This is a genomic window from Aquisalimonas sp. 2447 (assembly GCF_012044895.1).
Classification (GTDB): Bacteria; Pseudomonadota; Gammaproteobacteria; order Nitrococcales; family Aquisalimonadaceae; genus Aquisalimonas.
Genome location: NZ_CP050695.1, coordinates 1,816,579 through 1,873,553 on the forward strand (window position 1 = coordinate 1,816,579; position 56,975 = coordinate 1,873,553).

A 56,975-nucleotide genomic window follows, 5' to 3' on the forward strand; every position below is an offset into this window, starting at 1 on the left:
AAGCATCTTCCAGAGGAACCACCGCGAGACCTTGCCTTCCCCCATGGAAAGGCGCGGTTCGTTCTGGTCCGCGCTTACACGCTTCGTGCCGCCCTCGCGAACGAGCCCATAGAGCTCTCTGATCTCGCTCACTCCGCATTGAAGGAGCAGCTCCAACAGGACTTCAGGGGGCAGGCTTCCCGAGAGGTCAGAGACTTCAAGGAGGAGATCGGACCGCTTCTGCCGTGGTATCGCCTTTGGGCCGAGACGGTTCTTGTCCGAGTGTCCGCGGAAGAGCTGTCGGATGCGCTCGAGCGAACACGGACTGAAGGGGGGAAGGCGCGGGACATCTGGTATCGCGACCAATCCTCCACCGCCAATGAGATAGCCCGCCTTTGGCTCGATATCCTCGTCATGACCGGCGGTACCGCTCCCGAAGCGGTTGGCGCGTTTGGGCAATGGATGCAATCGCTCAATAGACCGCTCTTTACGACAACACTCACTCATATGGCACGACTGACAGCTCGGACCGCAGGGCTCGAAGAGAAGGCGCTGGAATACGCAAGCCGCGCATTCCATCTCGTCAGAGATGAGCGAGACCATGCCGATGCAAAAGCCGAGACATACATCGGTCTTTCCCGGGCCGTCCTGACACTCAGTCGGGCCGAATCAGAAGTCTACTTCGATGCGGCTGTGGAAGTCACAAGCAAGATTGGCGACGAGGTGATTGATCGGTGGTCCGCAACGCTCGACCTTGCAGATCACGCGGCAACGCCCGAGGTACGCCATCCGCAGATCGCCTATCGGCTAGCACGTTGCGCCGAATTGGTGTACGACTACATGGTCAGAGATAAATACTTCGACTGGGAAGCCACAGTTAAGGCCATAGCGGGCCTTTGCCCATCATCAATCATAGCAATTCTCAGCCGTTGGCGTGACCGCGGTTTCGGATGGTCAGACCGAATCTTACCGGTGGCAATCCGCTCGCTCAGAGAACGCGGTGATCTTCAACCGAAAACCGCCTTGGGGCTTCTTCCAATCCGGGCTGGCTGGGACCTTGCTGTCTGTTTGGACGCTGCTTTGGCCGCTTGTCCTGCAACAACTGAGAAGCAGGCGGCTCTCAACTTCTTCACGCGTTATGCAACTCTGAAAGAACGGGGCTCGAGAGACTGGCGATCGGTCAAGCAGGTGTGCACATCGCATGGACTAGAATTTCCAGGCATCGATGACTTCATCCGAATCGCAGAGCACCGAGAGCAGTCAAGACGCTCCCCGGAAACGTTTCAGCATTCCGTTCTCCGAGAGGAGAATCACGGTGATAGTTCACGAGATTGGGATGCCGTCTTCAATGATCTTGATCTTACACAGTCCACTGAGGTGGCTACCTCTTTCGACCGCTTCCGGAAACACGGCCCCCCCTACTATCACGAGGAGTTCTTTCGCGAGATTTGCCTGAGAGTCCCAATCGGGAAAGAAGCCAGATTCATAGAGGCCGTCAGTGGCGTCACCAGTTTCGATTTATACGACTATCGCAGTTTATTTGAACAGCTGCCCGAATCGTGGAAGAGTCGAATTTCCATCGAGCCGGCACTTGCGCGCCTCGTCAGGACCTTGGTCAGCCGATTCTGCATGGAGATCACAAAGAGCCGTTATTATCAGAGCTTCCCATTTGGATTAGCCTGCGAAGCAGCCGGCCTCAACGAGTCGGATCTGATCGAGGAGGTTCTCTCTGCTGTCGGCGAGGCAACCCAGATCTTCCGTGCCAACCGCTTGTTCACACTTGTCGGCCTCTTGGCTGCGAAGCTAACCGACGCTGAGGCGCGTGAGGCGCTTTCCTTCGCTCTCGACCTCACGGAGGACTCGCTGGAAGAGGGTGACGGCGACGGCTCATGGTCAGAGGCGCTCGCACCACCTGGCGATATCGAAGAAGCTGTTGCCGGATACCTCTGGGCGGCACTAGCCGCACCTGAAGGTAGCTATCGCTGGGAAGCGGCGCATTCGGTGCGGGGCATGAGCGCCTTGGGGCAAGCGAATGTGTTGAGTCACCTCATGCGTATGTTTGTAAAGGGTGGTGGAGGCCCGTTTGTGGATGCGCGCCTACATTTCTATGAGCTACACGCGAGGCAATGGCTTCTGATCGCCTTCGCCCGAGCGTCGAAGGAGAGCCCAGCGCTGATCGTTCCTCATGGCGAGCACCTCTCCCAAATCGCGCAGGGCGGAACGGAACACATTCTCATACGGGAATTTGCAGCCCGCGCCGTACTGGCGCTAATTGACAGTGGCCACCTTACGGCATCGACTGAGGAAAGGAAGCAGCTCGCCGACGCAAATCAGTCATCCCTTCCTGTCGTTCGGTCTAAGGAAACGCTGATTTATTCGCCTGCTGCCGTTCCGCGTGCAGGCCTGAGTTGAGATACTAAGCCCTGGTGCACAGCAGCGAGTCCGAGACCGATGCAGCGAAGCTTCTCTGATCTTGAGTACGCCGGGAAGAAGAAGGTCACCCGCCGGGAGCGATTCCTCAACGGCATCGACGCCGTCGTACCGTGGGCGGCGCTGGTTGCCGAGCTCGAAGCCTTCTACCCGAAGGGCGGCAAGCGCGGTCGACCGCCGATTGGCCTGGAGCGGATGCTGCGGATGTACATCGCGCAGCAGTGCTTCGGGCTCTCGGACGAAGGCATCGAGGACGCCATCTACGACAGCCAGGCGATCCGGCAGTTTGTTGGTATCGACCTGGCCCGAGAGGACGCCCCGGATGCGACCACGCTGCTCAAGTTCCGGCGTCTGTTGGAGCGCCACGGGCTCACCCGCACCATCTTCGAAGCCATCAACGCGCACCTTGCCGAACAGGGCCTGATGCTGCGCGAGGGCACCATTGTTGATGCCACGCTGATTGCCGCGCCGCCATCGACGAAGAACCGGGACAGCGCCCGGGATCCGGAGATGCACCAGACCAAGAAGGGCAACCAGTACTACTTTGGCATGAAGGCGCATGTGGGCAGCGATGCCCACACTGGTCTCGTTCACTCGTTGAAGAGCACGGCGGCCAACGTGGCCGACGTCACCCAGACGCATCACCTGCTCCACGGTGATGAAGCCGATGTCTTCGGCGACTCGGGCTACCAGGGCGCGGACAAGCGCGCCGAGACCGTGGGCACTGAGGTTGACTGGCACATTGCCATGAAGCGCGGTCAGCGCCGAGCACTCACCACCAGCAGTCTCGACCGGCTGCGGGACGCCACTGAGCAGGCCAAGGCGAAAGTACGGGCGCGTGGCGAGCATGCTTTCCATGTGGTCAAGAACCTCTTCGGGCATCGCAAGGTGCGCTATCGCGGCATTGCCAAGAACGAAGCGCAGCTCTTTGCGCTGTTCGGTCTTGCGAATCTGGTGCTCGCGCAGCGACGAATGCCGGCGCTCCAAGGGAGGACTCCGTCCTGAGGGCGGAAATCGAGGCGGGAAGACCGCCTCGATAGGTGAAATCAGGCCGAAATGGCCTCGGTTCCGGCCGATATCCGTCTTCGGCAACCAGTTTTGGGCGCTGAGAAGGCATTAGATCAGCGCTTCCCTAAGTTCCACGAACGGATGCATCTGCGTCCGACTGGTTCATCCGAAGGCACCGACGATGACCGCTTCTACTTCGGCATTGACATGGGGCCATATTGGTTCGAGCCGTTGGGTAGGTGCTTCGGAGTGGCGCAAGGCGAGATCGAGCGCCGCGCTAGAAATGTAATCCGGGTAGACTGGGAACTTAAGGATAATGATCGGTGGCATGACGATCAGCGCGCTCGCCGGGGCGCGTTTAAGGGCAGAGAGACTTACCACTCGCACGGTTCGTATCCGCGCACCGACGATCTCCACTTCTATCTTTCCTACCACGCAATGATGGTGGTCGCTGGGCGCCTGCTAGCGACATGTCCTCTTCACGAGGATCCAGAGGACTCGTGGGGAGATTTCCATAGTTGGTTCTCCCGCCACGATCTCTCGCGGGCGGATAACGGCTGGTTGGCCGACCGCCGCGACCCAACGCCCCTTGAATGGCCAGATTGGAAAAACGAGACGTCGGCCGAAGGCTGGCGCTGGTCGCTAGTGCGTGACGACTTCTACAGGGTGCTTTTCGGTTCGGACGGCATAGTCACGGTGTGGGGCGACTGGACGGCCATATCCGGCGAACGCAGGGAGAATGCTCATATCCGGAGCGCGTTGGTCTCCACCGAACACTCGCGGGCCCTAGTTCGGGCTCTTCAGACCGTCACCAATCCCCACGACTATCGTATCCCCGGCGCAGGCGACGACAGCGAGATCGAACAAGGGGGGTTCCTGCTCAAGGGGTGGGTGGTGCAGCCGATGAACGAGCTCGGCATTGATAAGCACGACCCGTGGGCCGGCGACATCAGCTTCCCACCCATTCAACCGGCAGAATTCGTTGTGGATTCGATGGGTCTCGCCTCAGATCCAGAGCATCGGGTTTGGCACTCAGCGATCGAGGGCCACACTGAACCCGTACTCTGGTCTCGCCTGTGGGGCCATTTTCAAGATCAGGAGGACGAGGATGAGCAAGAGAGCGGTCAGCGCTTTGAAGCCTCCACTTCATTCATTCGGGAGCTACTTAACACTACCGAGAATGACCTCTTGGTGGAGGTCGAAATGAACCGCCAGCGGAGATTCTCTCGATACTCCCACCAGGAAGATGAGGGTCTCGGCTACATCACACCTTACGCGAAGCTATTTCTGATTCGAGGCGATGGCAGTGTCTACACAATCTAAGGCGATCCTGGCCCTTGGAAAGAAGCTCGTCGAGGAATTCGAGCTTGATCAGAGCGTCGACACACTTGGACGCTGGATGGCACACCATATCGCCGAACTCATACATGATGCTGAGAACGCAGAACTCGAAGACCAACCGTCCAAGCAGGAGCGGTGCGCGTCTGCGATCCTCGAATTGTGGCGACATCGTGCGGAGCTACCAAATGGCAAGCGCCCGTTCGAGGATGTTGAACCCATTCTTCGCGCACTTGAGAGTCTCGACCCTGGCGATGAGACGCCGCGGTACTTTCGACGACCAAGAATGGTGGCCGCTGACGCGGAACCCGACACAGAGGTTGAAAAGTGGCTTGATATCGCAGATGGCGTTGATTTTACAGCGAGGCAATTGATCCGTTATTGCCTCGTTTGCGCCTCCCAAGCTGCGCAGGATAAGACCGCAGAATGGGTCGCGCTAGCCGAGGCTGCTGGTCTCGATGATGACGTAGATGTCAGAGCGTTGCGCATCATGATGGCAGAAGCGGAGCTGTCTGGCGACGAAACCACTGGGGATGTGGAGCGCAAAGAGCTTGAGGATCGACTCAGCCGCCTGGAGGCTTTTCAAGAAATGGCGGAGGGGTTAGCGGCTGATCTCCGGAGCAAACTCACCTCATGAAGCGTCCGAACGCGGGACCAGCCCTCCAACATAAAAGCAAGGGCCATGCCCAAGGATACCAACTCAGCGGACGGAGCTAAGTCGCCGGCCCCGGACTGGTGGTTGCAGCTCTGGAACGCGTGCTGGAAGTCGGTGGGTACTGAACCTTGCCGGGATTTCCGGAGGCTCGTTGGTGTACGTCGCGCCATACCGAAAGCGGACTTCCGTTTCTGACGAGCCACCGGCAGCTTCGGGTCGCATGCGGCGGATCATCGCCGTGAGGCAGGCCGCCCTTGGTGATCGCCTTGCCCAACAACCGAAAGACGCAGGAGCACCATCCGCGCTTCCTTGTCGTCGCGTCCCGACTAAGTCACCCTGACCAGAAGGTTAATAAAAACGAGGGCACACGACATGACAAGCACAAGACGATGCCTCACGGCTAAGACTGCGGTGTACCTTGCACTGCCTTTGCTAGGGCTTGCCCTAAGCGGTTGCCTCAGTGGAAGCTCGGATTCATCAAACGGAACCAACGGCGGGAGTGGTGGTGAGCCCGACGTCGCATTCTCTGGAGTGTACTCGGGGACCTCTACCGACCAGGGCGGAACGTACGAGATCGATGTCTTGGCCTATGACGGGGTGATCAAGGGCTTAAGCTTTGACGCCGGGGCGCTCTACGAGGGGACCTACACGACGTCGGGCAACAACTTCGAAGGAATGGTTGATGCGTGGGAGATCGGTGGCAGCTGGTTTGCGCTGTTCTCCCTGGATGGGGAGATTGACGAAGACTCGGGGCTCGAAGCCGATTTCGAGCCGATCGAGGGGGCCGGCGGCACGGGAAGCCTGTCGGTCGAGAGAGCTTCGGATTCGGATCGCAACCTCACATGGACGCTGGTCTCTGGCACCTACGGATACGAAATCGATGGTCATTTGTTCCAGTTCACCATCAGCGTCGATGGAAGCCTGGAGGGAGGAGACAGTATTGACTGCTCGATCGAGGGGGAAGTCGACATCCCAGAAGAAAACCTAAACATCATGGAGCTCACGGCCGAAACGACCGGCACTTCCTGCCTAGAAGAAGGGACCTACAGCGGCCTGGCAACTTTGCAGGATGACGCTGGCGCTGATGTCTTTACGTTCGCAGCCTCTGGCCCTGACAGCATTTATGTCGACGCCCTGCCGCGCCGATAACTTCTTTGAAGCGCAGGGTCATTAACGGACAAGACGGACGGCGAGGGGTTGCCGCCGAAGATTCTACAAGGGGGAGATATGGCTGATCGGCCTAGTTTTGTCGTGAACGGCGAGGTCGCTCGCCTGATCCCGGTGGTGGCGGATACAAGCAAGGAGCAAAGGGCGGCGTCGATCCTGCTCGCGGCACTCCGAGGCGTATACGAGTTCCGGCAAAGCATGCTGGGCTCGCTGGGAGTTCGTGTTGGGAAGCGTGCTGAACTTGAGGCATGGACAGAAGTGAAGCTACGTGATGACGGTAAACGGACGCCTGCGAAGCATAAGCGGGATCGCCCGGACGGTTTGATCAGCCTGCACACCGGTAAGAAGCAATGGCTCGCTCTGGTCGAGGCAAAGGTCGGCAACGCGGAGGTCGACGAGGATCAGCTCAAGGAGTACCTCGCGCAGGCCAAGGAACACAAGGTCGATGCCGTCATTACGGTGACAAACCAGTTCGTGGCCATGCCTTCCCATCACCCCGTGAAGGTGCCCAAGAACCTGACCAAAGGTGTCGAGCTCTACCACTGGTCTTGGATGTATGTGCTGACCCAGGCGACGCTGCTACTGGAGGAGGGGGAAGTCGACTCCGAGGATCAGGAGTTTCTCTTATCTGAGGTCGTTCGATATTTCGGCCATGACTCCAGCGGTGTCACCAGGTTCGACAGCATGAACCGAGAGTGGAAAGAGGTCGTCGGCAAAGTCAAAAGCGGAGCCAACCTGTCCAAGTCCGCGGAGGACGTCGAGAATACGGTGTCCAGTTGGCACCAGGAACAGCGAGACTTGTGCTTGGTAATGTCCCGCAGGCTGAGCCGGCCGGTGAAGTTGCGCTTGGCGCGTGCACATAGGACCGATCCTCTAAAGCGCCTCAAGGACGATGCCGAATTCCTCGCGAAGGAGCACAAGCTGAGTTGCGAGTTGGAGATTCCTCATGCGGCGGCGCCGCTGCTGGTGACAGCCGATCTGGACCGCCGCACGATCACCTGCTCCATGCGACTGATCGCCCCACAGGACAAGAAGAGCACAAAGGCAAGAGTCAATTGGCTTGCGCGCCAGCTCAAGGGTGTGGCCACCGACGGCATGTTCGTGAAAGCAGTTAGGAATGGGCGCGCTGAAGACACCCAGTTGGGGCTGGCGGAAGTGTTGCAGGATCCGGCCTGCCTCGAGTCCGCGAACACGAATAGCGTGGCCACGGCGTTCGAGGTGTTCTACATGCTTGATCTGGCCGGAAAGTTCGCGGGCAGCAAGGTGTTCATCGAACAACTGGAGCAAGCGGTTCCACACTTCTACGAGCAGGTCGGACAGAAACTGCGCCCTTGGGTCGCACCGCCACCGCGCATTAGCCGGCGCGATCCAGCCGATGCGAAACAGAGTGACTCAGAGATGGCGGCGGAACAGTCGGAAGAAGTCGACGAGGAATAGTGGGCACCAAGCCGAGCAACCGGCTGACTACTCGGCCTAAACATGACCAACTGCGCCTGGCTTCCCTAAGAGTTGCTTACGTAGCGGCTTAGGGCTGCTGCGATAGTCTGCGTGTCGCTCTCCGGAAAGCTAGGTTTGTAGACTTCCCAGGGGCACCGCGGACACTCCGACGCTATGATCCGTATTCTCCAGTACCGCCACTATCGCATCGCGTACTTCAGCAGGCGAAACGAGAGCGTCGATATCCTCGGCGTGTTCCATGGTGCCATGGACATTGACCGATATCTCACGTGACTCTTAGCCCGAACTCGGTTCACGGCCCGATGCCGACCCTGAGCGGCCGGTCAGTGGCACTCTTCCGAATGTCTGCTTCCTATGATTGCCTAGACATTGGTGCGCATAAGCTGCCGGTGATGGGCTTACGCAGTCGTACGTTTGATGGCCACCTAAGATCCGCGGTCTTTTGGATCCTCTTGGCGTGCGTTGATTGGGTAGCTGTGTGTCGGGCCGTGGAAGGGTTGCCACAGCATGCGATCCAGGCGTAGTTCGCGGGGGTTGCGTATTCCGGCCCATCGTGACCGCCCATTCCGATTGATCGTGACCGCTGATTCCGGCGCATCGTGACCGGCGATTCCGGCCGGAGCGTGACCGATTTTGGCCTTGGCGCCGGAATCCGCGGTCACGGTCCCGGAATCGCTGGTCACGATACCGGAATCGGCGTGGTGTGCGCTGGTAATTCCCTTTGACTGCAGGCATATAGCTCTCTTTTCACTGTTCCCGGGGAGAGGGCATGCCGGCACCGAGGATTACCATGCGACAACTCAGCGAGATTCTGCGTCTCAAACACCAGGCCGGACTCAGCCACGCCCGCATCGCCGCCGTCCTGGATCTCTCCAAGGAGGTGACGCTGCAGTTGCTCTGGGCGGAGTACGCGGCCGCCCACGGGGCGGGGGCGCTTCGCTACAGCCAGTTCTGCGAGCGCTACCGGCGCTGGCGCGCCCTGCAGCGGCGGTCCATGCGCCAGCAGCACCGGGCCGGGGAGAAGCTGTTCATCGACTACTGCGGCCCCACGGTCCCAGTGATCGACCCGGGCACCGGCGAGATCCACCCCGCGGCGATCTTCGTCGCCGTGTGGGGCGCGTCGAGCTACACCTATGCCGAGGCCACACGCACCCAGTCGCTGCCCGACTGGATCGCCTCCCATCAGCGGGCGCTCACGTACTTCGGGGGCTGTCCCATGCTGCTGGTCCCCGACAACCTCAAAGCCGCCGTCACCCGGGCCTCGCGTTACACCCCGGAGGTAAACGACACCTATATGGAGATGGCCCGGCACTACGGGATGGCGGTGCTGCCGGCACGGCCCTACAAGCCTCGGGACAAGGCCAAGGTCGAGGTGGCCGTGCAGGTGGTCGAGCGCTGGATCCTGGCGCGGCTGCGCCACCACACGTTCCACTCCCTGGCCGCGCTCAACGCCGCCATCAAGGATCTGCTCGTCGAACTCAACGAACGCCGCCTCCAGCGCCAGCCCCACAGCCGCCGGGAGCTGTTCGAGCGCCTCGACCGCCCCGCCATGCAGCCCCTGCCCGCCGAGCCCTACGTCTACGCCGAGTGGAAGTACGTCAAGCCCGGCATCGACTACCACGTCGACATCGACCGCCGACTGTACTCCGTGCCCCACGCCCTGGTCGGTCACCGCCTGGAGGCGCGGATCACCGCCACCACCGTGGAGATCTTCCACAAGAGCCAGCGCGTCGCCGCCCATGCCCGCCATGGCCCCGGCGCCCACAGCACCCTGGCCGAGCACATGCCCGCCGCCCACCGCAAGCACCAGCAGTGGACCCCGGGGCGGTTCCTCAACTGGGCGCAGGCCATCGGCCCGGCAACACGCGAGGTCATCCGCGCCCAGCTCGAAGGCCGCCCCCATCCCGAGCACGGCTACCGCGCCTGCCTCGGGCTGCTCAACCTCGCCCGCCACTACGGCAACGCCCGCCTGGAGGCCGCCTGCGCCCGCGGGCGGGCCATCGGCTCGCCGAGCTACCGCAGCATCAAGTCGATCCTCAAAAGCGGCCTTGATCGCGCCGCTGTGGAGGCGACCACTGAGACCCAGGCCCTGCCGCTGCACGCCAACGTCCGCGGCCCCGGCTACTACCACTGATCCCGCACCAGGAGAGACCGATCATGCTCAACGAACCGACTCTGGAGAAACTCCAGGCGCTGAAGCTCACCGGCATGCGCGAGGCCCTCGAAGACCAGATCGCCCAACCGGCCACCCAGGAGCTCGCCTTCGAGGAACGCCTTGCGCTGCTGCTCGACCGCGAGATCCTCGCCCGCGACAACCGCCGGCTCACCCGGCTGCTCAAGGCCGCCCGGTTGCGCATCCCCGGCGCCTGCCTGGAGGACATCGACTACCGCCACGCCCGCGGACTGCAGCGTCCACAGATGGCCCAGCTCGGCTCCTGCCAGTGGATCCACCACCACAAGCAGAACCTGCTGCTCACCGGCCCCACCGGCACCGGCAAGACCTACCTCGCCTGCGCGCTCGGCAACCAGGCCTGTCGTCAGGGCCTGTCCACGCGCTACGTCCGCCTCCCGCGGCTGCTCGAGGCCATCCACATCGCCCACGCCGACGGCTCCTACCCGCGGCTGATGCAGCAGCTCGCACGCACGGATCTGCTCATCCTTGACGACTGGGCCATCGCGCCGCTGACCGCCAGCCAGCGCCAGGACCTCATGGAGCTCATCGAGGACCGCCACGGCCTGCGCTCGACACTCATCGCCAGCCAGCTTGTCAACGGCCAAGTAAATTGACCCCCTGCTGGCCAACAGTTTTGACCCACCTTCGGGTGGCCGTTGGGCCACAGACATGCGTAGCGTCCCGGCCTCGACTGAGGCGGCAGGGGCGCGGCAGTGAAGAGGTGGGTTGTGATACACAAGATCAAGGGGCTCTACGACGACGGCCGCGGGCTGTCCATCCGGGCGATCAGCCAGGAGCTGGGCATGTCGCGGAACACGGTGCGCAAGTACCTGCGCATGGACGAACAGACGGTGTGCGCGCTGCAGTCGGATCGCTCGCGCACCAAGCGGCTGGATCTCCAGCGCGACTACATCGCCTATCTGCTGGATCGCTATCCGCGGCTCACGGCGGTGAAGATCGCCCGCAAGCTGCGGGAGAAGCTCGGTGACCTGGACGTCTCCGAGCGCAGTCTGCGCCGGTATGTCCAGCAGATGAAGCGCACGGTGGCCACGGCGCAGCAGCGCTACTATGAGCCGGTTTTGGATCTGGTGCCGGGCGTGCAGTGCCAGGTCGACCCCGGCGAGCTGCGCGGGTGGTCATCGGCGGCGAGGGGCGCACGGTCTACTTCGTGGTCTTCGTGCTCGCCTATTCACGGCTGATGCACGTGGGGGTGTCGCTGCGACCCATCGACACGACGACGTTCATGCACATGCACGACGAGGCCTTCCGCGCCTTCGGCGGTGTGCCCGAGGAGTGCGTGTACGACCAGACGAAGATGGTGGTCATCAGCGAGCAGTTCCGGGAGCTCACCCTCAACGAGCGCTTCCATACCTACGCCACCGCCGCCGGTGTGCGCATCCACGCCTGCGAGGGCTATGACCCGGAGAGCAAGGGTAAGGTCGAGGCGGGGGTGAAATACGTTAAGGGCGACGGGCTCTACGGCGAGACCTTTGCCGATGAGCAGGCACTGCGCGGCCACCTGCAACACTGGCTCGACACGGTGGCCAACGAGCGCTGCCACGGCACCACCGGTCGGGCGCCACGGGAGCTGTTCGAGGCCGAGGAGCGGGCCCATCTGCGTGCCTATCTCACGCCCCGGTGTCTCACCGCCGTCGACCCGGCGGCCACGGTCCGCAAGGTCGACAAGACGGGGCTGATCGCCTGGCGGGCGAACAAGTACTCCGTGCCCATGCGCTACCAGCAGGGCCGCGTCGGGGTCGTTGATGACGGCAGCACGCTGCACGTCATGGATCTGGAGACCGGCGAAGTGGTCGCCACCCATGGACTGTGCGCCGGCAAGGGCGAGACGGTGCGCAACACCCACCACTACCGCGACCACGCGCAGCGCGTGGCGGATCTGGAGGCGAGCATCCAGACCCGTCTGGGCAGCGCCCTGGGGGAGCAACTCTGTGGCCAGCTCAAGGCCACCGACCCGCGGATCTACAAGGACCAACTGCGTGGCGTCCGGGAGCTGCTGCGCCGCTATCCGCAGGCCGACGCCGGGCTACTCGCGGAACTCGCCGACCGCCCCGGCACCAGCGCCAGCACCGTCAAGCACTACCTCGAGGCCAGCGAGCGCGCCGATGCCCGCGGACGGGACGATACCGCCGGGACCGCAGCCGCCTCGCGGCTGCCCGACACGGGGCTGGAGGCGTACGCCCGCCTTGCCGCCCCAGCGGCCACCAGGAGGTGACCCATGAGCCGGCTTGAGGACACCGCAGGGCGCTACCGTAGCCTGCGCTGCAGTGCCGTGGCCACGGAGCTGCCGGATCTGCTCGCCCGGGCCGAGGACAACGCGCTGTCGTATCTCGCCTTCGCTGATCTGCTCGCTGAGCGCGAGCAGCACGCCCGCGAGGCCAAACGCCTGCAGGCCAACCAGCGCAAGGCACGGCTGCCTGGCGACAAACGTCTGGAGGCGTTCGACTACCGCCACCAGACCACGATCACCAAGCGCCAGGTCAACGCCTTGCTCGACTTCGGCTTCGTGGATAACCGCGAGAACCTGGTGTTCATCGGCCCGCCCGGGGTGGGCAAGACCCACCTGGCCATCGGCATCGCCCGGAAGGCCCTGGAGGCCGGTTACAAGGTGGCGTTCCGCAACGCCCTAGCCCTGGTCGAAGAACTCGAACTCGCCGAGATGAAAGGCGAGCTGAAGAAGAAGATCAGCCACCTGGCACGCTTCGATGTACTCATCATCGATGAGCTCGGCTACCTGCCCATGAGCCGCCAGGCACGCTACAACCTCTTCCAGCTCATCCACAGCCTCTACGAGTATCGCTCGGTGATCCTGACCACCAACAAGGACTTCACCGACTGGGGCGAGTTCTTCCACAACGACAACGTCGCGGTGCCGATCATCGACCGCGTCATCCACCACTCACACATCTTCATGCTGGGAGGCGAGAGCTACCGACTCAAACAGAAAACCGCCGGCTAGTCACCGGCACCCGGGTCAAAGTTGTTGGCCACGAACGGGTCAAAATAAATGGCCATTGACAGCCAGCTCCCCGTCGAGCACTGGCACGACTACCTCGGCGAGCCCACGCTCGCCGACGCCATCCTCGACCGGCTGCTGCACAACGCCCACCGCCTGCCCATGAAAGGCGCGTCCATGCGCCAGACCACAACCACCAACAAGGAGGCCGATCAATGAGCCCCTGGGAACCCGGCCTGTCGCGCAACACGCGCTTCCACCTGCGCCTCGGTGAGCGCCGCACCACCGTCATCCTGGATACACTGCTATCCAGCTACCTCGCCATCCGCCTGGGCCTCGAGCCCGAGACACCCCTGGCGCATCAGGCCGTGCGGCGCTGGCTACAGCACCGCCTCGATGAGCACAACGACCCCGGCCGCGTCGCCGTCAGCCAGTGGCTCCAGCGCGAGGTCCTCACCGTCGTGGCGGATACAAAACTATCCACCCACTACGCCAACTGGCTCCTCGACGGCACGCCTCCACCACCGGTCGCGCTTGACCCATCGTGACCGATCACGCTCAATGAACACGGCCCAGCGCACACCGCGCCGCGAACCGGTCACGAACAGCGGAATCAGCGGTCACGTTCACCGGAATACGCAGGGGTCACGGAAGAGGTTGATACCGATGGTCATTCCAGTATGGCCGTCCCGAGGCTGATCACGGTACGTGCCGAATAGCCGATCCCACCAAGGTAGGTTGAAGCCGAAGTTGGAGTTGGTCTCGTTCGGGTGCCAGGAGTGATGCACGCGATGCATCTCTGGGGTGACGACGACCCAGCGCAGCAGGCGATCAAAGGTACGGGGCAAGCGTACGTTCCCGTGATTAAACATCGAGGTGGCGTTAAGCAGTACCTCGAAGACAAGCACGGCGATGGCTGGGGCGCCTAGAATGATGATCACCCCCGCCTTAATGAACATGGAAAGCAGGATCTCGATGGGGTGAAACCGCAGCCCGGTTGTTACATCGAAATCGAGATCCGCATGGTGCATGCGGTGCAGCCGCCAGAGCATGGGGACGGCATGGAACAGTACATGTTGTGCCCAGATAGCGAAGTCGAGCACGATCACGCAGATCAAAACCAGCAGCCAGTAGGGCAATTCGATCAGGCGCAGCAACCCCCAGCCCTGGGCCTCTGCGAACAACGCTGTGCCGACGGCTGCTGCAGGAAAGATTACGCGCACCACGGCCGCGTCGACCAAAACAATGCCCAGGTTGTTGAGCCATCGGTAGCCGCGCTTCACGCTCCACTCCCGCCGCGGTGCGCATACCTCCCAAAGCGCCATCAGAACGAACACACCGGTAAACGCACCCATGCGCACGAGCGGTTCTTGCACGAGCAAAAAGTCCATAAGCCGTCCCCTTACCTAGTGCTCTGCTGTTCGGAGTTGCCGCGCTGCCATCGCGATCGCCGGTGTCCAAGCCAAGCGCAGACCGTCGTGGAGGCGCTCGGTGTCATAAAGGGGGCGATGATGATCAAGCTGACCATGGCGCTTGCTTCTGGTATATTCAATTGATGAATTGAAGAATCATTCCAGGAGTCACCAATGTCAAGCGAGCGTCCTGCCAGTGACCCACCGAACGAGGCGTGCCAGTCCGGCTATCGCCAGGAAGTGTTCGACACGCTCTCCCAGGTCGGTCGGGCGCTGGGCAATGGCAACCGGCTGGAACTGCTGGAACGCCTGGCGCAGACGGAGGCATCGGTGGAGGTGTTGGCGCACGGCACCGGTCTCTCCGTTGCCAACGCCTCCCAGCATCTGCAGCACCTGCGCCGGGCGGGCCTGGTGACAACGCGCCGGGAAGGGCGTCAAGTCGTCTACCGTCTGACCGATACCCGCATCATCACGCTAATGACACTCATGCGCGAGATCGCCGAGACCAACCTCGCCGAGATGGAGCGACTTGTCGGCAAACTCTTTGCAGGAGACGACGCCGGTGGTGCCCTGGAGCCGATGTCCCGGCATGCGTTGCGGGCGGCACTCGACAGCGGCGAAGTGACCTTGCTCGACGTTCGCCCGGAGGAGGAGTACCAGGCGGGTCACCTGCCGAACGCGATCAACGTGCCCATCGAGAAGCTCGAGCAGATGCTGGAACGCCTCCCCCCGGATCAAGAAATCGTTGCCTACTGCCGCGGCCCCTACTGCGTTCTGTCGCATGAGGCCGTGCAACTCCTCCGGCGCAAGGGCTTCCGCGTGCGCCGCTATGAAGAGGGATACCCGGAGTGGAAGGCGGCAGGGCTGCCTGTTGACTAGATGCGGTCACAGAGTCCGGAGACCTGAAGCACAGGGCTGCGGATTCCACGCATCGATTGTCAGTCAGCGTTGCTGGTATGGGAATCGAACAAGCAGCCTGCTCCAACTGTTGGAGAGCAGTTGCGCTTCACAGGTAGATGATCACGATGCGTGAGAACCGGCTTTCATGCGAAGAGCTGGCTGAGAAGCTCTTCGCTTATCTGGATGCGGACCTGGATGAGACCACCAGCGCCCAAATCCAACGTCACCTGGAGACGTGCGACGCATGCCGGAGCCGAGTGGAATTCGAGAAGCGCCTGCGCACCAGGGTTCAGGAATCTGGAACCCAGCAAGCACCGAGACAACTGCATCGACGTATCAAGAAGATTCTTGATCGCCATTGACGGCAATCTGAGGCGCTCACGCGGAGTCCCTGGAAATATCCGCCACGACCAGGACAAAGGCGCCCGTGCGGAGCCACTGCGGCCACACGGGCTCCGCGCACTGCGCGAGTCGCCCGCCACCCGGTAGGTGAACGGCGGTCCGCACATGGACATTCTTAACGGGGAGGCCTTCGAACAGCTCGGCAGCTTCGGCCGTCGTGTGCCAATGCGCACCCTGGTAACTACCACTGCCGCCGTTCCGGCCCTTCCGGAACCAGAGAACGCTGCGGCGATTCAGCAGGCCCATCGCCACCCGTCGACGCGCAACGCGCACCAGTTCTTGCACAGCAGCGCGTTCTTCCTCAACGAAACAAAGCGCTGCGATCGAAACGACGAGATCAAAGCTGGCGGCTGCATACGGTAAGGAACGTGCGTCGGCGAGGACGTAGGACGCGCTGGCGGTCTCCCTGCGACGCGCATACGCGACCATGTCTGGGCTGATGTCGACGCCGGTCGTCGGCCCTCCGATCGCTGAGGCAAGAGCGCGTGTGAAGTAACCCGTGCCGCAGCCAACATCGAGTAGGGATTCGCCTGGGTGAGGTTGCAACCCTCTCAGAAGCAACTCGACCTCGCGCTGCGCGATCCATTGGCCTCGGGGGGTTTCGTACCACTGATTGTAGGTCTCTGCATCCACCACGCCTGACCCGGGTTATCGAGAAGAATGGAAGCAACCTGAATACCCGGACGCTGCTTGGCACAGGGAACCGGCGCCCCTTGGACGCCCTGAACTGAGCAAACGTGCGCACCCACCGCACCCGTTTTTCTCTCTAACAGGGTAACCGGTCTGGCCCATCAGGTGACGCAAGGATGCGGGAAGGCAGCCCATTGACGACCCCACATCGCTGCATTATTCTATTTTCCAATAGAACGTCGAGAGACAGAGGACTCAATACAGTCCTCACACCTCGCTACAGAACCACGTGGGATTTCCCCATGCTCGTGCGAACCGACGCGATCACAGGAGAGTAAGCATGACGATTGATGTTTCCGCACAGGATTTCGAGCAGAACGTACTTGGGAACGACAAGCCGGTACTGGTGGACTTCTGGGCGCCCTGGTGCGGCCCCTGCAAGATGGTCGCGCCCATCCTGGACGCCCTCGAGCAGGGCATGGGCGACCGCCTGACCGTGGCGAAGGTGAATGTGGACGACAACCAGGAGTTGGCGGGCCAATACGGAGTGCGGGGGATCCCCACCCTGATGCTCTTCGACAACGGTGACCTGATTGCCCAGCAGACGGGCGTCATGAACCAGGCTCAGATCACCGAATGGCTGAACAAGCATCTGAGTCTGGGCGCCGCTAGCTAAGGCAACGCCGGAGCCGGTTTACGCCAACATATGTCCGCGAGGTCCACCATGAGCGAGGCAAGACACCAGAAACTCCTGATCCTGGGCTCGGGCCCGGCCGGTTACACCGCGGCGGTGTATGCGGCACGCGCCAACCTGCAGCCCGTGCTGGTCACCGGCATGGAAATGGGCGGGCAGCTCACCACCACCACCGACGTGGACAACTGGCCCGGCGATGTGGAAGGCCTGCAGGGGCCGGATCTCATGGAGCGCATGAAGGCCCACGCCGAGCGCTTCGGCACCGAGATCATCTTCGACCATATCCACACCGTGGAACTCGGTGAGCGCCCCTACCGCCTCAGCGGCGACATGGGCAGCTACACCTGCGACGCGCTGATCATCGCCACCGGTGCCAGCGCCCAGTACCTGGGTCTGGAATCGGAGAGCACCTTTGCAGGCAAAGGGGTGTCCGCCTGCGCCACCTGCGACGGTTTCTTCTACCGCAAGCAGAAGGTCGCGGTGATCGGCGGCGGCAACACCGCCGTGGAGGAGGCGCTGTACCTGTCCAACATCGCCGACCACGTCACCCTGGTTCACCGGCGGGACAGCCTGCGGGCGGAGAAGATCCTCCAGGACAAGCTCATTGCGAAGGTCGCCGCGGGGCAGATCAGCATTCAGTGGAACCACACCCTGGACGACATCCTGGGCGACGACTCGGGGGTGACGGGAGCGCGGCTGAAATCCACCGGCAGCGGCGAGACCACGGATATTGATGTGGCCGGCGTGTTCATCGCCATCGGTCACAAGCCGAATACGGGAATCTTCCAGGGGCAGCTGGACATGCAGAACGGCTACATTCGCGTCAAAAGCGGCCTGGACGGCGACGCCACCGCCACCAGCGTGCCCGGCGTGTTCGCCGCCGGCGATGTCATGGACCACGTCTACCGCCAGGCGGTGACCTCCGCCGGCACCGGCTGCATGGCCGCCCTGGACGCCGAGCGTTACCTGGACGGCCTGGCGCATGAGCCAGCCGACGCATCCGCGGCGAGCCTGGAAGTTACGGCGTGACGCCCAGTGCCACCGGAGGTATGCCATGTGCGAACTGCTCGGCATGAGTGCGCGCTACCCCAGCGCTCTCGACACATCCCTGGAGTTGTTCCGGCCGCGTGGGGGGCAGGTCGGCCCCCATGCGGACGGCTGGGGGCTGGCCTTCTTCGAAGGGCGTACGGCGCGCATCTATAAGGAGCCAATCCCGGCCTCAGAGAGCCAGTGTCTGGAGTTTCTCCAAGGGTATGGACTGCAGAGTGACACGGTGATTGCGCACATCCGCAAGGCGAATCCCCCCGGTGTCGGCCGTGCTTACGCGAACACGCACCCGTTCGAGCGCGAGGCTGAGGGCCGTTCCTGGGTGTTCGCGCATAACGGCGTCCTGCCCGGAATTCAGGAGTATGCGCCGGGACGGTACCTGCCCATGGGTGACTCGGACTCGGAGTGGGCCTTCTGTCTCCTCATGGAGGCCATTCACGACTGCATTACGCATACCGGGCGGCTGGGGAACATTGACCAGACCCTGCGCTGCCTGGAGCCGGTCATCTCCGGGATCAACGCGCTGGATGAATTCAACTTCCTTTTGGGCAACGGTGAGCATCTGTTCGTGCACGCGCACTCGGAGCTGCACATGCTCAGCCGCCACTGCCGGATCAACGGCTGTGATCAGCAGGTACGCCTGATCGCAACCAAACCCTTGAGCGACGAGCCGTGGCAGTGCCTTTTGCCGAACACCCTGCTGGTGCTCAGGGCGGGCGAGGTGGTTCGGGAACGACAAACACACGGCGCACCGTCTGCAGAAGCCTGGCAGCGCCGACGGGATCAGGAACACCAGTTGCTGGCCTATCAACGCGAGCAGGGAGCCGTGCCCCACCACGGCTCCCGGGACCAAATGCGCACACCCTCAACGTAACGGAGGTCGCCATGTATAAGGACTGGACTAATAACGCGAATGAACTCTCTAAGCTACTCGGCGAGGTCCAAAAAGGGATCCCTCAAGTCGCCAAAGGATTCTCCAGTCTCGCCCGCGCCGCCACTGCCGATGGGGCACTGTCACCGGCGCAGAAGGAACTGATGGCAATCGCCATCAGCGTCGCGGTGCGCTGCGAGGGCTGCATCACGTTCCATGCCAAGGCTGCGGTCAAGCACGGCGCGTCACGAGAGGAACTGCTTGAGACCATCGGCGTGGGCACCTACATGGGCGGCGGCCCGTCCCATGTTTATGGCGCCCAGGCCCTGGACGCCTTCGACCAGTTTGCAGCCGCCTGAAGGAGGCACCGTGAGCACAACAACCGTCCCACGCGAGAAGACCAACGTCGCCATCCTGGCGTCCAGTCAGGCGCTGTTCCTGATCGCTGCCATCACCGTCATGACCCTCAGTGGCGTGGTCGGCCAGCAGCTCACCCCGGATCCGGCCCTGGCCACTTTGCCTGTGGCCCTTATGCAGGTGGGCACGCTGCTCGCCACCTTCCCGGCGTCGATGCTCATGAAGCGCATCGGCCGGCGGCCGGGGTTCCTCATCGGCACAACGGTGGGTGGTGCTGCTGGCGGCGGGCTCGCCGCCATCGGCGTGGCGCAGGAGAGCTTCTTGCTGTTCAGCCTGGGCAATCTGCTGCTGGGCATCTACCAGGCCTTCGCCATGTACTACCGCTTCGCCGCGGCGGACTGCGCCAGTGACACCTTCCGCAGCAAGGCGATCTCGCTGGTGATGGCCGGTGGCGTGCTGGCCGCCATTTTCGGCCCCTGGAACGCCAATTACGGGCAAGCACTGTGGGGTGCTCACCCCGAGGCGGGTCCGTACCTGATCGTCATGGCCCTGGCGGTTGTGGCCACGGTTCTGATTGGGCTTCTGCAGGTTCCTGCCGCCAGCGAGCCGGGTGGGGCCAAGCCGCAACGCGGGCTGCCCGAGATCGTCACCCAGTCGAAATTCGTGGTTGCCCTGCTGGCCGCGGCCATCGGTTACGCAGTCATGATCCTGGTGATGACCGCGACCCCTCTGGCCATGCGCCAGAGCGGCTTCGAGATGGGGCAGGCCGCCTTCGTCATGCAGTGGCACGTGCTGGGCATGTTTGCGCCGTCGTTCTTTACCGGCTCGCTCATCGCCCGTTTCGGGGTGCTCAACATCCTGCTCACGGGCGGCGTGATCCTGCTGCTGAGTGTGGCCGTCGCCGTCAGCGGTGACACATTGCCCCAGTACTGGGCCGCCCTGGTGCTACTGGGGGTGGGTTGGAACTTCCTGTTCATTGGCGGCAGCACACTTCTGACGGAAACACACACCGCCGAGGAACGGGGCAAGGTCCAGGGCATGAACGATCTGGTGGTGTTCGGACTGGTGGCGCTTGGCTCGTTGATGGCCGGCGCTCTGCTTCACCACCTGGGCTGGGTCGGACTGAACCTGACAGTGCTGCCGTTCATCGCAGTGACACTACTGGCCACGGCCTGGCTGCGTTTCGGTACGCCCAAGCGCGCCGAGTCGCTTGAGACCAAAACCTGATTTCGATGCAACAGATGGAGGGATAATCCCATGCATTACCTGATCATCCTCAATGATCCGCCCTATGGCACCGAACGCTGCTACAACGGGCTGCGCCTCGCGCACACCCTGATCAAGCAGGACAAGGGCAACCAGGTGGACGTGTTCCTGATGGCGGACGCGGTCGCCGGGGCCAAGCACGGCCAGAAGACACCGGACGGCTTTTACAATGTGGAGCGCATGCTGCGCCGCGTGCTTGCCGGTGACCGCGGCCGCATTCTCCTGTGCGGCACCTGCATGGACGCCCGCGGGATAACGGATGATGATGTCATGGACGGGTCCCGACGCAGTACCATGGATGAACTGGGGCAGATCACCACGGACGCGGACAAAGTCCTGGTGTTCTAACTGTCTCGTCATGGCAGCCATTGCGTGACCGTCAACGAGGAAGCTCCGTGCAAGAGACCGCAAGCAAGCGACAGCTACTCCAGCATCTGGCCACCGCGGCAAAAGGCCTGGGCCACGAATACCGGCTGGAGCTCCTGGAGCTGGTGGCCCAGGGTGAGCGCAGCGTCGAGGCGCTCACCCATCTCACCGGGCTGCCTCTGGGGACGGTGTCCCAACACCTCCAGCAGCTCCGCCGCGCCGGCCTGGTGACGACGCGCAAGGAAGGAAAGTACGTCTACTACTCTCTGTCCGATGATCGTGTCCTGGCTCTGCTCAATGCGCTGCGGGAGGTGGCCGAGGCGAACATCGCGGAGATGAAACACCTGCTCAGCGCCTATTACCGGGATGAACCCGCCCTGGAGCCGGTGCATGCCGACAACCTGCTCGCCCGCCTGCGGGATGACTCGGTCACCCTGCTGGACGTGCGCCCGCCGGAGGAGTTCGAGGCCGGCCACATCCCCGGGGCGCTGAACATCCCCATCGAGGAACTGGAGCAGCGCCTGGGCGAACTCGACCAGGGCCGGGAAGTTTTCGCCTACTGCCGCGGGCCTTACTGCGCCCTGTCCGTGGAGGCGGTGCGGCTGCTACAGAGCCACGGCGTGCGGGCGGTACGGCTGCAAGAGGGGTATCCGGAATGGAAGCTCGGTATCACTGATGCCCAGGGCTCCTGGGACTGACAAGCACCTTTCCGGAAGAGGCGCATATGAGCGGGCCTGTCTACCTGGATCACAACGCCACCACGCCAGTGGCGCCTGCGGTGGCCGACGCGATGGCAGAGGCATTACATTGTCTCTACGGCAATCCATCATCGGCGTACGCGCCGGGCCGTGAGGCGGCCCGACGCGTCGGCGTTGCCCGGCAGCAGGTGGCTGACCTGGTGGGTGCATCGCCGAAGGAGCTGATCTTCACCGGCTGTGCCACCGAAGCCAACAACCTGGCGCTGCTGGGAGTAGCAGCCACCCGAGCCACACCGGGCCACTTGGTGATCAGTGCGGTGGAACATCCTGCCGTTGCTGAACCGGCCCGGCACCTGGAGAGCCAGGGGTGGCGGCTGACCGTCGTTTCTGTCGACAGCCGCGGGCAGATCTCTGCAGATGATGTAGTGGCAGCGGTCGCTGAGGACACCGTTCTGGTGTCCATCATGCTCGCCAACAACGAGGTCGGCACCCTGCAGCCGGTGCGCGAAATCGCGGGCCGGCTGCAGGGTCGCGGCGTACTAATGCATACGGATGCGGCCCAGGCCGTGGGCAAAATCCCCGTGCAGGTCGATGAGCTGGGCGTGGACTTCCTCACCCTGGCGGGGCACAAGTTCAGGGCAAGCAAGGGCGTGGGTGCCCTGTACGTCCGCACTGGGGCCCCAGTCCAGCGCATTCTCCACGGTGCCGGTCACGAGCAAGGCCTGCGCCCCGGCACGGAGAACGTGCCAGCCATCATTGGCCTGGGTGTTGCCGCGGAGCTTGCCGGGGAGCATCTGGCCAGTTCCCCGAATCGTCTCCAGGAGCGGCGAGACACGCTTCACCGCATGCTTGCCACGGGTGTGGCCGACCTGGCCCTGAACGGCCACCCTGACCAGCGTCTGCCCAATACCTTGAATGTCTCTTTCCCAGGCGTCACCGGCCAGGCACTTCTTGAGACCGTGGGCGATACGGTTTTCGCCTCCGTGGGATCAGCGTGTCATTCCGGCACTTCCGCCCCCAGTGGGGTACTAGGGGCCATGGGGCTGGATACGGCACGGGCAAGCGGCGCAGTGCGTCTCTCGGTGGGCTGGGACACCGCCGAGAACGAGCTGCAATGTGCGGCGGAAGCACTGGTTCGTGCCTGGCAGACACAACAGAGGTCCGAGAAAGGATCGGCATCCATTTACTGAGTCACTGCACTCGCCACTCACCACTCGTCGGCCGGCTGCATTGAGGAATGACGGACTGAACCGCATCTCGGGGTCGAGAGCCTCATCGTGTTAGCGACCCGGCCTGTAAAACCAGCAACGGGTCAAAGTGCCATGGTTCGATTCACCTCCACCGCCAAGGGCAATTCAGAGGTGTAAGTGCCGTTAATTTCCCGTACCCGAGAACCATGGCACTAAGGAAGCAAGTAACGAACTGACCTCCAAAGCGGCCATTGGGCCACTCGGGTCGCACTGACCGCTTCGGGTCGAATAGCACCATCATGCGTCTCATGGGCTGTCGGTCGATGTCGGGCGGGAACCGGCCTACCCAACCTGAGCATCCGCGAGTGATTCGGGTGTTGGGCGCTTCAGTCCTGCCGCCGTGCCTCGAACTCCAGGATGATATCCACCTCGTCACCCACCAGTTCGTCCTCCAGCGCGTAGGTCATGCCGTATTCGCTGCGCTTGATGGTGCCGCGCAGGGAGGCGCCGAGCACATAGGGCGGGCTGGAGAGAATACCGCCGCCGATGGGGTATTCCTCGATACGATTGATGGTGATGTCGAGTTCGATGTCGCGGGTGGTCCCGAGCAGCGTGAACTCACCGTACAGCGTTCCCGCATTGGGATCGTAATCGGTAGCCCGAAAGTGCATCTCCGGATACTCCTCGACGTGCAGAAAGTCTTCGTCCCGGACATGGTTGTCGCGCTCTTCGTGATTAGTGAAGACGCTGTCGCTCTGGATGGTGACCTCGCCTGAGTGCAGTTCATCGGCCTCCTCGTCGTAGACGAATTCGCCCTCGGCATTGAGGAACATGCCGAATTGCTGCGCATAGCCCGCATGCGATACCTCGAACGCGATCGAGAAGTGCTCATCGTCAATGACCCAGTGATCGCCGTCGCCGGAGGCACTGAGCGGTATCAGTGTCAGGGCGGCAAGGACCGTGGTGGGAACTGCGGCGGCCGCGGCGAGACGGGTGCGACGGCGGTATCCAGAAAGTGTGAGCATTGTCGACCTCCGGGGCGATTTCGGTGACGGTTGCAGGCGTGGCCAGCAGCCAGCGGACATCGGTGGCGAATGCGGGGCCGGTGATCGGTGTGAGACAGAATATCATTGCCGTGATCTGGATCACGCAGACCGCCTTGCGGCACAAGCTCAGCGGCAGCGGCTATTACAGTGCGGGCGCGACCAAGGCCGCCGGCGACAAAGCAATAGCGCATCCGACCGATAAGCAGCATCCAGGCTCCGACATTGTCGAGCGGGGTGGCTGATTCGCCCCCTAAGGGTGATGTGGAACTCTGTCGCTCGGCGACCCACAGCGGTCAGTGGAACGCGTCGTTACCGATGGCCGCTATGGGTTCTACACTAGGTAGAATCATGAGATCGGTAGTTTTCGAAATACCGCATATCTAACGTCAACTATCGTGGCCGGTCAGAATCATTGTCGTCGTATAACCGCATTCAATTTGCGTTAGCAGTGTGAGGACAAAGGAATTGGGGGGCCGTTCGAGAGCGGGCGCGACCACGACGCATTGACGAACTATGCTGCATAAAGGGCATGCTTCGGGGGCTTCGTCGGTCTTCGTCAGCGCCCAGTCAACTGCTATCGGTGGAACAGTCAAGGCGGCACTTCGAGGTGGGAGAGTGGGTTCCTGCATGCCTGAGTCGGTGCCATGTGAGCCAAGAGACACCGTAGTGGTTGTGCGCTGGTGTGTATCGGCGGTTCAATCCCGGTGCGCCAGCAGGTAGTCCTCGGCGTCGGGAGCCGGCAGGGGGTAGGCGAGATAAAAGCCCTGCGCACCGTGGCATCCCCAGGCAGACAGGCGGTGGCATTGCTCCGCAGTCTCTACGCCCTCCGCGATGGTGCTGAGCCCCAGGCGAATCGCCATGGTCAGGATCGCCTCGACCACGTCGGCAGAATCGTGGCCGTCGCCTAGCCCCTGAACAAAGGAGCGATCGATCTTGATTGTCTGTAGAGGAAGCTGGGTGAGATAGGCCAGCGAGGAATATCCGGTTCCGAAATCGTCCAGCGCAATGCTGATGCCGTGTTGCTGGAGAAGGCGGAGCTTGGCAGTGGTATCCGCCATGTGCCGCACAACCACACCCTCGGTGATTTCCAGATTGAGTCGCTCGCCGGGAACGCCGTAATGGCCGAGGAGTTGCGTTGTTCGCTGGACGAAGTCGGCTTGCGCAAACTGTGGCGGACTGACGTTGACGCTGATCTGCTGGCCCGGTTGCATCAAGCCGATGTCGATCCAGCGCCGCACAGTCCGTAGTGCCTGGTTCATGACCAGGTTCCCCAGGTCGATGATCTGTCCGGTCTGCTCGGCAACCGGGATGAACTCCGCCGGGGAAATCATTCCGCGGGTGGGATGCTCCCAACGCAGCAGTGCCTCGAAGCCCAGGATTTCCTGCCCTGGCAAAGCCAGGATGGGCTGGTAGCTGAGGTGAAGCTCCTCCATATCCAGTGCGCGTTGCAGGTCCTGCTCCAGGTCGAGTCGGCGACGTACGTTCTCCCGCATGGCTGGATCGTAGAAGCGCACGACGCCTCGACCGACGCGCTTGCCTGCATACATGGCCGTATCAGCCTGCCTGAGAACGTCCATGGGGTCAGCGGTGCTGTTGTACGGGAACCCCGTGATGCCGATGCTCAACGTTACGTGGAGGCGATGGCCGTGGGCTTCGATTGGGACGACCAGCATGTCCAGGAGTTCACTGGCAACGCGCTGAGCTGCTAGTGCCGCGGCCTCCTGATCGTCGCCGAGGTCACCAAGGAGCATGACAAACTCGTCGCCGCCGATTCGGGCCAGCGTGTCTTCGGCGCGGAGGCGGCCGGACAGGCGTCGCGCCAAGGCCTTGAGAAGCGCGTCGCCGACGGCATGCCCGAGGGAGTCGTTGATGGCCTTGAACTCGTCCATGTCCATGTAGAGCAGGGCACCGAAACGACCCTGGCGAAGGGCACGCCTGTAATCCATCTCCAGATGGTCGAGCAGCAGGGTACGGTTCGCCAGGCCCGTGAGCGCGTCCTGGTATGCCAGCTCCCGGATCTTCTCCTCGGACTCCTTCTCGTGACTAATATTCCGGGCAATGGTGGAGAAGTGCGTGACTTCACCCTGGTCGTCACAGTGAGCGATGATCACCTGTGAGAAGGGGATGCAGCGCCCTTCGCTGTCCACGAATTCCGTCTCCCCTCCCCAGGTACCCTGCGTTTCGGCGGCTTTGAGTCCCTGAGCCACCTTGCGGCGGCCTTCGCCCGTATGGCAGTCGGGTATGCGCCCCAGGTCCTGCTCCTGATTCAGAAACCGCCGGGCCGCCGGGTTATGGTAGAGAATACGCCCCTGCGGGTCCGAGATCCCGACAAAGTCCGGCGTTGCCTCAAGGATTTCGACCAGTCGGCGTCGCTCCTGATGGTGATCGAAGTTGTCCAGCGAAAAGGAGGCATCCATTACCAGTTCGTCGAGCAGATGGAGCAAATCGGAGGTGAAGTAGTCTTCCTCGTCGGAATAGACGTTGAGGCTGGCAACGACCTCGCCACCGCGGAACACGGGAAAGGCCGCGGAGCTGCGGAGCCCCGCCTCATGGGCGGCCTGCTGCCATGGGCCCATGGACGGGTCGGTTTGCATGGCATGGACGACCATGCGCCGTTTCTCGCGCATTGCTGTGCCGGTCGGCCCCTGCCCCTCACGCAGACGGCCATCAACGCAGATCCGAACGTGGTGGAGGTAATCGCGGGCTGCACCACGGGATGCGACTGGACGGATCCAGCCGGCCTCGTCCGGCATGCCGATCCAGGCAAGTTGCAGGTGGCCGTAATCCACGGCGACCCGGCAGAGCTGCTCGAACAGCTCCTCTGGCGCCGGCGCTTTCAGTACCACGAGCTGGTTAAACTCCGATAGCGCCGCGTAGAGATTTCTTTGCCGCCGCAGTGCCTTCTCTGTGGGCGATTCCCCGCTGACGTCCAGTAGTGACAGTGCGACCCCCGCAAGCTTTCGCTGGCGGCCATGCACCGGACGTGCAGTCACCAGCAGTTGCCCGCATTGCGGTGCCGGCGTCTCGCCCACGCACAGGGTTTGCTCGGCGACAATGCGGCTGCCCTTGAGCGCCCGCGCTAGGGGGTGCTCGATCTCCGACACAACTGTTGCGCAGTCGCGCTGGTACAGGGGCATTCGGGCGTAAGCCGATTCGCCCAGTGGTGTTTCCTCCCAACCGAACAGGTCTCTGGCTCGCGGGTTCGCGTGGATGATCCTGGCCTGAGCGTCACAGACGACAACCCCGTGTTCCACGATGTCCAGGACGCCGGGGTCAATGGAAGGTGAGCTTGCGTCCCGATTCTGGCGATGCGGGCGCAGCGTCCACTCGACACCCTCGTCGCCATGCCCTTCCTGACGGGTGATTCCGAATCCGGCCGCCTCGAGGCGGTGCCTGATTTCGTCGAGGTCATGTTGGGCCTCATCGTCGAGGCGAATCACAAGCTGGGGCATGACGTGCTCTCGTACCTCCAACAGGTCGGGAAGTCGCAGTCGTTAGTCACTGGGATGTCACAGCGCGCCGCGCTCCACTGTCTGCAATGAGCGACACCGGGTCAGCGTATCAACGGGTTATGCGCGGGGATTGATTCGAATCAAGTAATAGCCAAAATAGAGTACCACTTAAAGGGTACTCGCTTCGCGTTAGAGGATGAAGGGCCCTCGCAAGAATATGAACGCAGCCTATCGTCCGGTTGAAGACTCATGCCGACGCTTTGGAGAAGCAGCGCGTCATTCCGGTACGTTGTGTTCGGCCATTACGAACCGGCGTCGTGGACTGCGGGTGTAGCTGGGCAGACTGCGACTCCGACCAATTGGCTAGCACGAGATGCAGGGAGAGGGACGGATCCGTGTACAATCTCAGCGCCAAACAGCCGCAGGGGCAGCGCGGAAAGTGTGCCGTTGCATGAAGAGCGAGATCCGATAATGAGCGCCGGACTCGATTCAAGCGTCTCGGAGGCCTATCAACCGTTCACGACGGACTTGATGAGCGGGCTGATCGACAGCCTTGGTGACGCCCTGATCGGCATTAACGCCGAGCAACAGATTGTCCTGTTCAATCGAGGAGCCGAGGAGTTGTTCGACTACTGCGCCCCCGACGTGCTCGGCCGGCAGTTGGATATCTTGCTGCCACCGGACAACCGCGCAGCCCACGAAGCCCACCTCGAGACATTCGCGAAGGAAGGTGTCCGTACGCGTCGCATGGGCCACCGGCGGTCGATCCGTGCCAGGCGCGCAGACGGGACTGAGTTTCCCGCTGGTGCCACCATCAGCGTGGCCGACCTGGATTGCGGGAGAATCTTTTTCGCCGCCGTGCGTGACATCACGCACCATGTGGAGACGCGGAATCACCTCGCGGAATCGCTGAATGAGCACCAGCGCCTGGCCCGGCTTGACCCTCTGACCGATGTGCTCAATGGACGGGTGTTCAAGAAAGCCATTGAGCAGAGCATCAAAGAACTCCGGGAAAACGGTGTGCCGTTTACGCTGGTGTTCATCGACGCAGACCGATTCAAGGAAGCGAATGACGTGCATGGTCACGTCTTCGGAGACGAATTGTTGAAAACCGTTGCGGCCCGTCTGAGCAGCGGTTTCCGCAGCACGGACGTTGTCGCCCGGGTGGGTGGCGACGAATTCGGTGTCCTCATGCCCGACTGCACGGCGGAGATCGCCCGCACCCGTATCCCCAAGCTGCGCACCGCACTGCTTGCTGACATGCAGGCCATGGGGGCTTCGGTGACGTTCAGTATTGGCGTACTGAACTGCATTCAGCCCCCAGAGTCCGTCGGAGCGTGCCTGCACGCGGTGGACTCGCTCATGTACAGCATCAAGTATTCCACTGGCGACGGCATCGCTTGGGGGGAGCTGGACGGCGTTCAGCAAGTATAGGGGTGCAGCCGTCCAGAACAGGGCGCAGCACGTGCACGATCTTCGAGTGGGCCATAGTCTTCCGGGCGTCCAGCGCTGCAATCGCTGTATGCCGCCGGCTGAACTCCCCTTAACCATCCAGTAACTGACGCGGTGCGACGGGGTGGCAAAACCATCGGTCGAGTCGTAGACTTCCCTCCTCGCAGAGTCCGGAAGATTCGTGGGTCCATTCTGCTTACCACGACGCAATTGCACGGCCCCGCCTTCTTGTCCGGCACAATGTCCAGCTCCTACCCCCCCGCCGGGGGAATGAAGAATTTGCCGTATGGATCAGGAATTCCACCAGCACCTTGCGGTGCTACTCGTCGAAGACACGCCAAGGGATGCGCAGTTCGTCACGGATCTCCTGCAGGACGTCGAGGACACCGCGTTCGCGGTGACACGTTGCCGTCGAGTGCAGGAGGCTCTCGAGCGCGTGCGGACGGAGTCCTTCGATGTAGTACTGCTTGACCTCGGCCCGCCCGATTCGGATGTTCTGGACGTGGTTCGGCAATTCCGGGACGGGGGAGGGGCCCGCTTGCCTCTGGTCGTCATGACCGGTCAACGCCGTCGCGGACTCGGGCAAGAGGTGCTGCAGCTAGGCGCGCAGGACTACCTCCCGAAGGACGACCTGGCACCGGCCATGCTGGAGCGGGTCCTGCTCTACGCCGTGGAGCGACACCGGACGCAGCGGCGACTGGAACTGCTGTCCGCCGCCTTCAACAGTGGCCAGGGCGTATTCATTACGGATAACCGGCCGCGCATCATCGAGGTCAACAGAGCCTTCACGGAGATCACCGGCTATCACGCCGAGGAGGTCGTGGGCTGCAATCCGCGGGTTCTCTCCTCCGGTCATCATGACGAGGTTTTCTACCAGGCCCTCTGGGAGCGTGTACACCGCGACGGCCAGTGGGCCGGCGAGATCTGGAACCGCCGCCGCGACGGCGAGATCTATCCGCAGTGGGAATCAATCAGCGCGGTTTCCGATGTCAGCGGTGAAGAGACCCACTACGTCTCCGTCTTCCACGACATCAGCGAACAGAAGCGGCTAGAAACGGAACTCGAGCGCCTCGCGAGCCGCGATCGCTTGACCAACGCCTACAATCGGCATCGCTTCTACGAGTATCTCGACCAAGCCATGATCGTCTACAAGCGGCACGGAACGTCCTTTGCGTTGGTGATGTTCGACCTGGACCACTTCAAGCATGTAAACGATCGCTGGGGCCACCCGGTCGGGGATGCGGTCCTGCGAGAAGTGGTCCATCGGTGCAACGCGACGCTGCGCGACACGGACTTCCTGAGCCGCTGGGGCGGAGAGGAGTTTCTGGTCCTCGCCAACCATGCGGACGAGGATGCTGCTGCCGTGCTGGCCGAGCGCCTCCGCGAGGTGGTGGCCGCGACGCCGTTCCCGACCGTCGGGCCGGTCACAATCAGCGCTGGAGTTGTGGTGGTTCATCCGGAGGAGCGTATTGAAAAGCTTCAGGAACGGGTCGACCGCGCTCTTTACACGGCGAAGGCAGCAGGCCGGAACTGCGTGCGGCTCGCCACCGACTGAGGGTTGCCGTTCCCGCGGTTGTTCAAGCGTACTCTGTGAACCCGCGCTTGCCGTTGCCCCGCCCCCAGTCCATGGCCTGGTATCGGGTTAACCCGTAAGGGACTCGGTCTGCTCTTGCTTTGGTGTTACAGTCCGCGCTTCCACAGGCAACCAGTTCGACCAGCTACTTGGCACACCGACGCGTCTGTCTATCCCCAATACGGATTGTTGGCATCTATCTGGTCGTCAGCGTCCTGTGGATTGCCCTTTCTGACCGCCTGCTTCTCATGACGCTCCCCCAGACTCTGGGGCCGGAGGCCATTACCTTCGCGCAGACCATCAAGGGGTGGAGCTTCATTGTCGTCACGGCGGTCATGCTGTGGCTCCTGATCCAGCGCCTCAGTGATCGCCAGGCTCTGATCATCGGTGATCTTGAACTCCACAAGCGCATCCTCGAGAACGCTCACAATGGGGTGCTTGTAACCAATGGCAACGGAGAGATCATTTACGTCAATGAAGCCCTAGAGAGGATTACCGGATACAGACAGGAAGAACTGCTCGGCCGGAACCCCTCGGTGCTGAGCTCGGGATTCCATGACCGGGAGTTTTACCGCCAGATGTGGGAGACACTGGAGCGTGATCATGCCTGGCAGGGCGAGATCGTCAACCGACGCAAGGACGGCAACCGATTCACCGAATGGATCACGATTACCAAGATCGTCGATGGAACCTCCGGAGATGCCCGCTATGTCTCCGTGATCAGCGACATCAGCAAGGCCAAGGCGGATCAGGATCGTCTGCAATACCTGGCGTTCCATGATCCGCTTACGAGCTTGCCCAACCGCGCCCTGATGCAGGAGCACCTGAAGACGGCACTCCACCAGGCAGCCTTGGAGCGAAACCAGATTGCTGTCCTGTTTCTGGACCTGGACGACTTCAAGATCATCAATGAAACGCTGGGGCATCAGACGGGAGACCTGATACTCAAGCAGGTTGCCCGCCGCCTGAGCGGCGTTGTTGATGATGCCGCTCTCGGACGCTTCAGCGGCGACCAGTTCATTCTGATCACACCAGCGGTCGAGTCGCCGGATCAGGTGGCAGGACTCGCTGAGCGGCTATTGGAGAGCCTGAGCGAACCACTGCGCCCGCAAGGACACCATCCCATCAGTGTGCGTTGCACCGTGGGCATCACCGTGAGCGACGGCATGCGCGACGTGTCCGAAGAGGGCCTCGCGTCGCTGCTCAGCGAGGCGGATGCCGCGCTCAATGAGGCCAAAACGAATGGCAAGAATGGGTTCGCCTTTTATAGCAGTGACATGATGGAGCGTTCCCAGAGACGACTGGAGCTGGAACAGGCCCTGAGTCATGCAATCCAGAACGATGAGTTGCGACTCCACTTTCAGCCCGTTTTCGACGTAGGCTCCGAGCAACTGGTGGGGGCCGAGGCGTTGTTGCGCTGGGCGCACCCTCACAGAGGGCTGATCTCCCCCGGTGAGTTCATTCCGGTAGCGGAGGAAACCGGGTTGATTCTGCCTCTCGGCGAGTGGGTCATGCAGGCGCTCATCGGGCAGATCCAACGGTGGCTTGACGCTGGTCTCGACCCTGGCGTGGTCGCATTCAACGTTGCCTCACGGCAGGTCGCCCAGGGCGAGTTCTCGGCGGCGCTGACGCGGGCTCTCGCAAGCCACGAGCGCGTATCGCACCACCTTGAGGTGGAACTGACCGAGAGCGGACTGATGTCACTCGGTGACGGCACCATCGACAAGCTGCACGCTGTCCAATCCAGCGGGGTGAGGCTCGCTGTCGATGATTTCGGAACCGGCTATTCGTCGTTGGCGTATCTTCGTCGGTTCCCGCTGAACAAACTGAAGATCGACCGCAGTTTCATCGCGGAGCTACATGACGACAACGAGAACGAAGCCATCATTCGCGCCATTCTCGCCATGGCGCACACGCTCAACCTCAAGGTTCAGGCCGAAGGGGTGGAAACCCGAGAGCAGCTTTTGCTGCTCCGCGAACTTGGCTGCGATACCTGGCAGGGGTTTCTGGGGGCAGCGCCTCTGCCGGCAGAGGGTTTCGAAGCCGGTTACTTGCGGACAAGCGCGGCGACCGGGCCATGGCCCCACGCTGTGCGGGGCGTGACGCAACACCGGACGTGATCGCAATGATTCGAGGTTGTCAGTCACCCGCCGGGCCAATCGATCCGGCAGTGATGTCCTACCTGGAAACGCTTCAGTGCGAATCTGCGGCCGACTACCCGATTGTTGGGTTCCACTCGTGGTTGTGAGCGTGCCCAATGGCGATGCCGGCATCTATGAGCAGGGCCAGGATGCCGCCCGGTTGCCGACCTTCACGCCGAGTCCGCTAGCGTCAACTCTAGCCAGGCTACGCCACCCAAGCGCAGGTCGTGGATACAAGCCCGGTTTCTACTCCCTTCCGATGTCCGGTGGGTTAAGTGTTTGCACTACCCTTGGTGGCGCGCAAGTCAATAAAGCAGACCGTCGCAGCAATTCGGCGACTGGCGGCTCTGGGTCGGAGTAAGACAATTCCTCCCCCGCCGTGCCCGGCGGAATGCCTGGCGGTCATTCAGCCGCTTGCGGATCTGCGCCGAGCGGTGCTCGTGTCGAGCTCACCGGCCCAGACAACCCGGCTCGACCGGTCGCCCTCCGCCGCCAGGGCGATACCGGTGATCCGGGCACCCGGGTCAATCTTCAGACGCACCGGCTGCGTTGCCCCCGACGCCCGATCCAGAAGCCGGATCGTGAAAGGGGTGCGGCGCAGCGCCCGGGCCCGGCCATGGCGGAGCAGACGCCGGGCGCGTGCCGGGTGGCAGGGCATCAGCCGCTCACCTCCTAGAGGTATGCGCTTCCAAGAAAATGTTTACCCCTTAGTCGACCCATGGGTACACGGTAGGTACACAGATGTTGCGAAACCCGAGCAAGACGAGGGGGCTGAGTTGGAAAATCGAGATTAGTCGACCCATGGGTACACCAGAGGTACACAGAGAGCGATCTTCAGGAGTGATGCCGCGTTTATGGGTCGCTGCTGTCACGGTTCGACTGGTCACTTGCAATAAATAGCGATTCAAAGCCGGTCGTTTTGCATGTTTGCCGGGGGCGGCGATGGGATAATGCTGTCCTTGCAAAAAATAAGCAAATTCCCCTTCTCTAGGGAGGGGGAATTTGCAAAGAATACAGGAGGCAGATAAAAGCCTTCAAAATCAATTACGTAGAGATGTTGCTTTGGGGTCTTGCAAACCGTACAAAAATTCCCCTTCCCTAGAGAAGGGGAATTTTTCAAGACTACAGGAGACAGATAAACGCCAGTAAAATCAGGGACTTATAGATTCTGCTCTGGGCTCGCGCAAAACGTACAAAAATTCCCCTTCTCTAGGGAAGGGGAATTTTCAAGAGTAAACAGTTGGCCAGAATAAATCGCAAAAACAATTACTTATAGCCTGACTAGCTAGGTCATTGGAAAAATCATGGAAAATTCCCCTTCTCTAGGGAAGGGGAATTTTGAGAGGAAAAAGAATGCACGAAAAAAATTTCGTAAAAACCGGTAGTTACGCCTCTGCGCAAAATGGTCAAAGGGTTTTGCTAAAACATTCCCCTCCTCTGCGCGCGCGCAGGGAAGGGGAATTTAAGAAATTCCCCCCAAGGCAGTAGGAGGGACAGGTATGGAGTACAGTCAAATAGAGGAAAGTCTCGATCAGAAGGAGCGTGAGATTGCGGAGACCGCGAATCACTACGCAAGCGAGTTCTGGAATAGCCACTACAGCGGTAACGCTGAGCGTCCAAAGCATGAAAGAAGCCATCTCGGCGTAAGGGTCAGGCACCGGCCGAACACAGGAAACCTCGAGATTTTCTGGGTTCGCTTTTCATGGGTTCAATCAAAGGATGGCAAGAATCACCTCCGCTCCGAGCATCTCCGGAAGGGTGTGTCCAGCCATGGGGACTCGGAGACGAAGCTTCTTCGGTATGCCCAGGAGTGGGAGCGCGAACTGGTTCTTGAGGTCGAGCGGAACTTTACGCGCCTGCGCGAAGAGTTCGCGTCGGTCCGTAAAGCGAGGGTCCCTCTCCGCAAGGCGCGCAAGCTGTCAGCGGAAGGGGGTATTGGTAGCACCAACAAAGAGAGTGAGAACACTGATGAGTGAAGAGACGATTTTCAACAAAACCACACGGCCGGCGAAGCGCTCCTTCTGGCGTGCGTGGCTCCTGGTCCTTATCGGCGCAGTCATGGCACTGGCGCCTCAGTTGGTCGGCGCTTTAACGATCGCCGGTCTGAACGCGCTGATCGAGGTTGCTCCGGATGGGAGGATTGCCGGGGTGATCGCGGGAGGGAGTGACATCATCCGTTACGTCGGTCTTGGCGTTGCGGGCTATGGCCTCGTGATCGTGATCGGGTACCAGTGGCTCGCCAACCGGTACGTTGTCACGCCAACGGATGTCAGCGAGGTCTACGGCCTGATCGCCAAGAAGAAAAACACCACCAAGCTGGCACACATCCGGCGCGTCGGCGTTCATCAAACCATAATCGGGCGCATTCTCGGGTATGGCGACGTGCTGTACTACTCCGCTGGGACGGGTATACGGTTAATCGGAATGGGTGGTCACGATGGGCCGGAATACGCAAGCGTCCGAGGGTCGGCTCTTGGGCTCTGACCGCTTGAATCCAACAGTCCTTTAGCCGCCAAAAACCACCACGTGCATGATCCGCCCCGGCAGGAAGGTGAACGCGCCCGCCCCCACCAGTGCGAACACAAAGAGGGAAATCATGATGCTGCGATGAGTGGCGACATCCCGGCGGCGCGCCGCTCGGACCGCGAGAACCAGCATGACCAGGGTGAATATTGACAGCAGGTGGATGGGGCTCCAGATCCCGAACACCCGTCCCATGTGAATGAAGAACGACGACCCGGCGGTGACTGCCATCAGCCCGACCCAACTCCACCCCACCACACGGTGTACGGTCGACCCTCGTGGGAGGAGGAACTGTCCGATGCCGATGCCAAAGGCCAGGACGGCAGCCAGGGTATGAACCTGGACCGCCAGCGTACTTTGCAGCAAGGGTTCTAGAGTCATGACGCTGTCCTCATGTGCAACTTGTTGCATAATGATGCCTCGGCATCACGTTGTATGCAACAAGTTGCATAAGGAGTTGTCATGGCCTTGCGATATGCCCTTCTGGCGGCACTGCACGAGCGCCCCGCGACGGGGTATGACCTGAACCAGCGATTCGGACGCCGCCAGGGATTCGTCTGGAATGCGAGCCACCAGCAGATCTATCGGGAGTTGGGGCGGCTACACGACGAAGGCCTGTTGAGCATGGAGGCGGAACCCCAGGCGGAGCGCCCCGATCGCAAGCGGTATACCATCACCCCGGCGGGGGAGGTGGCACTGCGTGAATGGTTGGCGACACCCCAACCACGGCCGGCGACACGGGACCCGCTGCTGGTGAAATTTTTTGCCGGCGACTTGGTGGAGGACCGTGTCCTTTTCGACGAACTTGTCTCACTGCGCCACGCCTGGGAGGAGCGACTCGCCGCCTACAGGGAGATTGAAGCGACATGGTTCAGTGAACCAGAGACTCTATCCCGCCACTATCGCCTCCAGTACCTGGCCCTGCGCCGGGGCATCAGCGCAGGTCAGGCGTGGCTGGGGTGGCTAGACGAGGCGGAAACGCTCTTGCGGACTCCTTAAGCGAGAGCCCGCCCCGTGGTGTGCACGGTTTGGCAGAGAGCTCGTTCCCTTCCAACTGGGCGAAGGCGGTACAGGCATGCGCCAGCCAAGTGCAGCTGGCTGGCTCTGGCGCGGGCCGATATCCTGGCAGCCAACCCGCACAACAAGCAGTCCTGGTTGTGAGAGCGAAACCCACAAGCGAGGTCGTCCCGGTCGCTCGCACGCGGCTCAACGGACTGCGCTAGACTGGAGATCCTGAATCATCGGTGACGAAGCGACATGTGCGGGCGATTCGTAAGCAAGACCGATGCGGCCATCGAGCGGGCGTTCAACGTGATTCCCCGCGAGTGGACCCATGACTGGGTCAAGTACAACGTTGCGCCCACACAGAACGTGCCCGTGATCCGGCTGGCTAATGGGCAGCGTGAAGGGGTGATGCTGCGCTGGGGACTTGTCCCGGCGTGGGCCAAAGGGCAGCCGACGAAGTACAGCACGATCAACGCCCGCGCCGAGACAGTAGAGACAGCTGCCACATACCGGAGCCCTTGGAAGCGCGCTCAGCGCTGCATCATCCCGGCAATCGGATACTACGAGTGGCAAGAGGTCGCTGGGGGGAAACAGCCGTACTTAATTCGGCTCGCCGGCGGAGAGCCATTCGGATTCTGCGGACTGTGGGAAACATCGGTTGGGCCTGATGGAGGGACGGTTGAGTCGTGCACGATCATTACCGTTTCCGCCAATCCCATGGTCGCGCAGATCCACGCCAAGGCGCGGATGCCGGCGATGGTTACGCCTGAGTATTGCGGTGTCTGGCTTGAAGGCTCTAGCAGTGATGCCCGAGAGGTGCTGGGGCCGTTCCCCGTCGAGCTGATGGACGCCTACCCGGTGAGCACACGCGTGAACTCCCCCCGGAACGACAGCCCAGAGCTTCTAGAGCGCGTAGCGTAGGTATCTCTTTGGCTCGAACCGACGCTGCTTGGTCATCACCCAATCAACTACAAGCGTCCGCTCTCAAGTGACGGGCAAGAAGCGCCATGTCGTCGCGCCGTTGTATGCTCCGAGAGCAGCACGAACGATCTCACCTCGGGTATCATCGACTCGTAGGGCGGGACTTCGAACGGCGATCACTTGCCCTCTCTGGCCTAGCCCCGACGCCGTGCTTGGCGGTAGGTTCAACGGTTCGAACGTTTAATGACGCTCGCGCATGGCATGGTCATGCCTTCCGGTGACCTCGAGAACCAGCCAGCCGGGGGCGGGCGTCTTCCTCGCAACCCCTACCAGGCAGGACTCCACGATGCACAGGATCTATCAGCACGGTCTCCTGTTCTTGATGGTGTTGGCTTTGCCGGCTCCTGCGCAGGTGCAGGCGTCGGGTTCTGATTCATCTGGCTGGACCGCCGAGCTGGAGACCGGTGGCCTGTGGTTCAGCCGCAACCGCGCACGCATTCCATCCGACACTGGGACCACCGTTGACCTGCGTGATCTGACAGGGAGCGGCGGTGACCCTTACGTTCGCCTCTACGTGGGCTATGACTTCAACGAGCGGCACAGTGTTCGCCTCAACCTGGCGCCCGTAAGGAAGACCGGGCGAGGAACCCTGAACAGGGAAGTGGAGTTCGACGGCGAAACGTTCGAGGCGGACACCCCGACGCGTGCCAGCTACAAGTTCAATACATATCGACTGACCTATCGCTGGATGTTCCATCGGGATGACGACTGGGATCTCGGCCTGGGCGCCGCACTGCTGGTCAGGGACGCCCATATCGAATTGCGCCAGGACAACGTTCGCGCAAGGAACGAAGACCTGGGGTTCGTGCCGTTGCTCCACCTGTATGGCGCCTATCACTTGACCGATCGTACGTCGCTGGTGCTCGATTTTGAGGGCGCGGCCGCGCCGCAGGGGCGCGCCCTGGACCTTGCCGTTCAGGTGCGCCACACGCTGCCCACGGGCTGGCATGTCTTCGGCGGTTATCGCACGCTGGAGGGCGGTGCGGATAACAGCAGCGTGTATACCTATGCATGGCTCCATCACGCCACCGTTGGCATCGGTTACCGCTTCTGACATCACTGTCTCAATGGAGCAGCGATATGGGGGCCGCTGGACTTGCGAGAGTCATTCTTCATGGAAGGGTTCCGCCAGCCGTCGAGAAGGTGCTGGAGCGTGCGGTCGAGGACCTGGCTGGTCTGCGGGGGATCCGGAACGTCGTCCTCGGCGTTGAGCCGGGTGACGGTTCGTACCGCTGGGTCGGTGCCACCGGCACCGCAACCCCGTCCGGGGCCCCGATGACGCCGGAGACCCCCTACTGCCTCGCCAGTGTCACGAAGCTCTACATCGGTGCTGCAGTCCTGCGTCTCGAGGAACAAGGCCGGCTCTCCATCGACGATCCGCTCACGGACCATCTCCCCGACGAACTGGTGTCCGGTCTGCATCGACGCCGGGGGCAGGACAGGACGGCCGATCTCACGCTGCGCCACCTCCTGGGGCATGCCTCCGGGCTTCCCGAGTACCTCTCCGAGGCGCCGAGGGGGCAGAAGGGGTTGCTGGATCGCGTCATTGAGCAGGGTGACCTGAGCTGGGACACGTCCGATGTGATCGACATGGTTCGGGCTGCCAGGGGGGCACACATTCGTCCCACGGCCGTTCGATGGTCACCGGCACACCGTGCGCTATTCGGACACCAACTTTCAGCTTCTCATGGCCGTCATCGAAGCGGTGACCCGCAGACCGATCCATGAAGCGTTCGCGACGCTCATCTACGAGCCGCTTGGCCTGACCCGGACGTGGCACCCCGGAACGCCTCCAGAGGCATCCATGCCACCCGCCGCAGTGCCATGGGCAGGCGACGAGCCGATGGACCGCCCGCTCGCCTTGCGCTCGTTCCGGGATCTGTTCAGCACGGCGGAGGAGACGCTCCGATTCCTGCGCGCCCTCATCACAGGGGAACTGTTCGACGATCCAGCGACCGCAGAACGGATGCGGCAGCACTGGAACCCGCTGGGGTTTTCCCTGATTCCCTCTGCGCCAGGCTGGCCCATCGAATACGGGCTCGCGATGATGCGGTTCCAGGCTCCACGCCTCCTGAAGCCGTTCTTCCCGATCCCGACGCTCATTGGCCACACCGGGGCGTCCGGCTCCTGGCTGTTCTACGCCCCGGATTCAGACCTCTACCTCACCGGGACAGTGGACCAGTTGACGGCCCCGGCCGTACCGTTCAAGAAACTGCCACGACTGGTGCGCCAAATCCCCTCGTACGCCACCAAGAGCGAAAGAGAAGGCGGCGAGCATACGTCCAAGTGAAGCTTGGCGGCCCGCCTGAGCTCACAACTGCGCCCGCAGCGCACTCCGCACTCCCATGACAAGCAAGCAAGACATCCCCAGCGAAGCAATACAAGGCCTTCGGGTTGTCCAGGACGCTCTCGGTGAATCGGTCGTCGCGGCTTACCTGTTCGGTTCCGCCGTCGCAGGAGGGCTGCGAGCCGCGAGCGATGTCGATGTCCTCGTCATCGTTGAGCGTGGACTGCCCGAGCTAGTGCGCAGCAGACTCATTGCGGACCTCCTGCAGGTCTCGGGTCCAGTTGGCAATGACGAGGGCAGAAGGCCGCTCGAGTTGACGATCGTTTGCCAGTCTGACGTTGTCCCTTGGCACTATCCCCCGAAGAACCAGTTGGTCTACGGGGAATGGCTGAGAGAGGAGTTCGAGCAGGGGCGAATTCCCGCTCCCGGCGCTGATCCCGATCTCGCCATTGTGCTGAAGAAGGTTCGGGATAACAGCCTCCCTTTACTCGGTCCCACTGCCTCAGCCACCCTCGACCGCGTGCCAATGGCGGATGTCCGACGAGCGATCAAAGACTCTCTGCCGGAAGTCATTGAGGGCATCGGGGGAGATGAGCGCAACGCGCTGCTGACACTTGCCCGAATGTGGCTGACGGCCAGACAGGGAGTAATCGCACCGAAGGACGCGGCCGCAGCATGGGCGATGGCGCGGCTCGATGAAGACAACGGGTTTCTACTGGACCTCGCTAGGAGAGGCTACCTTGGCCATTGCGAGGATTCCTGAACCGGGAAACAAGCGGAGCTTGAAGCGCTCATGGCAACGATGAAGCAGGCGATCGAGGCCTCTTTGGCGGAAGAGTCGTAAAGGCGGCCATTTCCTGACCCACGAACGACTCGAGCCCATAAACTGCCCGGGTAGAGAGCGACCCAGGCACTCCGGAAACAGCGTGCTCTGACCGCGAGCCTCACCCCGCACGAAACGCGTCATCGCTCAGCCTCCCTTGTACTCCAGCGATTGTGCATGTGTGACGGGGGCGGCGGTTGGATGATGCTGTCCTTGTAAAGAAAAGCCGAAAATTTCCCTTCTCTAGAGAAGGGAAATTCTTGAAGAAAATCATGGTTCGCCGAAATGAGAATGAAAAACAGAGACTTACAGAATATAGAGGTGATGGCGTTGATAAATCTTTGAAAACTTCCCTTCTCTAGAGAAGGGAAAATTGAGGATGAAAGCGCGAAAATCCATAAAATCCATTAAAAACATATAGATAGAGATATTGCGCTGACAGCCCCGGCAACACTAAACAAACTTCCCTTCTCTAGAGAAGGGAAGTTTGTTGGGAGAAAGGCTGGTGGAGTGATTATCTTTCAAAAACAGACGGTTATGACGTCGATACAATTGGGCGCAGTAGCTGCAAAAAAACTTTCCCTCCTCCGCGCGCGCGCAGAGAAGGGAAATTAAAAAGATTTCCCCAAAGGCAGTAGGGGGGAAGAGGTGCACTACGACAAAATCGATGACTTGCTGTACTCCCGTGAGTAGCCACCAGCGCTTATCGCTGGCGACTACTCGTTAGGCCCTCTATACGGGGCCGCCCCGTCCCATCGGAGGTCATCTCCAAGTCGCCGCACATGTTTTCCGCTAAGGTCCGACCGAGCCAGAGAAACGCCTGTTCGCTGCCGCAGAGTTTGTCGGTCAACGCGTGCTCCAGCGTACAGACCCGACACCGGTGAACGAGCATGCTCGTACATAGAGCAAAGAGACGCGAGCTGAAGGAATCACCATGCACAACGCAGCAGATACGGGCCCCCTCTCGTGCTGGAACGAGAACCCGGCTACAAACGACGTATCCGGCACGGTGGCACCACTGAGCAATCGCAGGCAACACGTCCTGTCACAACAGGCTGCGATCGAGCGTTGGGAGGAGGAAGGAGGTCGCGTAACTTCATACTCCCGAGCGGCTGAAATAACCGGATGACGCCTGTGTCGGTATCGGCGCTGCACTACCCGTGAATTCGCAGAGGTGGAATTCCAGGGTTCTAGCCCACAACATACCCTCCATTAATCGCCGCAACTCTGCTTGAACCAATATCCGGTGTCAGCCAGATGGAGTTCATCGATGACTTTGCCGGGCCCTATTCGCTAGAGATGGCGAAGGAGAGTGAGGAGAGTGCGCATGCGGTTATTCAGATCCTGGGACGCTTGCAGTACGTATCTGCGAGTTAGCTTTCGGATTCTCCAGTATCTCGCCATTCCTGTTCCCGAAGCACGCGCCGGCGCAGTTTCCCGGTGGGCGTTTTCGGCAAATCGTCACTGAAGGCAATCTTGCGCGGATACTTGTAAGGGGCAGTGAGCCGGCGGGCATGGTCCTGTAGCTCGCGCACGAGCTCGTCGCTGGATGCGTGCCCTTCGCGTAGAACGACGAACGCCTTGACCACCTCGCCACGCTCCGGGTCGGGACTACCCACCGCTGCGCATTCCAGCACCGCCGGATGCTCCATGAGTGCGTTCTCGACCTCCAGGGGGCCAATGCGATAGCCGGAGGCGTTGATCAGATCATCGTCCCGGCCATGGTAGAAAAGGTACCCGTCCCCATCCATGACCACCCGATCGCCGGTGATGAAGTACTGTTGATCACCGACCGTGGTCATGGCGGCCCGCGTCCGGTCAGCGTCGTTCCAGTAGCCAAGCATCACCTGGGGGTTGGGCAATGCGATTGCCAGCCGCCCGGGCACGCCCGTGGCTGCGGGGCGGTCATTGTTGTCGTCCAGAACGGCGACCTCGGTACCCGGCAAGGGGCGACCCATGGAGCCGGGCTTGACCGGCATGGCGACGAAATTGAGCACCGTCATCAAGGTTTCGGTCTGGCCGTATCCATCGAGTAGCGGGATACCCATGGTGTCGGACCACGCCTTGACCGTTGCAGGGTCCACGGATTCACCGGCCGAGACGGTCAGCCTCAGGCCACGGTAATCCTCGGCCTGGAGTGGTTCGCGGAGAAGCCGGCGGAGCTCTGTGGCCGCAGCGCAGAACACGGTGACCTTGTATTGGCGCAGCAGGGCAAGGCGGTGTTGCGGATCAAACGGTCCGTCGTAGAACAGAACCGGCGTCCCGCAGCTCCAAGGACCGAAAAGGATGCTGGTCCCGGCCTTGCTCCAGCCGGTGTCCGCCGTGCACCACATCAGATCGTGCTGGTCCAGGTCCAGCCAGTACCATGCTGACACCCTCCAGGCGTAGAGCGACCGTGCGCCATGGGTGACGCCCTTGGGATGCCCGGACGAGCCGGAGGTGTAGTACATGATGGCCGCTTCATCGGCACCGGTTCGCACCGCGGTGAACGACTCCGAGCCATCCCGGAGGAGGTGGGAGAGAGTGTGCCATCCCGGGGCATCGCCCACGCTGATGCGAATAAGGGATTGAGGCGCAAAGGCGAACTTGTCCGCGTTGGCTGCCGTGCAGACCACTGCACGGGCGTTGGCGTGTTCAACGCGGTACTTCAGATCCCGTTCCGTGAGCATCTCCACGCAGGGAATAGGGACAAGGCCTGCCTTGAGGCATGCAACCATGGTGAGTTGCCACTCCGGTATTCGGGGCAGAACCACCAGCACACGGTCACCGCGCTGCAGTCCCAGTGCCGTCAGAGAGTGTGCCAATCGGTTGCTGGCGAGACTTACTTCCCGGAACGTCAGGCGCCGCTCTTCACCCTCGGCGTTACACCAGATCATGGCTAGGTGTTCTGGATCCTCAGCCCAGGCATCGACCACGTCAGCGCCGAAGTTGAACGTTTCAGGCACGTCCCAGCGGAATGCCGCAGCGGTGGCGTCGTAGTCGGTCATGGGGATTCGCTGGGTCATGGCGTAATTCCTCCGATTGGCTCAGTAAGCGCTCTCCAGGATTTCCACGATGTTGTCCGTGCTCTTGATCGGACGCGGGTTGGTGCGCACCCAAAGGTTGTCCATGGCGCCTTCGGCAATGACGGGAAATAGATCTTCGCGGATGTCCAGATCCCGCAAGCGAGTAGGCAAACCCAACGCCTTGATCAGTTCCGCCACCGCCGCGGCCGCATCGCCGTCATCGCGCCCCAGCGCGGCGGCGATGCGCGCTTGGCGGGCCGCTCCCTCCGCGGCGCCGCGATTCCAGCGCAAGACTGCCGGCAACAGCACGCAGGACGTATAACCATGACTCATGCCGGTGACCGCCCCCAGACTGTGCCCGATGCCATGACTGGCACCGTATGGGACGCGCAGAATGCCCTGGCTGGCGAGCCAGGCGCCGTGCATGCACTGTTGCCGGGCCGCAAGATCGTCCGGGTTTGTGCGTGTGCGTGGTAGCGCCTCGGCCAGAAGCTCCAGGGCATAGAGCGCGCAGCCGTCCACGAGCGGGACGGGTGCGACGGAGGTGATGGATTCCACTGCGTGGTCCACAGCACGGATGCCCGTGGACAGCCAAAGCCACGCAGGCGTGTGACGTGTTGCAGCAGGATCGAGAATGACGGTGGCTGGGCCGATTTCACGCCCGGTGAATGCATGCTTTGCTTTGCGTCTAGTATCCGTCGCACCTCCCAGAGCGGAAAACTCGGCGCCGGAGAGCGTTGTCGGCACAGCAATCTGGCGCAGCGGTGGCGAGCGGACCGCTGGGATGTGTCGACTGCCGTCGGCATTCACGCGCACATGCCAGTGATCGAGTTCGTCCGGGGTTTGCACGTCCTCAGCCAGCGCCACCAGTAGCACCTTGACGGTGTCGATGACGGTTCCGCCGCCGACGGAGACAATCAGATCCGGATGGCATTGGCGCACCGCGTTGGCGGCGGCGATCACCGTCTCCCGAGGCGTATGCTCGCGGCACTCGTCAAAGACCCCGACGCAGCGGTCGCCCAATACATCGCTTACGGCGCTGACCACGCTCGTCATCTGGTTCAGAGTGCGGCTGGCGACGATGAAGACCCGACTCGCGTCGCGCCGGTTGGCTTCCGCGACCACTGCCTCAGCCGCCGGCGTGCCCCAGATGACCCGGTCCTGCGCTATGGATTCGTACAGACCCTGGTGCACAAACTCCTCCCGCCACGGTTTTTCTCTTGCAAGTGCGCCCATAGTAACCCTTTCGGTGGTGTTGGAACTTGGCTTCTCGGACGGAATCACCTCCCAGAGCACCTACATCAGTTTCAATTTGTGTGCTTCAGCTCCTGGAGGTATGCGCTTTCAAGAAAATGTTTACCCCTCAGTCGACCCACGGGTACACCAGAGATACACAGAGGTCGCGCTCCAGGGGCTATGCCGCTTGTGCCCGTCGCTGCCGCCTGGGGCTCATCTGTTTCATGCAATAAGTAGCGATCAAAAGGCGGGCGCTTTGCATGATTGCCGGGGGCGGCGATGGGATAATGCTGTCCTTGTAAAAAAAATCAGCAAATTCCCCTTCTCTAGGGAGGGGGAATTTGTAAAGAGTACACGAGATAAATAAAATCCCTAAAAAACAGTTATTTAGAGATGGATGTCTGGGCTGCTACGAACCGTACAAAAATTCCCTTTCCCTAGAGAGGGGGAATTTTTCATGGGTAAACAGGGAGCCAGAATAAGAAGAAAAAACAATTACCTACAGTAGACCCAGCTAGATCGCGGGAAAATCATGAAGAATTCCCCTTCTCTAGGGAAGGGGAATTTTTAGAGGAAAAAGAATCTACGAAAAAAGTCTTCTTAAAACAAGCAGTTACAGATTTGCGCAAAACGGTCAAAGAGTTTTACTAAAACATTCCCCCCCTCTGCGCGCGCGCAGGGAAGGGGAATTTAAGAAATTCCCCCCAAGGCAGTAGGGGGGGACGGTACGGATTAGGGTCAGATAGAGGAGAGTCTCGATCAGAAGGAGCGCGAGATAGTCCGTCCTGGATAACCCTTCACGCGGCGGCCTTCATTAACGGGTCAAAGTCCTGAACCTTGATTCCGGCACCGATCATCAACACGAGCCGGCGGAGTAATTGACGCAAAAGGGTGGCCATCGCCCGGAGCAGCAGCCGGATGTTGTGCCCGGCGGCGACCAGCACGGCGTTGAGCGCATCGCCCAAAGCACCTTTGAGCCGGCAGCGGTCCATGCGGCCGTCCGTTTTCATGTGCCCGATCACCGCCTCGACGGCGCTGCGGCGTTTGAGCTCCATCTTCAGCGTTCTGGTGTTCACGCCGCGCTTTTGCCCGGAGCGGAAGATGCGCACGCCGGGGACCCACCGCGCCCTGGTAGCCACGATCGACGTAGCAGCGCTTCGGTGCCACACCGCTCAGGATCTCGGTCTGCTCCAGCGTCTCCCTGCGAGGATGTGGCCGTCGAACGGGTTATTCGGCATGGAACGGCAGCCGACCAAGAAGCTCTACCGGTTGGGTACCGCCACCGAGACCTTCACGCCGAACTCCCAGGGCAATGCCGGCCATGGTAACTCCGGAGCAGGGCGATGCGTGGCTTGAAGGCTCGGGTGACGATGCCCGGGCGGCGCTGGCGCCGTTCCCGGCCGAACTGATGGATGCCTATCCGGTAAGCACCCGTGTTAATTCCCCGCGGAATGAGGGCCCCGAGCTTCTCGATCGCGTCGCGTAGCGACGCAGCGGGTCGCACGGAACGCTGAACGCCACCTCAACGTGGCGCCCAGCGGATCAAGACGCGGTTGCAGCCGGGACACGGAAGTCGCCGGGGGTCCGTCGCGATTCAGTCTGTCTTTGGCACGATCAGCACTTTGCCGTCGCGACCACCCTTGCCGGCTTCCGCAATGGCATCGCGAATATCCCGCACATCATAGGTGCGACCCACGCGGGCCTGAAGCTTGCCGCTGGCGATCAGGGCGGTGAGTTCCCCGTAGAGCGCCTTTTGCTGTTCGCGGCTTGATGTCTGAAACCAGTGCGCCAGCCAGAAGCCCTTGAGGGTGATGTCCCGGAAGACCAGCGCTTTCGGTGAGACGTGACACGGCTCGCCACTCATCAGGCCGTAGTTCACCACCAGGCCACCGTCCGTGAGGCAACTCGCCAGATGGTCGGTCGCGGGGCCGCCGACCGCGTCGATGCCAAGGCGGATTGCCGCACCATCCGTGGCCGCGTGTACGCGCTCCGGGAGATCGTCCCCGTCGGTCAGGACGACGTCGGCACCCATGGCGTGCAACTCCGCGGCTGCAGACTCTCGGCGTACCACGTTGACCGTGCGGATGCCCCGCATCTTTGCAAGTTGGATGAGGTAGCCGCCGACACCGGAGTTTGCCGCATTCTGGATGACCCAGTCGTCCTGACCCAGATCCACGAATTCGCTCAGGAGCAGGGACGCTGTGGGCGGATTGACGGTCACCATCGAGAGCTGCTGGGGGTCGGCCTGGTCCGGGAGAGGGATCAGGTGAGGCGCCTTGGCGACAATGTGGCTTGCCCAGGTGCCGATGCCGACCGGCAGCAGGACTGTTTGCCCCTGCTCGAGACTGCTTGCGTTCGGACCGAGTTCCCGAACCCGACCCACGCCCTCGTTACCTGCCGTGGCCGGCAACTTCGGCAAGACGCCGTAATCCCCGGTGAGCGTGAGCAGGTCAGAGGGATTGATGGGAGCTGCGAGCACGTCGACAAGGACTTGGTCATCCTGCAGGGTCGGTGGCTCAAACTCGACGACCTCGACGACGTCCTCCGGCACCGGGCCGCGTTGGCTGTATTGCACCCTGTACATCACGGATCGAAACCTCCTCTGCGAAAGGATGTGGCGACTTCGGCCGCCACGGTGGCGTTACCTTGGGGGAGGTTGGGGGCCTTTGCAATTGGTCTCTGTGGGGAGAGAGTGGCGAGTTGGCAGGATTCTCCACGGACGCGGCGTCGGGCGAAGGCTGCACGGTCTTGCAGAGAGTCCTGCGATAGAAGCCAATGATTCGGATGGATGCTCCTGATCACTCTCCGGTCAACTCAACAACAGCATGCAGTGAGCCCGCTCTCTCTCTCGATAGTTGCAACGTTTGGTGCCGCCGGTGTTTCTCCTGAGACATGACCACGGCCGATGGCCGCGGGTTGTCAGGTGAGAGTCAGGCCTCAGAGGGAGATTGGGCGTGGGCGAGGAACCGGGGGCATGTGGGATCTCCGTCCGCGGGGCACGGGAAAGCTGCCGCCGACCCGGATTCGGCCGGCGGCAATGGGTTTACCGTAAAAGGCCCTCCCCATCCGTGGGGAGATGATGCCTGTCTATTGGTTTAGTCTGCGTCGTCCGTATCGACGGCCCTGTCGTGACTCTGCTCCAAAGCAGTCCATGCTGCTTCAAGTCCACCGAATTCATGGAGCAACGCAAGGTAGTGGACCTGCCGGAGCTCCAGTGCTTTCGGTCGCCTGCCGAGTTCACGGCCCTTTGCTAGCAGGTCATCCAGCATTTGGTCCCGAGAACGGTACTGCTTCTCATGAATCGGCGCGGGCATGAGGCCCAGGCGTCGTTGCAGCGGGCCGAAACCGCCGCACCACGTGTGGATCGCCTTGACCAGGTCTGCCCGCCCATCTGCATGAAGCTGGGACTGACTTGGCATGTATCCGCCATTGTTCGCGGCGTATGCCATTACCTCATCGCGGACCTTCTCGCGCGTCCACTGCGGTGCTGTATAGCGATCCCAGCTGCCTTGGGCCAAGCCCACTGCTGTGACCGGAACCGATTCTGGTTCGAGGTTCGCGAGTCGTGTAATCAGTGACTCAGGATCCTGGAGGTCGCTTGGAGTAATCGTGATATAGGGAAAGCCGTTCTCTTCATAGGTGCGCTTCCGGCGTTGCCAGTTCCTCGCGTACTCGCTCTCAACGTCTCCCTTGGCTGTCCCCTCATCTGTCATGAGAACTTCAACCGCCACGTTGTGCTGTTCGCCAAACTGGCTCTGTTCAAGTTAAGGGTTGATTGGTATAATGGCCGTTTCCTCGCAACGGCCTGATTGTCTATGGATTCCAAGAAATTCAAAGAGTTGCTTTCCTCTGTCGAGAGCCTGACCCCGACTCAAAGCAAGCGCTTGCGCGAGACGCTGACCCAAGGTCAGGGCGCGGGGTCGAGCCTCGCTGTGATTGAAGCCGCCAAGCCGCCGGCATGCGCTTTTTGTGTGAGTGAGCGCGTTGTGCGCAACGGCCGTCGCCGTGGACTTCAGCGCTGGCTGTGCCGGGAGTGCGGCAAGACCTCGAACGCCACCACAGGCACGCCGCTGTCCCGGCTGCGCGACAAGGAGTTGTTCGCTGCGTATGCGGACTGCATGCGCCAAGGCATGACCATCCGCGCCACCGCTCGGGAACTCGGCATGACCATCGACAAGGCGTTCCGCTGGCGCCACCGCTTCCTTGAGAATGCGGTGGATCACCAGCCTTCGAGCGTCTCGGGCCTTTTGGAAGTCGACGAGACCTACTTCCGGCGCTCCCAGAAGGGATCGCGCAAGATGGCGCGTGCGCCGCGCCGGCGTGGCGGCGGACAAGGCGGCGGTGGTGGCCGCAGCAACGACGAATGGGTTCCTGTCCTCGTCGGGCGCGTGCGCGGTCAGCCGTTCACGACAGATCGCGTGCTGGGGCGCGTCTCGGGTGTCGAGATCAGCAAGGCACTCGCGCCTGTGGTCAAGAATACGGACACGGTGGTCTGCACTGACGGCCACTCCGCCTATGAGCGCCTCGGTGAGAGGTTGGGCGTGACCACGAAGCATTTCGTCGCCAGTTATCACGGCCACGTGCGCGAGGGCGGCTTCCATGTGCAGAACGTCAACAACTACCACGGCCGCCTCCAGGGCTGGATTCTCTACCGCCTTCGCGGCGTTGCCACGAAGTATCTGCCGAACTACCTGGCGTGGATGCGGCTGACAAGCTGGAAGCATCAGGGCATCCATGCGGACGAAATCGTTGCCTCAGCGATGGGACGACAAGCAATCAACCTTTAAGTTGAACAGAGCCGCCAAACTGGATGAGAAAGTCCGGCTCGCGCCTCGTTCCATCGGAGAAAACCAAGCAGTCTCGCGTCACCGGAATCCCCAGATGGTGCAAGGCAACGGCAACGCGAAGCTCGGCCGTTGACGACACGGAAAACCCTTGGGGCGCCATAAGCTCCCGGGATTCGATGCCGAGCTTCTCCTGCAGGGACCTGAGCGAACCGTAGCGACGCTGAACGGCACGGACGAAGCCTGGTGAGAGAATGCGAGTAAGATCGCGCATGCTGGTGCGCCCGTGACGGCGGACGACGTCAAGATACAAGCGCTCAATCTCGTCGCAGGACCACTTCTTTCTTGCGCCGACAACCTCGAAGCCGAGCGCGTTGGCTCCGCTTTCCCAAGACCCGTAATGGTAACGGACGAAGGCCTCGAGCGAACTGTCCAGGGCGCGCATCCGCAAGGCCGACGGGAGCCGATGGCCACCGTCCGTATGCTTCACCAGCTCATCGTGGAGTGCCTGGGGATCGTTATGCCAGCCGTTCTGCCGAGTGTCCTTCGTGGTCGCAATTCCTGCGGCCTCCCGGAGTCCATCGATTCCATCGAAGTGCTTCCCGATGTACACGAGAGCAGACCCATACCCGGCGTTGATAAGATCCTGTCGAGTCGGGGCCCGGCCCACCTGAAGAGCGACAGTCTGGGCAACGCTGATCAGCTCGTTCCGGTCGTTCCACCGACCGCGCCGGGTACTAGGGAACAGAAAGCCACGCTCTTGAGCAGCCGCACGCCAGCCGCCTTCCATCTTCATCAGGTCTTCATAGACCTTCCGGTTAACTTTCCTCAAGCGAGAGGCCGTGACCGTCCCGTTCCTGTCAGCGGCCTTTCCCAGTGTTTCCGCGATCTGAGATTCGTCCGTGTCGAACGCTGCAATCGTGTTTTCTTTACTCATTGTATAAACCTCTTTAAATGGTCAGAAAGGATTTGCCTCGTGAAAAGGCAGAGCAACCATCTCATGGATTTAAAAAAGGGCAAGTTTTCGGGTAAAAGAAGGAGAGTTAGATGTTCGCGTGCGCATTAGCATATTTGAATAAATGGGCAAGATTGAAAGGAGAACCGATGCGCAGTTCACAAGGGGTTGGCACTCAGTAGAAAATTGTTACTGGACTTCGCTGCATCTGCTTCGTATTCAGGTCTGATTCGAAAAGCGGATCTCTTGCTCCAACCCAGCCAGTCCGGATCCAATTTAGAGAGTTTTCCCCCATCATTGAGTACGTGGGGAAAGAAGATGGTCCCTGGACGCTGAATGCTCCCTGTAGGCCTCGGTGGCGGTTTGGGGTGCAGTCATGTGGGCAATGACGTTTCTGCAATAGGTAGGCGCGCTATGGCGGCGCTGCCAGGAACGCAAAGGAGTTTCCTGCTCTGTAGGGACTTTTGCGACTCGCGTGTTCCTGCGGCGACGACTGCGGGAACTTGAGGGAAGGAACGCAGCTTGAGGATGGGAAGCGCGGCGGGGGAAACGTCTTGGTCGGTGAGATTAGGCGAGCAAAGCTCCGTATCCGAACTTCGTCGTCCTCAAGGTGGCAAACAACGCCGCAGACGTCACCGCGTGATGAGTAACCGGTGCGTTCCGCCTCCCACACTCGAATGGCCCGATTGTCCTGGATGCCAGACAGCTGGTCCAAGCGCAGCTGATGCTGGTGTCAATGCACATCGTCGACGGGTCGACTAGACGATGGGCGGGAAAACGCGTTGGGTGGGCGCTGGGAACAGATGGTCGAGTTCTGCGAGCTGATCCCGGTCGAGCGTGATCTCCGTGGCTGCGCAGTTCTCCGCGATGAATCATTGAGGTTTTTCGATCGACACGGCGAGAGCCTCCCCGGCTAGCCGAGGAGGCTCTCGATTTTCTGCTCTCCTATGAATCCATGAGGGTTACCGGATTGCCTCCGCCCGGTGACGATGAAAGTAAAAGCGTTGCACTTGACGGAGAAACCGCATTCGGAGGAAGTCGGTGCCTGCGTCTTTGCGGTCGTAGAGGCTGTAAAAAATGGCGGCTAGAACGTCGAAACGAGTCGGGTCTTCCCCGGTTCTTGCTTCGGTGCGCTCCAATGCCTGGACTGCCTCGAGAATGTCATCATAAGAGAGCGGATCGGGTTTTTCGTTCTCCAGGTCGCGGCTCGCCGTCCCCGGGGTGATGTTGCGCAGCATCTGGTTGCAACGATCAGGGAAGCGAGGGTCGTCTTCACGTTTTGGCGTGCGGGATTTTTCATCCGTCATGAGAAATTACCTTTTCAATGGATACCAATTAGCCCGTAGGGCTTTGGGATTGATGTGCTCTTAATGTGTCACTCGAGTTTTATCGAGCTTGTCAGTATGAAAACACGAGATCGAAAATGGGCAAGCCAACGGGTTTTCCGTTCTTTGCGGGTTCAATCAACCCGAGCTGAAGGGATGTGTATGTTTATTCGCTGCGTCTTATTCGGACAACGGGAAGGATTGCTGCGGGCGCGGCAATGGATGCGTTCACAGCCATGGGAAAAGCGCAGAGATCACGGCGGAATCCGGAAAAGGGCGACGCGATGTGCCGGGCATGTCTCAGGCGCCGAGTGAAGGCCGCATACGAAGGGGAGGGGAGAGCGCCTGGCTGTCGCGTTGTGCACAGGGCTCTACGCATAACCGCCTTCTGCAATGTGCTCGATGTAGGAAATTACGTCATCAGCCCACCCGGATCGCACGATGGCTGCCGGAGTATCGCAGAGTGCGGGGATGGGCGTTGTGACATACCACTGCCAGGCGGTATTCGGGGAGCCGGCCCACGCCTCGGTGCGCTCGAGAATCTCGACGACCTCCCGCAGCCGCTGTTGGGTTGCCTCGTCGGCGGAGGCGGTATCCAGACCGAGGATAATGAGGACTTGATCCTCTGGCTCGCCGATCTCGCTGGCAAGGCGCTTGACGGTGAGATGGCCGTCGTCGTCCAACATCCTGTCCGTGAGCGTTCCCATGTTTTACTCCCGCCAGTGTGCTCGACGAATGTACTGCTCTTGTGGGGCTGTCTCCACCGCCCCGGGCCTTGCGGTGCGAACCTCTTCGAGGGCTTGCTGTGGCGTCATGCCCCGCTCGATCAGGATACGGCAGGCGACGAGTCCAGTGCGCCCCAGGCCGCCCAGGCAGTGGATGACGATTCGCTCGCCCCGGCCGAGCCGGTCATGGAGCGGGTCGCGCCAGAGTTGCCACTGTGCTTCCCAAACAGCATCCGGCGTGCTGCAGTCCATGATCGGCAGATGCAACCAGCCGGACTCACCGTACTGGGCGCGGGCCCGCTCCCCCAGATCCTGGGCCTGGTAGTCGATCAACTCGTGGAGCTCCATAAGCGTGATCAGGCAATCGGTACCCCAGGCATCCAGGGCGTCCAGATCCCGCTCCAGGTTCCGCACCCATGGATGCCGGTTACCCGGGCCGATCTTGCCCGGGCACAGCGTCATCCCGATCACGCCGCCACCGGGTGCGTGCACCGCGGCGATTTGCAGCGGCGAGGAATGACTGGTGGCGACACCCTTCTCGAGCCCTGTCTTCGACATTCCGATACCTCCCTTGTAATTAGTCCGTCCGGTTCGCCGCTTCCCTGTAGAACCGCTCGACTAACGCGATCTGCTCGGGCTCCAGGCGCTCCATCACCGCCTCACGGATCCACGCCGGCACCCCGAACCGTGCCTCGGCGATGCCCCCGGCAATACAGGCCAGGGTGTCAGTGTCCGCGTCGAGTCCGATGCACACGTGCATGACTTCCTCGAACGAGCCCGCATCGCAGGCAATGCGGATCGCCGGCGGCACCGTTCCCTGGCAGATCTCGTTGTACCGGGAGGTGCGCTGGATGACGGGAATCGGTTCATCCAGTGCGTAGCCGTGGTTCTCGCGCACCGCCTCCAGGATCACCTCGCCGGACGCTCCGGTGCGGGCGAGCACGATGGCGTGTGCGGTCGCCTGGGCACCGCGGATGCCCTCTGGGTGATCGTGGGTAACGGCTGCGGAGCGCTCGGCCTCACGGAGTGCTTCCTCCAGGGACCGCGTCCAGAACCCGATGGGGCTCACCCGCATGGCCGAGCCATTGCCGAAGCTGTTGTACGGACCGCGGTTCGGGTCATTCCCCCACTCAATGAACCGAAGCCCCCAGGACTGGCCTCGATTCGCCTGGTAGGCCTCCCGGTAGGCCGTGGCGTAGTCGATGCCATCGAGCAGACAGCGGGCGGTGGCAAGGGTCAGCACAGTGTCATCGGTGTAGTGACTGTGGGGCTGGATCAGCGGTGTCCCCGGCACCGCCGGCGGGCCGAACTCGTGGATGGATCCGATGATGTCGCCGGCAATGGCTCCGAGCATGAGCGTCTCCTGTTGTTGGGCATTCAGTGTGGCATTGCGCTGCGACGCTTCGTGTCGCAGAAAGACGCCCAGCGGGTTGCCTCCATTCTCAATGGTTCGTCATGATAGTGTATATAATTACAGTACTCATGGTGAGCGGTATGATCGAAGAAGTCACCTTTGATTCGGTTCAGGTCCACAGCCCCGGCTGGCGGGGCCTTGCCCGCGCCGGCGCGGCCTCCCTGCGCGAGGCCCGCAGTGTGGTGATCCGGGAGCGGCCCGGGCAGCTCATGGTCCACTGCGACGTCACGGGCCTCGCTGTCGCCCAGCGCAAGGCCTGTGCGCGAGTGATTACCTGGTTGCAGACAACGGCCGCGCAGACCTGCCAGGTCTGCGGTAGCCAGGACGAGGGCGTTGCCTCGCCCGATGGCCGGAGCCCATTGCGGCTGTGTACCGGGTGTATCAGTCGTAGCGGGCAGCCGCCTGTCGCAGCGTCGTTGCAATGGTCTCACGCAGAGACTGCGGGCTGATCACTTCCACCTGGTCGCCAAGGCCGAGCAGCCACCAGCGCACCTGGGCGGTGTCGGCCACGGTCGCGGTGAGCCGGACGCGTCTGTCTGCCGTCTCCTCCATGACCTGATCCTGGCTCAACGGTGTCTCGCGCAAGTGGAACGCGGTCTCAGGGTCCAGTAAAAGCTCCAAAGTGAGCGACCCATCGCTCAGCGTGAAGTTAAGACCCCCTTCATCGACATAGTGCGCCAGATCGAAGCCTTCTGGTCGCCGAGCCCGGGTTTCCAGCGGCTCAGCAGCGAGCAACCGGTGGAGGGCGAGCTGAAGCACATCGTCGTAGTCGTAGAGCGTGCAGACCCCTCAGACCTGGCGTCGAACTTTGTCGGTCAGCCATGGGGCGACGGTGATGACAGTGAGCACGAGCACCCAGAGGTTGCCCTCGGCAAACGTGTACTGGCGGAGCACCTGCTCCCATGTTTGTCCCGACACCAACAACCCAAGACCCGATTCGAACAAGATGGTGAGAACAAGCCAGTAGACGCCGATCCCCACCAGGAAGGGTGTCGATCGGGATTTGTACCAGGGTGAACCGCCGTAGGTGACCAGGAGCACCAGTACCGAGAGCATGAGGCCACTGAGGGTGAGCGCCAGGGTGGGTCCCAGGGCCGGCTCCAGTAGCGTGTCCCGCACGACGCCGTTGACTGCGGCCAGGATGCCGATGGCTGCCCATAAGACTGTGGCCTTGACTACCGCGGCATTGACACCTGGACGCTGATCTTGCGTCGTGCTCGTCATTGGGCCGCATCTCCTTTAGCCGCTAAAGCTATGAATCCCGACTGCTCGCCAGGCTCCCGGATGACGTCGACTAGCGGACCGTAGCCGCTGGCCGAGGCGGCGGTATCTCCCTGCAATAGCTCCATATTGACGCAGAAGCCATCTCACTCTTCGAGGATGATGCTAACGCGCCGATTGTGACGGCTTTTCTTTTCGATCTTGCGGACCCGCATGGGCCCAATCTCAGAAGTGGACGCGACGTGGGTTCCACCGCAGGGCTGAAGATCGATATCGCCAATGCGCACGAGGCGCACGGAGCCTCCTGTGCGCGGCGGTTTTACGCTCATGGTCTTGATGAGTTCCGGGCGGGCATCAAGTTCTTCGTCAGTGATCCACTCGGTGGTTACCGGGTAATCGGCGGTGATCAGCTTGTTGAGCTCGTGGGTTACCGATTCCCGGTCAATGGTTGCCTCGGGCAGATCGAAGTCGAGGCGGCCCTGGTTGTCGCCAATGGAGCCACCTGTCACAGGCGCTGGGATCACTACTGATAGCAAATGCAGAGCCGTGTGAACCCGCATTCGCTGGTGTCGCAGCGACCAGTTGATTGTGCCCCGCAGCCGGTCACCAATCTTCGGGAGCGTGACTCCGTCGGCCGCGAGGTGGCGGACGGTGCCAGAGGTATCGCGACGCGTGTCGTGGATAGCCAGATGCGTCCCATCCTCCATGGTCAGGGTGCCGGCGTCACCGGGCTGACCACCGCCCATGGGATAGAAGAGGCTGCGATCGAGCACAATACCGGTCTCGTCGACGGCGAGAACGGTCGCTTCGAAATCCGCTTGGTAGGGCGTCTGACGATAGAGTGGTTCAGTCACGAGGCTTTCGGTCGTCATTGATGGATATCCGGTGCGTTCCGCGCGCCAGGATCTAATGGCCTGATGCTCCTGCGATGCCAGGCAGTTGATCAAAGCGTACTTGATACTGGGTGAAGTGCACATGGTGGAATGGGCGACTAGACGATGGGCAGTGGACTGCGCTCCCTCGGCGCTGGGAACAGGCCGTCTAACTCTGCGAGCTGATTCTGGTCGAGAGTGATCTCCGCCGCAGCGCGGTTCTCGACCTGGCGGTCAGTGTCGCTCGTCTTCGGAATCGCGATAACGTCCTCATGGGACTGCAGCCAGGAGAGTGCGGCCTGCGCCGGGGTCATTCCATTGCGCTCGGCGAAGTCCCGCAGTGCGGGCTCGTTCAGCAGCCGCCCCTGGCCGAGCGGGCAGTAGGCCATCGCCGGGAGTCTGCGGGCCCGCATCCAGGGTAGCGGGTCTTGTTCAATGGTCCGCTGACCCAGGTGGTAGAGGAGCTGGTTGGCGCTGCAGTTCTCACCGCCGGATACTGCCCAGAGGTCGGCTAGGTCGGTTTCGTCGAAGTTACTCACGCCCCAGTAGCGAATCAGCCCTTCGCGTCGCAGATCCTCGAAGCCGGCGACTGCCTCCCCAAGGTTTGCGCCGCCGCGCCAGTGCAGCAGGTAAAGGTCGAGCCGGTCGGTGCCGAGGCGCTCAAGACTGGCCTCGCAGGCGGCGCGGATGCCCGAACGTGATGCGTTGTGCGGGAACACCTTGCTGACGACGAAAAGCTCGCCCCGGCGGTCGCCCATCGCTTTGCCGACGATGCGCTCAGCCCCGCCGTCGGCGTACATCTCCGCAGTGTCGATCAGCGTCAGGCCCGCGTCGATTCCTGCGCGCACGGCTGCGATCTCGCGCTGGCGGTCTTGGACTCGCTCGCCCATATGCCAGGTTCCCTGGCCCAGCGCAGGGACGCGTTCGCCGTCGGGGAGTTCGATGTACTTCATTGGTGGTCCAGATCGGCGCCGTATGAACGGCTGTCGTGTAAGAGTGTAACTGCTCGCGTCGAACCAGGTCGCCGGGCACAGAGCGAACTCCAGGCAGCGGCGTGGCGTCTACGTGGCGCGGGGCAGCTCCGCCCACCGGGTCGTGTAGGCGGGTGACAAGTGGTCCCGGCGTATCCGGAAGTTTGGG

General features: G+C 61.6%; 53 protein-coding genes and 4 pseudogenes (2 of these 57 only partly in view). 36 read left to right on the forward strand and 21 right to left on the reverse strand.

What is annotated here, in order from left to right; genetic code table 11:
* The 12 genes and pseudogenes from KU884_RS08550 to KU884_RS08605 form a co-directional block, all read left to right on the forward strand.
* Positions 1-2,391 carry the 3' end of a hypothetical protein gene (locus KU884_RS08550; protein ID WP_174813724.1) on the forward strand. 2,763 nt of this gene lie to the left of the window's left edge, so only the last 2,391 of its 5,154 coding nucleotides appear in the window; the start codon falls outside the window, past its left edge; its stop codon occupies positions 2,389-2,391.
* A 39-nt stretch (positions 2,392-2,430) separates the two neighbouring features.
* Positions 2,431-3,414, forward strand: a complete 984-nt coding sequence (locus tag KU884_RS08555) for an IS5 family transposase (protein ID WP_167781994.1) — start codon at positions 2,431-2,433, stop codon at positions 3,412-3,414.
* Positions 3,415-3,465: 51 nt separating this feature from the next.
* Entirely contained in the window at positions 3,466-4,740 is a 1,275-nt protein-coding gene (locus KU884_RS08560; RefSeq protein WP_167782249.1) for a hypothetical protein, read from the forward strand.
* Complete coding sequence (avs3b, locus tag KU884_RS08565) at positions 4,724-5,392, forward strand: AVAST type 3 anti-phage proein Avs3b (RefSeq protein WP_217351451.1); 669 nt, start codon at positions 4,724-4,726, stop codon at positions 5,390-5,392. Before KU884_RS08560 ends, avs3b begins: the two co-directional genes overlap by 17 nt.
* 600 nt (positions 5,393-5,992) lie before the next feature.
* On the forward strand, positions 5,993-6,559 hold the full coding sequence (locus KU884_RS08570; protein ID WP_167782251.1) for a hypothetical protein: 567 nt from the start codon (positions 5,993-5,995) through the stop codon (positions 6,557-6,559).
* Between the two features lie 78 nt (positions 6,560-6,637).
* Complete coding sequence (locus KU884_RS08575; RefSeq protein ID WP_167782252.1) at positions 6,638-8,014, forward strand: hypothetical protein; 1,377 nt, start codon at positions 6,638-6,640, stop codon at positions 8,012-8,014.
* Positions 8,015-8,804: 790 nt separating this feature from the next.
* A complete protein-coding gene (istA, locus tag KU884_RS08580) occupies positions 8,805-10,169 on the forward strand; it encodes an IS21 family transposase (RefSeq protein WP_167782253.1) in 1,365 nt (454 codons plus the stop codon).
* 23 nt (positions 10,170-10,192) lie between these two features.
* Positions 10,193-10,822, forward strand: a complete 630-nt coding sequence (gene istB / locus KU884_RS08585) for an IS21-like element helper ATPase IstB (RefSeq protein ID WP_167782254.1) — start codon at positions 10,193-10,195, stop codon at positions 10,820-10,822.
* A 114-nt stretch (positions 10,823-10,936) separates the two neighbouring features.
* Positions 10,937-12,458, forward strand: a pseudogene (istA, locus tag KU884_RS08590) (IS21 family transposase).
* Positions 12,445-13,185, forward strand: a complete 741-nt coding sequence (gene istB, locus KU884_RS08595; protein ID WP_167781427.1) for an IS21-like element helper ATPase IstB — start codon at positions 12,445-12,447, stop codon at positions 13,183-13,185. Before istA (KU884_RS08590) ends, istB (KU884_RS08595) begins: the two are co-directional and overlap by 14 nt.
* Positions 13,186-13,245: 60 nt before the next feature.
* Positions 13,246-13,401: pseudogene (locus KU884_RS08600) on the forward strand (ATP-binding protein); the annotation flags it as partial.
* The gene (locus KU884_RS08605) at positions 13,398-13,730 is read left to right on the forward strand and encodes a hypothetical protein (protein WP_167782256.1); all 333 of its coding nucleotides are present in this window, start codon (positions 13,398-13,400) and stop codon (positions 13,728-13,730) included. The pseudogene KU884_RS08600 and the gene KU884_RS08605, both read left to right, overlap by 4 nt.
* Before the next feature lie 78 nt (positions 13,731-13,808).
* Here KU884_RS08605 and KU884_RS08610 read toward each other — a convergent pair whose 3' ends face one another.
* Positions 13,809-14,573 carry a sterol desaturase family protein gene (locus tag KU884_RS08610; protein ID WP_167782257.1) on the reverse strand — a complete coding sequence of 255 codons (765 nt, stop codon included), beginning with the start codon at positions 14,571-14,573 and terminating at the stop codon, positions 13,809-13,811.
* Positions 14,574-14,768: 195 nt separating this feature from the next.
* On the opposite strand from KU884_RS08610, the gene KU884_RS08615 reads away from it, so the two are divergent.
* Positions 14,769-15,473 (forward strand): metalloregulator ArsR/SmtB family transcription factor, encoded by a 705-nt coding sequence (locus tag KU884_RS08615; RefSeq protein WP_167782258.1) that lies wholly within the window; start codon positions 14,769-14,771, stop codon positions 15,471-15,473.
* A 146-nt stretch (positions 15,474-15,619) separates the two neighbouring features.
* The gene (locus KU884_RS08620) at positions 15,620-15,856 is read left to right on the forward strand and encodes an anti-sigma factor (RefSeq protein WP_167782259.1); all 237 of its coding nucleotides are present in this window, start codon (positions 15,620-15,622) and stop codon (positions 15,854-15,856) included.
* Between the two features lie 16 nt (positions 15,857-15,872).
* Here KU884_RS08620 and KU884_RS08625 read toward each other — a convergent pair whose 3' ends face one another.
* Positions 15,873-16,529, reverse strand: coding sequence for a class I SAM-dependent methyltransferase (locus KU884_RS08625; RefSeq protein ID WP_167782260.1), 657 nt, complete (start codon positions 16,527-16,529; stop codon positions 15,873-15,875).
* A 337-nt stretch (positions 16,530-16,866) separates the two neighbouring features.
* Between KU884_RS08625 and trxA the strand changes: the two genes are divergently transcribed.
* The 8 genes from trxA to KU884_RS08665 are packed head-to-tail and all read left to right on the forward strand — an operon-like array spanning position 16,867 to position 23,015.
* On the forward strand, positions 16,867-17,202 hold the full coding sequence (gene trxA, locus KU884_RS08630) for a thioredoxin (protein WP_167782261.1): 336 nt from the start codon (positions 16,867-16,869) through the stop codon (positions 17,200-17,202).
* Positions 17,203-17,250: 48 nt separating this feature from the next.
* Positions 17,251-18,249, forward strand: a complete 999-nt coding sequence (gene trxB, locus KU884_RS08635; protein ID WP_167782262.1) for a thioredoxin-disulfide reductase — start codon at positions 17,251-17,253, stop codon at positions 18,247-18,249.
* A 25-nt stretch (positions 18,250-18,274) separates the two neighbouring features.
* Positions 18,275-19,141, forward strand: coding sequence for a class II glutamine amidotransferase (locus KU884_RS08640; protein WP_167782263.1), 867 nt, complete (start codon positions 18,275-18,277; stop codon positions 19,139-19,141).
* An 11-nt stretch (positions 19,142-19,152) separates the two neighbouring features.
* Positions 19,153-19,497: a carboxymuconolactone decarboxylase family protein gene (locus KU884_RS08645; RefSeq protein WP_167782264.1), complete on the forward strand. Its 345-nt coding sequence runs from the start codon at positions 19,153-19,155 to the stop codon at positions 19,495-19,497.
* Positions 19,498-19,507: 10 nt separating this feature from the next.
* Positions 19,508-20,722 carry an MFS transporter gene (locus tag KU884_RS08650; protein ID WP_167782265.1) on the forward strand — a complete coding sequence of 405 codons (1,215 nt, stop codon included), beginning with the start codon at positions 19,508-19,510 and terminating at the stop codon, positions 20,720-20,722.
* A 30-nt stretch (positions 20,723-20,752) separates the two neighbouring features.
* Positions 20,753-21,109, forward strand: a complete 357-nt coding sequence (locus KU884_RS08655; protein ID WP_167782266.1) for a DsrE/DsrF/TusD sulfur relay family protein — start codon at positions 20,753-20,755, stop codon at positions 21,107-21,109.
* A gap of 47 nt (positions 21,110-21,156) precedes the next feature.
* Positions 21,157-21,825 carry a metalloregulator ArsR/SmtB family transcription factor gene (locus tag KU884_RS08660; protein ID WP_167782267.1) on the forward strand — a complete coding sequence of 223 codons (669 nt, stop codon included), beginning with the start codon at positions 21,157-21,159 and terminating at the stop codon, positions 21,823-21,825.
* Positions 21,826-21,851: 26 nt separating this feature from the next.
* On the forward strand, positions 21,852-23,015 hold the full coding sequence (locus tag KU884_RS08665) for a cysteine desulfurase family protein (RefSeq protein WP_167782268.1): 1,164 nt from the start codon (positions 21,852-21,854) through the stop codon (positions 23,013-23,015).
* 386 nt (positions 23,016-23,401) lie between these two features.
* On the opposite strand, the gene KU884_RS08670 is transcribed toward KU884_RS08665, so the two are convergent.
* A complete protein-coding gene (locus KU884_RS08670; protein ID WP_167782269.1) occupies positions 23,402-24,040 on the reverse strand; it encodes a YceI family protein in 639 nt (212 codons plus the stop codon).
* Between KU884_RS08670 and KU884_RS08675 the strand changes: the two genes are divergently transcribed.
* Entirely contained in the window at positions 24,040-24,303 is a 264-nt protein-coding gene (locus tag KU884_RS08675) for a hypothetical protein (protein WP_167782270.1), read from the forward strand. The two genes, KU884_RS08670 and KU884_RS08675, sit on opposite strands and share 1 nt — an antisense overlap.
* Before the next feature lie 453 nt (positions 24,304-24,756).
* On the opposite strand, the gene KU884_RS08680 is transcribed toward KU884_RS08675, so the two are convergent.
* Positions 24,757-27,513 carry an EAL domain-containing protein gene (locus KU884_RS08680; RefSeq protein WP_167782271.1) on the reverse strand — a complete coding sequence of 919 codons (2,757 nt, stop codon included), beginning with the start codon at positions 27,511-27,513 and terminating at the stop codon, positions 24,757-24,759.
* A 441-nt stretch (positions 27,514-27,954) separates the two neighbouring features.
* On the opposite strand from KU884_RS08680, the gene KU884_RS08685 reads away from it, so the two are divergent.
* From KU884_RS08685 to KU884_RS08695, 3 genes are all read left to right on the forward strand, one after another.
* Positions 27,955-28,947, forward strand: coding sequence for a GGDEF domain-containing protein (locus KU884_RS08685; protein ID WP_167782272.1), 993 nt, complete (start codon positions 27,955-27,957; stop codon positions 28,945-28,947).
* Between the two features lie 304 nt (positions 28,948-29,251).
* Entirely contained in the window at positions 29,252-30,520 is a 1,269-nt protein-coding gene (locus tag KU884_RS08690) for a diguanylate cyclase (protein WP_167782273.1), read from the forward strand.
* Positions 30,521-30,786: 266 nt separating this feature from the next.
* Positions 30,787-32,658 carry a bifunctional diguanylate cyclase/phosphodiesterase gene (locus KU884_RS08695; RefSeq protein WP_167782274.1) on the forward strand — a complete coding sequence of 624 codons (1,872 nt, stop codon included), beginning with the start codon at positions 30,787-30,789 and terminating at the stop codon, positions 32,656-32,658.
* Positions 32,659-33,085: 427 nt separating this feature from the next.
* On the opposite strand, the gene KU884_RS08700 is transcribed toward KU884_RS08695, so the two are convergent.
* The gene (locus tag KU884_RS08700; RefSeq protein WP_167782275.1) at positions 33,086-33,337 is read right to left on the reverse strand and encodes an RRXRR domain-containing protein; all 252 of its coding nucleotides are present in this window, start codon (positions 33,335-33,337) and stop codon (positions 33,086-33,088) included.
* Positions 33,338-34,178: 841 nt separating this feature from the next.
* On the opposite strand from KU884_RS08700, the gene mobI reads away from it, so the two are divergent.
* Together mobI and KU884_RS08710 are read left to right on the forward strand one after the other, a co-directional pair.
* The gene (gene mobI, locus KU884_RS08705) at positions 34,179-34,655 is read left to right on the forward strand and encodes a conjugative transfer protein MobI(A/C) (RefSeq protein WP_167782276.1); all 477 of its coding nucleotides are present in this window, start codon (positions 34,179-34,181) and stop codon (positions 34,653-34,655) included.
* Positions 34,648-35,163 carry a PH domain-containing protein gene (locus tag KU884_RS08710; RefSeq protein ID WP_167782277.1) on the forward strand — a complete coding sequence of 172 codons (516 nt, stop codon included), beginning with the start codon at positions 34,648-34,650 and terminating at the stop codon, positions 35,161-35,163. The genes mobI and KU884_RS08710 overlap by 8 nt, the downstream gene beginning before the upstream one ends.
* A gap of 21 nt (positions 35,164-35,184) precedes the next feature.
* Here KU884_RS08710 and KU884_RS08715 read toward each other — a convergent pair whose 3' ends face one another.
* Positions 35,185-35,583, reverse strand: coding sequence for a DUF2306 domain-containing protein (locus tag KU884_RS08715; protein WP_167782278.1), 399 nt, complete (start codon positions 35,581-35,583; stop codon positions 35,185-35,187).
* An 81-nt stretch (positions 35,584-35,664) separates the two neighbouring features.
* On the opposite strand from KU884_RS08715, the gene KU884_RS08720 reads away from it, so the two are divergent.
* The 6 genes and pseudogenes from KU884_RS08720 (at position 35,665) to KU884_RS08740 (ending at position 40,319) form a co-directional block, all read left to right on the forward strand.
* Complete coding sequence (locus tag KU884_RS08720) at positions 35,665-36,201, forward strand: PadR family transcriptional regulator (RefSeq protein WP_167782279.1); 537 nt, start codon at positions 35,665-35,667, stop codon at positions 36,199-36,201.
* 258 nt (positions 36,202-36,459) lie between these two features.
* Positions 36,460-37,128: an SOS response-associated peptidase gene (locus tag KU884_RS08725; RefSeq protein WP_167782280.1), complete on the forward strand. Its 669-nt coding sequence runs from the start codon at positions 36,460-36,462 to the stop codon at positions 37,126-37,128.
* A gap of 346 nt (positions 37,129-37,474) precedes the next feature.
* On the forward strand, positions 37,475-38,242 hold the full coding sequence (locus tag KU884_RS08730; protein WP_167782281.1) for an outer membrane beta-barrel protein: 768 nt from the start codon (positions 37,475-37,477) through the stop codon (positions 38,240-38,242).
* A 26-nt stretch (positions 38,243-38,268) separates the two neighbouring features.
* Positions 38,269-38,916: a serine hydrolase gene (locus KU884_RS18970; RefSeq protein WP_254432220.1), complete on the forward strand. Its 648-nt coding sequence runs from the start codon at positions 38,269-38,271 to the stop codon at positions 38,914-38,916.
* Positions 38,876-39,478, forward strand: a complete 603-nt coding sequence (locus tag KU884_RS18975; RefSeq protein ID WP_254432221.1) for a serine hydrolase domain-containing protein — start codon at positions 38,876-38,878, stop codon at positions 39,476-39,478. Before KU884_RS18970 ends, KU884_RS18975 begins: the two co-directional genes overlap by 41 nt.
* A 55-nt stretch (positions 39,479-39,533) precedes the next feature.
* Positions 39,534-40,319 (forward strand): annotated as a pseudogene (locus tag KU884_RS08740) (aminoglycoside adenylyltransferase family protein).
* Between the two features lie 1,352 nt (positions 40,320-41,671).
* Here KU884_RS08740 and KU884_RS08745 read toward each other — a convergent pair.
* The 3 genes and pseudogenes from KU884_RS08745 to KU884_RS18980 form a co-directional block, all read right to left on the reverse strand.
* The gene (locus tag KU884_RS08745) at positions 41,672-43,303 is read right to left on the reverse strand and encodes an acyl-CoA synthetase (protein WP_217351452.1); all 1,632 of its coding nucleotides are present in this window, start codon (positions 43,301-43,303) and stop codon (positions 41,672-41,674) included.
* A gap of 21 nt (positions 43,304-43,324) precedes the next feature.
* Complete coding sequence (locus KU884_RS08750; RefSeq protein ID WP_217351453.1) at positions 43,325-44,587, reverse strand: iron-containing alcohol dehydrogenase; 1,263 nt, start codon at positions 44,585-44,587, stop codon at positions 43,325-43,327.
* 749 nt (positions 44,588-45,336) lie between these two features.
* Positions 45,337-45,849, reverse strand: a pseudogene (locus tag KU884_RS18980) (transposase); the annotation flags it as partial.
* Positions 45,850-45,860: 11 nt separating this feature from the next.
* Here KU884_RS18980 and KU884_RS08760 point away from each other — a divergent pair.
* On the forward strand, positions 45,861-46,025 hold the full coding sequence (locus KU884_RS08760; RefSeq protein ID WP_167782283.1) for a hypothetical protein: 165 nt from the start codon (positions 45,861-45,863) through the stop codon (positions 46,023-46,025).
* A 108-nt stretch (positions 46,026-46,133) separates the two neighbouring features.
* Here KU884_RS08760 and KU884_RS08765 read toward each other — a convergent pair whose 3' ends face one another.
* Together KU884_RS08765 and KU884_RS08770 are read right to left on the reverse strand one after the other, a co-directional pair.
* Positions 46,134-47,123 carry a zinc-dependent alcohol dehydrogenase family protein gene (locus KU884_RS08765; protein ID WP_167782284.1) on the reverse strand — a complete coding sequence of 330 codons (990 nt, stop codon included), beginning with the start codon at positions 47,121-47,123 and terminating at the stop codon, positions 46,134-46,136.
* A gap of 511 nt (positions 47,124-47,634) precedes the next feature.
* Complete coding sequence (locus KU884_RS08770; protein WP_167782285.1) at positions 47,635-48,252, reverse strand: hypothetical protein; 618 nt, start codon at positions 48,250-48,252, stop codon at positions 47,635-47,637.
* A gap of 102 nt (positions 48,253-48,354) precedes the next feature.
* Between KU884_RS08770 and KU884_RS08775 the strand changes: the two genes are divergently transcribed.
* The gene (locus KU884_RS08775) at positions 48,355-49,326 is read left to right on the forward strand and encodes an IS1595 family transposase (protein WP_167782286.1); all 972 of its coding nucleotides are present in this window, start codon (positions 48,355-48,357) and stop codon (positions 49,324-49,326) included.
* Here KU884_RS08775 and KU884_RS08780 read toward each other — a convergent pair.
* The 10 genes from KU884_RS08780 to KU884_RS08825 form a co-directional block, all read right to left on the reverse strand.
* Positions 49,316-50,260 carry a hypothetical protein gene (locus tag KU884_RS08780; RefSeq protein WP_167782287.1) on the reverse strand — a complete coding sequence of 315 codons (945 nt, stop codon included), beginning with the start codon at positions 50,258-50,260 and terminating at the stop codon, positions 49,316-49,318. The genes KU884_RS08775 and KU884_RS08780 overlap by 11 nt on opposite strands.
* Positions 50,261-51,240: 980 nt before the next feature.
* A complete protein-coding gene (locus KU884_RS08785; RefSeq protein WP_167782288.1) occupies positions 51,241-51,585 on the reverse strand; it encodes a hypothetical protein in 345 nt (114 codons plus the stop codon).
* Between the two features lie 389 nt (positions 51,586-51,974).
* On the reverse strand, positions 51,975-52,310 hold the full coding sequence (locus KU884_RS08790; protein ID WP_167782289.1) for an XRE family transcriptional regulator: 336 nt from the start codon (positions 52,308-52,310) through the stop codon (positions 51,975-51,977).
* Between the two features lie 3 nt (positions 52,311-52,313).
* The gene (locus KU884_RS08795) at positions 52,314-52,886 is read right to left on the reverse strand and encodes a cyclin-dependent kinase inhibitor 3 family protein (RefSeq protein WP_167782290.1); all 573 of its coding nucleotides are present in this window, start codon (positions 52,884-52,886) and stop codon (positions 52,314-52,316) included.
* Positions 52,887-52,905: 19 nt separating this feature from the next.
* The gene (locus tag KU884_RS08800; protein ID WP_167782291.1) at positions 52,906-53,682 is read right to left on the reverse strand and encodes an ADP-ribosylglycohydrolase family protein; all 777 of its coding nucleotides are present in this window, start codon (positions 53,680-53,682) and stop codon (positions 52,906-52,908) included.
* 441 nt (positions 53,683-54,123) lie between these two features.
* Entirely contained in the window at positions 54,124-54,501 is a 378-nt protein-coding gene (locus KU884_RS08805) for a YafY family protein (protein ID WP_167782292.1), read from the reverse strand.
* A gap of 30 nt (positions 54,502-54,531) precedes the next feature.
* A complete protein-coding gene (locus tag KU884_RS08810; protein WP_167782293.1) occupies positions 54,532-54,966 on the reverse strand; it encodes a hypothetical protein in 435 nt (144 codons plus the stop codon).
* A 143-nt stretch (positions 54,967-55,109) separates the two neighbouring features.
* Complete coding sequence (locus KU884_RS08815; RefSeq protein ID WP_167782294.1) at positions 55,110-55,835, reverse strand: alanyl-tRNA editing protein; 726 nt, start codon at positions 55,833-55,835, stop codon at positions 55,110-55,112.
* A gap of 119 nt (positions 55,836-55,954) precedes the next feature.
* Complete coding sequence (locus KU884_RS08820) at positions 55,955-56,788, reverse strand: aldo/keto reductase (RefSeq protein ID WP_167782295.1); 834 nt, start codon at positions 56,786-56,788, stop codon at positions 55,955-55,957.
* Positions 56,789-56,896: 108 nt separating this feature from the next.
* A protein-coding gene (locus KU884_RS08825) for a DUF4113 domain-containing protein (protein WP_167782296.1) crosses the window boundary here: on the reverse strand, positions 56,897-56,975 show its final stretch. It continues 449 nt past the right edge of the window; only the last 79 of its 528 coding nucleotides appear in the window; its start codon lies beyond the right edge, outside the window; its stop codon occupies positions 56,897-56,899.

What these genes read in the sequence shown, in the direction of transcription:
- KU884_RS08715 (WP_167782278.1), bottom strand. Translation starts at nt 35,583, where the DNA reads ATGACTCTAGAACCCTTGCTGCAAAGTACGCTGGCGGTCCAGGTTCAT.
- KU884_RS18970 (WP_254432220.1), top strand. Translation starts at nt 38,269, where the DNA reads ATGGGGGCCGCTGGACTTGCGAGAGTCATTCTTCATGGAAGGGTTCCG.
- KU884_RS18975 (WP_254432221.1), top strand. Translation starts at nt 38,876, where the DNA reads ATGGCCGTCATCGAAGCGGTGACCCGCAGACCGATCCATGAAGCGTTC.
- KU884_RS08820 (WP_167782295.1), bottom strand. Translation starts at nt 56,788, where the DNA reads ATGAAGTACATCGAACTCCCCGACGGCGAACGCGTCCCTGCGCTGGGC.
- KU884_RS08575 (WP_167782252.1), top strand. Translation starts at nt 6,638, where the DNA reads ATGGCTGATCGGCCTAGTTTTGTCGTGAACGGCGAGGTCGCTCGCCTG.
- KU884_RS08795 (WP_167782290.1), bottom strand. Translation starts at nt 52,886, where the DNA reads ATGTCGAAGACAGGGCTCGAGAAGGGTGTCGCCACCAGTCATTCCTCG.
- KU884_RS08730 (WP_167782281.1), top strand. Translation starts at nt 37,475, where the DNA reads ATGCACAGGATCTATCAGCACGGTCTCCTGTTCTTGATGGTGTTGGCT.
- KU884_RS08555 (WP_167781994.1), top strand. Translation starts at nt 2,431, where the DNA reads ATGCAGCGAAGCTTCTCTGATCTTGAGTACGCCGGGAAGAAGAAGGTC.
- KU884_RS08560 (WP_167782249.1), top strand. Translation starts at nt 3,466, where the DNA reads ATGGCCTCGGTTCCGGCCGATATCCGTCTTCGGCAACCAGTTTTGGGC.
- KU884_RS08605 (WP_167782256.1), top strand. Translation starts at nt 13,398, where the DNA reads ATGAGCCCCTGGGAACCCGGCCTGTCGCGCAACACGCGCTTCCACCTG.
- KU884_RS08610 (WP_167782257.1), bottom strand. Translation starts at nt 14,573, where the DNA reads ATGGACTTTTTGCTCGTGCAAGAACCGCTCGTGCGCATGGGTGCGTTT.
- trxB (WP_167782262.1), top strand. Translation starts at nt 17,251, where the DNA reads ATGAGCGAGGCAAGACACCAGAAACTCCTGATCCTGGGCTCGGGCCCG.
- KU884_RS08695 (WP_167782274.1), top strand. Translation starts at nt 30,787, where the DNA reads ATGACGCTCCCCCAGACTCTGGGGCCGGAGGCCATTACCTTCGCGCAG.
- KU884_RS08745 (WP_217351452.1), bottom strand. Translation starts at nt 43,303, where the DNA reads ATGACCCAGCGAATCCCCATGACCGACTACGACGCCACCGCTGCGGCA.
- KU884_RS08720 (WP_167782279.1), top strand. Translation starts at nt 35,665, where the DNA reads ATGGCCTTGCGATATGCCCTTCTGGCGGCACTGCACGAGCGCCCCGCG.
- KU884_RS08615 (WP_167782258.1), top strand. Translation starts at nt 14,769, where the DNA reads ATGTCAAGCGAGCGTCCTGCCAGTGACCCACCGAACGAGGCGTGCCAG.
- KU884_RS08780 (WP_167782287.1), bottom strand. Translation starts at nt 50,260, where the DNA reads ATGAGTAAAGAAAACACGATTGCAGCGTTCGACACGGACGAATCTCAG.
- KU884_RS08765 (WP_167782284.1), bottom strand. Translation starts at nt 47,123, where the DNA reads ATGTACAGGGTGCAATACAGCCAACGCGGCCCGGTGCCGGAGGACGTC.
- KU884_RS08725 (WP_167782280.1), top strand. Translation starts at nt 36,460, where the DNA reads ATGTGCGGGCGATTCGTAAGCAAGACCGATGCGGCCATCGAGCGGGCG.
- KU884_RS08645 (WP_167782264.1), top strand. Translation starts at nt 19,153, where the DNA reads ATGTATAAGGACTGGACTAATAACGCGAATGAACTCTCTAAGCTACTC.
- KU884_RS08620 (WP_167782259.1), top strand. Translation starts at nt 15,620, where the DNA reads ATGCGTGAGAACCGGCTTTCATGCGAAGAGCTGGCTGAGAAGCTCTTC.
- KU884_RS08790 (WP_167782289.1), bottom strand. Translation starts at nt 52,310, where the DNA reads ATGGGAACGCTCACGGACAGGATGTTGGACGACGACGGCCATCTCACC.
- istB (WP_167782254.1), top strand. Translation starts at nt 10,193, where the DNA reads ATGCTCAACGAACCGACTCTGGAGAAACTCCAGGCGCTGAAGCTCACC.
- istB (WP_167781427.1), top strand. Translation starts at nt 12,445, where the DNA reads ATGAGCCGGCTTGAGGACACCGCAGGGCGCTACCGTAGCCTGCGCTGC.
- KU884_RS08680 (WP_167782271.1), bottom strand. Translation starts at nt 27,513, where the DNA reads ATGCCCCAGCTTGTGATTCGCCTCGACGATGAGGCCCAACATGACCTC.
- KU884_RS08690 (WP_167782273.1), top strand. Translation starts at nt 29,252, where the DNA reads ATGGATCAGGAATTCCACCAGCACCTTGCGGTGCTACTCGTCGAAGAC.
- KU884_RS08665 (WP_167782268.1), top strand. Translation starts at nt 21,852, where the DNA reads ATGAGCGGGCCTGTCTACCTGGATCACAACGCCACCACGCCAGTGGCG.
- KU884_RS08815 (WP_167782294.1), bottom strand. Translation starts at nt 55,835, where the DNA reads ATGACGACCGAAAGCCTCGTGACTGAACCACTCTATCGTCAGACGCCC.
- KU884_RS08785 (WP_167782288.1), bottom strand. Translation starts at nt 51,585, where the DNA reads ATGACGGATGAAAAATCCCGCACGCCAAAACGTGAAGACGACCCTCGC.
- KU884_RS08760 (WP_167782283.1), top strand. Translation starts at nt 45,861, where the DNA reads ATGGTAACTCCGGAGCAGGGCGATGCGTGGCTTGAAGGCTCGGGTGAC.
- KU884_RS08770 (WP_167782285.1), bottom strand. Translation starts at nt 48,252, where the DNA reads ATGACAGATGAGGGGACAGCCAAGGGAGACGTTGAGAGCGAGTACGCG.
- KU884_RS08810 (WP_167782293.1), bottom strand. Translation starts at nt 54,966, where the DNA reads ATGACGAGCACGACGCAAGATCAGCGTCCAGGTGTCAATGCCGCGGTA.
- KU884_RS08640 (WP_167782263.1), top strand. Translation starts at nt 18,275, where the DNA reads ATGTGCGAACTGCTCGGCATGAGTGCGCGCTACCCCAGCGCTCTCGAC.
- KU884_RS08655 (WP_167782266.1), top strand. Translation starts at nt 20,753, where the DNA reads ATGCATTACCTGATCATCCTCAATGATCCGCCCTATGGCACCGAACGC.
- KU884_RS08670 (WP_167782269.1), bottom strand. Translation starts at nt 24,040, where the DNA reads ATGCTCACACTTTCTGGATACCGCCGTCGCACCCGTCTCGCCGCGGCC.
- istA (WP_167782253.1), top strand. Translation starts at nt 8,805, where the DNA reads ATGCCGGCACCGAGGATTACCATGCGACAACTCAGCGAGATTCTGCGT.
- KU884_RS08700 (WP_167782275.1), bottom strand. Translation starts at nt 33,337, where the DNA reads ATGCCCTGCCACCCGGCACGCGCCCGGCGTCTGCTCCGCCATGGCCGG.
- trxA (WP_167782261.1), top strand. Translation starts at nt 16,867, where the DNA reads ATGACGATTGATGTTTCCGCACAGGATTTCGAGCAGAACGTACTTGGG.
- KU884_RS08710 (WP_167782277.1), top strand. Translation starts at nt 34,648, where the DNA reads ATGAGTGAAGAGACGATTTTCAACAAAACCACACGGCCGGCGAAGCGC.
- mobI (WP_167782276.1), top strand. Translation starts at nt 34,179, where the DNA reads ATGGAGTACAGTCAAATAGAGGAAAGTCTCGATCAGAAGGAGCGTGAG.
- KU884_RS08800 (WP_167782291.1), bottom strand. Translation starts at nt 53,682, where the DNA reads ATGCTCGGAGCCATTGCCGGCGACATCATCGGATCCATCCACGAGTTC.
- KU884_RS08775 (WP_167782286.1), top strand. Translation starts at nt 48,355, where the DNA reads ATGGATTCCAAGAAATTCAAAGAGTTGCTTTCCTCTGTCGAGAGCCTG.